The sequence below is a fragment of the Paenibacillus koleovorans NBRC 103111 genome (assembly GCF_004000845.1).
Taxonomy (GTDB): domain Bacteria; phylum Bacillota; class Bacilli; order Paenibacillales; family NBRC-103111; genus Paenibacillus_AA; species Paenibacillus_AA koleovorans.
Map to the genome: position 1 here is coordinate 1 of NZ_BIMA01000025.1, position 57,671 is coordinate 57,671.

Sequence of the window (57,671 nt, forward strand, 5' to 3'; positions counted from 1 at the left end):
ATGACATTTAATCTTCTACCTATAATCAAAATCCTGTACATTCTCGCTGTCGAGAAGAGTTGATATAGTAGACGTACGACAATGAAAGCCTTTACACGAGTTACAAGCAGACAAGAAGGCTTTCCAGAAGGAGCTTGCACATGAGAAAAATATCGGCCTTTCGTAGGGAAGGCTACGGGGCTTTGTATCTGATTTTGCTGCCTCCCTTGCTGTTGTTATTCCTTTTCAAATATGTGCCCATGGCCGGTATTATGATCGCCTTTCAAGACTTCAACATCTTTCAGGGAGTTATGAGTAGTCCGTTCGTAGGCCTGGCCCACTTCGAAGAATTGTTCCGGAGCGAACCGTTTTACCGGATCTTAAGCAACACTTTAATCATTAACTTCTACAAGTTATTGTTCTGGGTACCGCTTCCCGTCCTCACAGCCATTTTATTAAATGAGGTTCGCGTTCTTGTCTTCAAGCGCACAGTACAGACCATTGTGTACCTCCCTCACTTTCTGTCATGGGTCATTGTCGGAGGAATTTTCGTCAATTTGCTGGCCACGAACGGAGGCTTGGTGAACGATCTGCTGCTGATGTTCGGTTTGCCGCCGATCCGCTTTATGCTGGAGCCCTCCTATTTTCGGCATATTGTAGTCGCCTCGGCGATGTGGAAGGAAGTGGGATGGGGAACCGTCATCTACTTGGCGGCCATAGCAGGAATCAACCCGCAGCTGTACGAAGCGGCGATGATGGACGGCGCCTCCAAGCTGCGTCAGCTCTGGCATGTCACCCTACCGGGGCTAAGCAGCACCATCATGCTGATGGCTATCCTCTCGCTCGGCCACATTCTGACGAACTCGTTCGAGCAAATATTGGTCATGTACAATCCGGCGGTTTACGAAGTAGCCGATGTGATCGAGACCTACGTATTCCGCATCGGGATCGGGCAGATGCAATATTCCTACACGACGGCGGTCGGTCTCTTTACCGGAGTGGTCGGCTTGATTCTGGTCTTAACGTCCAACGCGCTGAGCCGCCGATTTTTCGGCAAAGGCTTATGGTAAGGAGGGAGGCTATGCATAATACACTCACCAGAGCGGATAAGGGCTTTGTCGTCTTCTGCTACGTCAGCCTGATCTTGTTCACCATCTCGGTGCTGCTGCCGATTATCAATTTGCTTGCCGTGGCCACGAGCGGGGAGACGGAGGTAATTGCAGGGCGAGTAACCTTGCTTCCGAAGCAGCTTCAACTGGACGCCTTCCATTTTGTGCTAGGCTCCAACCAATTTTTCACATCGTTTCGGGTCTCACTCCTCATGACGGCCGTCGGCAGCGTGCTGGGCCTGCTCTTTTCCATCATGGCCGCCTATCCGCTGTCCAAGCCGAATTTGCCCGGTCGGAAGGCCGTCCTGCTGGCATTCGTCTTTACGATGATGTTTAACGGCGGAATCGTTCCGCAATACTTGTTGATGCAGAAGCTTCACCTGCTGAATACAATCTGGAGCGTCCTGTTTCCGCTGGTTACCAATGTGTTCAATATGCTGATCATCAAAAGCTTTATGGAAGGGCTGCCGGAGGAAATCGAAGAATCGGCCAAGATGGATGGCGCCACTCCGGTTACCACGTTAATTCGCATTATTCTTCCCTTGTGTATGCCGGTGGTGGCGACGATCGGGCTCTTCTACGCGGTGGAAATCTGGAACGAGTATTTTCATTCGCGGCTATACTTGAGCTCTCGGTCCTTAATGCCGTTACAGCTGTATCTGCGAACGGTGATCTTCGAGGCGATGGACCCGTCGGGCGGCTTCACGCTGGATAGCACTACACTCAAGCTTGCGCCGCAGAGCATCATCAACGCAACGGTTCTGCTGTCGATGCTGCCGATGGCTGTGCTGTATCCGTTCGTGCAGCGGTTTTTCGTGCAGGGCTTGGTACTTGGTTCGGTGAAAGGCTGATTTTCAACTTCGTGAGAGGAGGCGATGCTCCCGACAGACGGGATGTACCGAATGGGAGTGAAATTATAATTTTATAAGGGGTGGGTAACCTTGGCATCGCGCAAATCTTATATCATGAGCATGGTAGCTGCATGGCTGGCCATATCGTTCGTATTCTCCGGCTGCGGGAAGAGCCCGTCGACGGAAACACAGAAGGACGCCGTCTCGACGGATTCGAGCAAACCGGTAACGCTGAAATACCTCAGCAGTACCGATAAGTTTAATCCGGACGAGGATTATACCGGCAAACGAATTAAAGAGCTTCTTCATGTAGAGCTGGTATCCTCCATGGGCACCGAGGCGGATAAGCTCAATATGATTCTCAGCTCCGGACAAGATTACGATATGATCAATCTCTCGGCCACCGCCCGCAATCTGCTCGGCACCTATATCAAGAACGGGGCGCTGCAGCCGCTTAACGAGGCGATCGATAAATATGGGCCCAACCTGAAGAAGGCTTTCACCAAAGAAGTATGGGACATGGTCTCGTCGGACGGCAAAATTTACGCCATCCCGACTACGAACTATACCGCCGTGGTGGATGGAATCGTAATCCGGGAGGATTGGCTCAAGAAGCTAAATCTCGCCGTTCCGACCACTCCGGATGAGCTGTACGCGGTGCTCAAAGCATTCAAGGAGAAGGACCCGGGCGGTCTCGGGGCCAAGAACATCCCTTTCAGCATGGCCGGAGCGGATACGGGCCTTGAAGCGAACGGACTGTCGCAAGCGTTCGGGATCGGCAAGTCTCCGACCTCCATTGTGGAGAAGAGCGGAAGCCTCGTGAACGGTCTGGAGACGAGCGGAGCCAAGGAATACGTCACTTACATGCACAAGCTGTATGCAGAAGGACTGCTCGATGCGGATTATCCGATCACCAAGAAGGATAAGTTGGTGGAGAGAATAGGAGCGGGTCTCGTTGGCGCCGCCTATATTCAGTGCTGGGATTCCGCCGCCCTCAAAGCTCTGCAGGCAAGCAACGCTGGCGCGAATTTGATTTACTTGGCTCCGCTTAAGAGCAAGGATGGCAAGCAGCTGGCCCAGGACACAGGGGGCTTATACCAGTTCCTGATTGTGCCGAAGACTTCGAAGAATGTGAACGAAGTAGTCAAGTACGCTAATGCTTTCCTCGATCCGGCGAATTACACCAAGTTGATTTTGGGCGAAGAGGGCGTCACCTTCAAGGTGGAGAACGGACAATATTATCCGATTTTCCCTGCGTTCAACGATCTGAATAAGGGCCGGTGGTTTTATCCGGTCAACGAATCCAAGCTCTATACTCCGCTGTTCGCGGCAAGGGCGCGCAAGGAAAAAGAAATGGGACAGCTGTGGGATGACGTGACGAACAAGAGCAGCAAATTCATGTACAGCGATATTACGAATTTTGCCCCGATGATGCCGTCTGTGGAGAAATACGGAAACCAATTGGACATTCTGGTCAAGGATCGATTGGTGAAGATGGTTCTAGACGCGAAGGAGCTGGACAAATTGGATGCGCTCGTGAACGAGTGGAAGGAAAAAGGCGGCCAAGCCGTCATGACCGAGTACAACAACTGGTATAAAAATCGTACGAAATGATTAGCTTCATGATGTAGTTGTGAACGATGAGATCCAAAATCCAGTGCTCAGCAGTGCCGAGGGATGAGTCCGCATGCATTGGGAAATAGGGAACCGCAAGCATTGGAAGCCCGGGGAGAAGACGCTCGGTTAAGCGCAAGCTCCCTTGGCGAGTCGCCCGTTCGGACTGTCTGCGGAAGTTGCCGGCAGTCGAGCGGGCGACGTTTGTGTGACTCGTCTTCTTCCTTGTGGTTGCGCCTTAGCGTACGCCCCACTCCCACAAGCCGAAGGCGGTTTTTTTGTCCAGCGGATGGCCGAGTTGCCTTGCCAACAGAGCGATTTGGCCCCGATGGTGGGACTCGTGCGCGATCAAATAGCCGAGGAAAGCCGTCGGGTGCGGCTTGAAGCCTTTGATTTTGCCTTCGGCCAGCCCTTTCTCCAGCAGTTGTTCAATCAGCGCCCCGGTTTGTTCCAGAAACGACCGCAATGCGTTCTTGTCCCCCGCGATAGACTTGTCCGGCTCATCGGCGCCTTCGATCAACTCGGGGGCGGACTGCTTCAGCCACATGAGGCGCACCTTGCTGATATGGTGCCACTGTTCCCCGATATTGCGCCCCGTCCTGCCCGGTGACGCCGTGAGCACCTCGTCCTGCAAAGCCTCCAGTAAATAAAGATTGATGCGCTGATGAATGTTCCAAGTTTCGACAATTGCGTCCGGCATTCCGGTTCAGCCTCCCATTCGTATTTACGTTGCCTACAAACCCATAGTATCATGAAATTGTGACAGAACCTGTCACCAATTGCCGCAAGGGATGGTCGATCTTGGCGATGAAGACGAAACGGCTGTTCGAACTGTTCATGACCGTTAACACGAAGCGCAAATTTTCCGTGCAAGAGCTCGCCGACGAATTCGGCGTGTCGCGCCGGACGATTCTTCGCGATTTGCAGGAACTGGCGGAAATCGGCGTGCCGCTCTATTCCGAAGTCGGCGCCCACGGCGGATATCGCGTATTGCGCGAGAAAACGCTGCCGCCGATCCGCTTCACGGAGGATGAAGCGGTCGCTTTGTTTTTTGCGGCGCAGTCGCTCGGGCAATATCTTGATCTGCCTTTCGAGGAGTCGACCGTCTCCGCGCTCAAGAAGTTTTATCATTACATGCCGTCCGAAGCCAAGGAGCGCATCGACTCGCTGCGCAACCGGCTGCTCTTCCGGGTGCCGGTGCAACATAAGCGGACGCCGCACCTCAAAGCGTATATGACCGCCGCACTGCAACAGAACGTCATCCGTATCGTCTACGATTCCGAATCCGGCGCCTCCGAGCGGGATGTGCAGCCGATCGGCGTCTACGCGATGGGCGGGCTGTGGTACGGGCCGGCGTACTGCTTCCGCAGCGAATCGTTCCGCATGTTTCGCATCGACCGCGTGCTGGACATCGCCCCGCCGGAACAGCCGCGGCAGCCGCTCGACCTGAGCAAGCACGGTCTTGCGCAATGGTTCGATTATCACAATCGGAAGCACGAGGTGAAGCTCGAGGTGCGGCTTACGCCGAAAGGCGTGCGCCGCTGCCAGTCCGACGAGTGGGTATCGTCCGACATCGCCGTGCAGGAGGATGGCAGCGGCGTCGTCCTCACCACCGTTGATAAGCAGTACATGGATTGGGCGGTGCAATATTTCATGGGGTTTGGCGAGGATGCCCGCATCGTCGGCCCGGATTACGCCGTTCATATGATGAAAGGGAAAATCGAAACGTTGCGGCGGCTGTACGAAGGCGCGGAGTCGTGAAACGAGACGCTTCCAGGATATCGCTCTACGCTATCACTCGGTGCGCTCTGCCCGTTCTTCCTGCAGCTGCCTCCATTCCGCTTCGCTTAAGCTAGCCGCTTCACGAATCAACGCAGCATCCGCACCAAGTGACAGCAGCTTGCGAGCTACTTGCGAGCTTTCCCTCACCGCATATAAGTAATGTTCCGAAAAGATGAAGATGCCGATGAAAACCGAACTTTGTTATAATAAGCCGCATAGAACATCCTGATGGATTGAAAAGCGGTGAGAAGCCTATGAAACTGGTTCGCAAACTGATTCGACAACGACAAATCGCCCTGTTATTGCTTCTTTCCATCGTGCCGGTGATTGGTTTCGGGACCTTCAGCTATTACACGAGCCTGGGGCTGATCGAATCGGAAGTGAAGCGAACGTCTGAGGTGGCGATCACCCAGATGAAGGAGCAGGTAGATCAGTTGCTCCGGCAAATTGAAGAAGTGACGGGACAATTTTCACTGCAGGCGGGTATGCTTCAATTCGTCAAAACCCAGGAAACCCCGTTGCTCGGCACGCTGCTGGCGGTCAACGACATCAGACGCGACTTGGCCAACTTCTCGTCCTCGATCCATGCGGTCGATTCGGTTTACCTCTACCATCGGAAGCAGCAGCTTGTGCTGACATCGAATGTGCTGTTCGATCTGGACAGCTTTACCGATACGTCGTGGCTTCCGACCTTGCGGCAAGCGGCGGCGGAACGCAAATCGAAGCTATGGATTACGCCTCGCACCATGGGCCGCGAAGCCGGCAAAGGTTCGGAGGCGCTCACCTACGTGCTCCCGCTGCCTTTCTTCTACGAGGAGCCCGATGCGGCGCTCATCGTCAACGTCAAGACCGGTGTCATCGCCGATATGATCCGCTCTTTTCCGTTAGACAGCCGGGGCGGCTTGCTCGTCTTTTCACCGGAAGGGCAGACGATTGTGCAGGCCGGCCAGCTACGGCTTGAGAAGCCCGACGCGATCGGCGCAATGCTTGCAGGTGGCGCTGCGATGGAAGGCGATCGGCCCGTCAAGCTGGACACAGAGGCCGGAGCGATGTACGTGACGACCGAACGTTCGGCTGGATACGGCTTCCTATATGCCATGCTGATCCCAACGGATGCGGCTTCGCGCAACGCGCAGCTGCTCAAAATATGGATTGTTGCCGCAACGGCGGCGTTGTCACTGCTGTCGCTGTTTGTCGCGTATTTCAATGTTCGGCGGTTTCAAAGCGGGTTGCGAAGCCTATTCCTGACGCTTCGCGGCAAGAGCGAAATGGACGAGCAGGAGCCATTCGACGCCGACTATGCCGATGGTTTCGCCCGGATCGAGAATGGTATTACCGCGCTGCTCAAGGAGATGGGGGACGTACGCTCGCAATGGAGCAGCCAGCTGCCGGTGCTGCGCGACCATTTCCTGCTGTCCGCGCTGCTTGGCAACAATGCCGGCATGGATCCATGGCTGCGTCAGAAGCCGGCCGAGACGGAGCTGTTCCCGGACCCGGTGTTCTGCGTGCTCGTGGCGGAAATGGACGCGACTAGCGAGAACAACCGCTTTCGGAGTGGCGAAGATACACGGCTGTTCCTGTTCGCCGTGGCGAATATCAGCCAGGAATTGATGCGGGGCAAGTTCGCGACGGAAACGGTTTTTTCCCGCAAACATGTGGCGGTCATTCTGAACATGCCGCAGCATGAGGCTGATCGTGAGGCGGTCCGGGCGGCGGAGACGATTCGTTATGCGGTTTCTGCGTACCTGAAGCAGACGGTGACGATCGCGGTCGGTAGACCGATCACGGATTTCCACGAGCTGTCCGTCTCGTATCAGGACGCGCTGCGAGCGCTGCAGGAAAATTGGCCGAAGGCGGGCAACGAGGTGGTGTGCTGGGGCCAAGAGCCGGAGACGCCTGTCTCCGTGCCGTATCCTGCCGAATGCGAAAGTGCATTGCTGACGGCAATTCGTGACGGAGACCGCGTGCAAGCCGAGCGGGAGCTGAACGCCTTCTTCGACGGGCTGAACGGCAGCCGACTTCCTTTTGCCCTTATCAAAACGTATGCCATGCAACTGCTTGTTTCCGTCATCAGGCTGCTGCAGGAGTACGACCCCGACCTAACGCAGGCGTTTTCCGGACGAAGTCTGTACGCCGAATTTGCTCAGTTGAACACATCCCCATCCGTGTGCGACTGGTTCAGCGAAACGGTTATAGCCCCGGGGATCGACTATCTGAACGGACTGAAGCGGCTGTGGATGGAAACGATGATGGAACGGACGAAGAAATTGATCGAGGAACGGTACGCGCAAGACTTGTCGCTCCAGCTCGCCGCCGATCAGCTCGGTATAAGCCCTTCGTATTTGAGCGAGCTGATCAAGCAGCACTGGGGGGAAACGTTCATAGCATACGTTACTCGATATCGGATCGGCAAAGCGAAAAGACTGCTGCTCAAGACGGAGTTGAACATCGCAGACATTGCCGCCGAGATTGGATATGGCAATGCCACGCATCTCATTCGAGTATTCAAAAAATTGGAGGGTATGACGCCGGGCGAATATCGCCTGCGGAACCGTCCCTGATTGTACGAAATGCGCCGCAGCCCCCAAGGCTTCGGCGCATTTTCCGTTTCAGCGGTCACGAAAATGTGACGATTGCACTGCTATCGGAAGCGGCCGTAAGCTGATGACATCGCAAGACACGCACTCAATGATGAGTCGAACGTCATGATAAGAGGAGGATCGAAAAAGATGGATATACGACGCGCGATTCCGAAGACCGGCGATTCGAGCAAGACCACAAGATGGCAAGGACAATGGCGCGTATATAAGCAGCACCGTGCGCTGATTGTGATGCTTTTGCCCGGACTGGCGTTATTTCTACTATTCAGCTATGTGCCGATGTACGGCATTATCATCGCGTTCAAGCACTTTCAGATAACGAAAGGCATTCTCGGCAGCCCTTGGGCCGGTTGGGAAAATTTCGAACGATTGTTCATGGGAAACGGGTTTATGAACGCGTTGCGTCATTCGGTGCTGATTGCTTTTCTGAAAATGGTGTTTGTATTTCCCGCGCCGATTGTACTGGCGCTGCTGCTCAACGAAATTCGGCTGACCTGGTTCCTGCGGACGATCCAAACGGTGACGTATTTGCCGCATTTTTTCTCGTGGGTCGTGCTCGCCGGCATTCTGTTCCCGTTTCTCGGCAGCGATGGCGGCTTCAACAAGCTGCTCGGTCTGTTCGGCATCCCGCAGCAGTTGTGGCTGCTGGAGCCGGATTATTTTTACGGCATGATCGTACTGACCGATATTTGGCAGTCCGCTGGCTGGGGGTCCATCGTCTACTTTGCGGTGCTGGCTTCCATTGATCCGAGTCTCTATGAGGCTGCGATCGCCGACGGCGCCAGCCGCTGGCGGCGCATCTGGCATATCAGTCTGCCGTCGCTCGCGCCGACCGTCATCATTATGTACTTGCTGTCGATCGGTCACTTCCTGTCGGTCGGCTTCGACCAAATTTACAACCTGATGACACCGCCTACCTCGGGAGTGGGGGAAATCCTCGATACGTACGTGCTGCGTCGGTTGTTGACGATGGATTACGAACTCGGCACCGCAGCGGGGCTGTTTAATTCGACGGTTGGACTAATACTAGTGCTTGTCGCCAATACGCTCGTCAAGCTGTATGACAAGGAGCGAGGGCTATGGTAGCGGGAAGGGGGTGGGGAATGTGAAGGCAACTTGGGGCGAGCGAACATTTGACTGGCTGAATGCCGCTTTCTTGACGATTTTCGGGTTTACGACACTGTATCCGTTGCTTTACATCATTACGCTTTCGTTCAGTACGCCGGCGGATGCGCTGGCCATGAACTTTTACTTGTTTCCGCTGCATCCGACACTGATGTCGTACGAGAAGGTGCTGGCCCATCCCGATCTGTTGTCGGCTTACGTCAACACGCTGATCCGGACCGGCGTGGGTATAGCCATCTCTCTAACGATGACGGCGACGATCGCATATCCGTTGTCCAGGCGCACATTTCCGCATCGGAAGCTGATTATGAAGCTATTCGTCTTCAGTATGCTGTTCAGCGGCGGCACGATCCCGATGTTCCTGCTGGTGAAAAATCTCGGCTTGCTCAATACGCTTTGGGCGCTTGTACTGCCCGGCGCGGTGTCGGCGTTCAATATGATTGTGATGCGCAACTTCTTCGAGGGAATCCCGACCGAGATACTCGAATCGGCGCGGATCGACGGTGCATCGGAAATGCGGGTGCTGCTGCGCATTGTACTGCCGCTGTCTGTGCCGGTGATGGCGGTTATGGCACTATGGGTCGGCGTCGCGCACTGGAACCACTGGTTCGATGCGCTAATCTATACGCAGGACAACCGATGGCAGGTGCTGCAGCTGTTCTTGCGCAGAACCGTCGTCGATGCGACCGTGTCGCTGACACCAGGCGAAGACATTAACCGGATCCACGAGGAGTATACGCCGGAGTCGCTCAAGGCGGCTACGATCGTGGCCGTGACGCTTCCGATTCTGTTTATGTACCCGTTCATCCAGCGGTATTTCGTCAAAGGCATCATGCTCGGTTCGGTCAAAGGCTAGGCGCAGGGCCTGGCGTTGCGGAACTGACATGCCGATATATAACCATATGCATACAGGAGGTTACGAGATGTTTGCAAAAAGAGGGATAAAAAGGTGGGCGGCGCTGGTCGCAGTCTGTTCGCTGACGCTCACGGCATGCTCGAACGGAGGGGGGACGGACGCATCCACGGCTTCGCCGAGCGCGACAGCAACTGCGCAAACCAAGCCGATCGAAATCAAATGGATGGTGCCCTCGGCGGATTTGACACCCAATTCCCGAACCGTTCAGGTACTGCAGGAGAAATTCAACGTCAAACTCAACTATTATTCGATTCCAAGCGCCGATTATGTGCAGAAGCAGCAAATTTTGCTCACCTCAGGCGACGTGCCGGATGTCTTATTCATCTTTGATCCGAACCAGCTGTTCAAATATGCGGGCCAGGGGCTGATCGCCGAGCTGCCGCTCCAAACCATCCAGCAGCATGCGCCAAAAACAAAAGCGGTGCTGGACAGCTTCGCCAAGCAAGGCTGGTTCTACTCGAACCTGAACGGCAAAAATTACGGCCTGCCGACCACCTATTTCACAGGCCAATTCAACTCGAAGCAAGGATGGCGGGTGGATCTGTTGAAAAAGGCCGGGGTTGATAAAATTCCGGAAACGATCGACGAAATGACCGCCGCATTCGCCAAGCTGAAGCAGATCGGCGTCTACGGCATGTCGACGAACGGCAACTCGTACTATATCCAGTTCTGGTCGATCTTCGGCGCTTACGGCGTCATGCCGACGCAATGGATGCTGAAGGACGGCGCGGTTGTCAACGGAGCGGTCGTGCCGGAAGCGAAGGAAGCGCTGGCGCTGCTGGCGGACTGGTACGCCAAGGGTTACATCGATCCGGAGTTCGTAACCGGCAAAGATCTGGACAAAAAGCTGGTCGAGGGCAAGGTTGCCTATTCGCATAATTCGTCTGTGGCTTCGTTCGACCTGAACAACCCGCAATCGGCAATCAACGCAATGAAAAAAATCAACCCGGAAGCGGATCTCCAAATGGCTCCGTTGCCGAAAGGGCCGCGCGGTCAGCAGGGCGGCTGGGCTTGGGGAACGGCGGGCAGCATCTTCGCGTTCGGCAAGCAGATGGAGCAGCAGCCGGAGAAGGTGAAGAAAGTGCTGGAGATCATGGAAGCGATGCGCAACGACGAGCAGCTATTCCTGGACGCCGGCGTTGGCGTCAAGGGCACGCATTGGGACTACAGCACGCCTGCCGACCCGCAGAGCGGCATCAAGTTCCTGCCTCCTTACGACGACAACGCGAAGCTTGCGACCGAAGGGCTGAAGAACAACTTTGACACGCTGTTCGCCGGTGGTCCGGCTCCCGCGATCTTCGAGAAGGCGCTGGGCAAAACGAGCGTCGAGCAGATGAACCGCTACAACAAGCCGGTATGGGACATTTTCGGCAAATCCGACGTGCTGCCGTCATCAGGAAAATATTGGGCCGATCTAACGAAGCTGAAGCTGGATACTTACGCCCAGATCGTGCGCGGCGACAAGCCCGTCTCGTATTTCGACAGCTTCGTCAAGCAATGGAACGAGATGGGCGGGGTGCAGCTGGAGAAGGAAGCAAATGAGCTATATAAATCGGTGTTAGGCAGCAAATAAGGAATGACTATCAAGGCGGCGCGCGGCGGTGCGCCGCCGTTTGGCGTTCCGCAGAGCGTGGCGGAGCGTGATGCCTGAGGGGAAACGGGAGGATGAATGCGATGGAATGCAAGCCGATCCGAATAGAGGATCATCTGCAGATGGCCGGATATGCATGGCCGCCAACCCTGCTCGGCTTCGTCCGGCCGGACGAAGAAGCAGTGGATCAATCGGCCTGGCTCGCAGACGGTAACGGCGATGCTGTACCGTTCCAATGGCGGCGGACGGATACGGCCATGCAGGTATGTCTGGTTGCCGATCTGCCGACGGGTGCCGAGCGACGATTTGTATGGCGCAGCGGAGAGGCGCCTGCGCACGGATCGAAGTACGGCCGGGTGACGGTTGTGCGGGACAGCGGAGGCGGCGTTATGGCGGATAACGGCCGGCTGCATGTACGGTTTGCGGAGGGGCGGCTCGAAGACGGCGAGCTGTTTGCTCTGCGTCTGGCCGGTTTCGACGCAGAGGGCGTCGCCCGCATTGACGGCGGCGGTCGCAATCTGCTTGCCGCGGAAGGGACGGTAACGGCGGCGGGACCTGTGTTTGCCGAATGCGAGTTTGTATGCCGCTTCGAAGGCGAAGCGGAGTATCGTGTGACCGTAACGGTTGCTGCCGATATGGACTACGTCGAGTTGCGCGAGCGGATGTCCGGTTTTGCCGCCGGCGAGAGTGCGATGCTCGTGATGGAGTGGCATTCGTTTGAGCCGAAGCGCCGGTATACGAAGCCGCGCAGCGAGGAGCCAATCGATCGCTACCTGAACGAGAACGGAGAGTTGCCGTTTCGGGTGAAGCCTTACGACAACGCGGTATGCTGGCAGCAGGCGAAAGCGGCGGCTTTTGCCGACGAAGCGGTCGCGGCTGCCGTGTTTGTCAAGGACAGCGGCTGCTGGGACGACGGCGAGTACGCGTTATGGGGCTCGCCGCAGTCGTTGGCGCTCCGCTTCCGTTGGTCGCGGCGCCGTCGGGCGCTCTCCTGGGAGTACCCGCTGGCTGCGGGGAATCGCTGCACGGCGATCGCTCTGTATCCGGCGATGCGGCGGGAAGCCGCAGCGCCGGACGAGTCTTATGTCGACGAGCTGTGGCTGTGGCACGAGTTCCTGTCGCTGGACAAGGTGAAGGACTGGACGCTGGCGTGGGAAGAGCGGCAGTCGGACTATCCGCGCCTATTCCGCGAGGCATGGCTGCCGCAGCGGATGCACACCTGGTGGGGCTACAACACGGCCAAGCCGACGCCGGCGGACATGGAAGCGATCGTCGACCGGTTGTCCTTTTGCCTGCACAAGCCGGGCGAGCTGAGCCCGGTGGCCGCGCGCGAATTTTATACATGGGCGTCCACGTTCGATTTGGCCGCTCCTGCGATGACGCCCGGCCAGTTCGACCGGCTGAAGGCAGCTTGGGCTTTCATGGCTTACGCACACAACGAGGAGTCCTTTATGCCGGTATTGAATATGCTAGCCGGACATCCTAACTTCCTCGTCGACGTGAGAAGCGTTCCTGCCTTGATGGCCGCACTGTTTCCCGCTCACCCCGACGCGCGCCGGTGGAAGGAGGATTTCGAGCGGGCGATGGCGCTGAATTCCAAGTACCACGTCCGGCCCGACGTACCCTACTGGGGTACCAGGGGAGGGAGACATACCGAGAATTTGGCCTGCTATACGTTGTATAATTTAAAGGCGATGTTAAATCCGGTCATTGCGCTTCAGCGGGTATGGGGCGAGCATACAGCCGCGTATCCGAATTATGCCAAGTGGTTATCGTGGCTGCTCCATGCGCTGACTGCCCCGGTCGAAGGGGCCCGTCACGTACCGTCGCAAGGCGCGCATGCCGGAGGACACGTCGACGATTATGCTGCGCCGCTGACACTGCGTACAGCCGCATTCGGCTTGCGCGCCATCGAGCCGCTGCTGGCCGAGCATCTGCTCCGCGTAAGCCCGGCCGATGCGCGGATCTACGCGGAGCGCGTGCCGAATACGGACATCTGGCGCGGCGCGGACGATGCGCCGCATGACGGCAACACGGGTACGCGGCCGCCGCTCCGCTCGGCGGCCTATACCGGGTACGGCTTCATCCTGCGGGCTGCCGTAGGCGAGGCGGAGGAAGCTTCGGTTCACCTGCAGCAGATCGACGAAGGGCCGAATTACCGCTGGGGGCGCGCGGGGCAAGGCGGCTGCGGCGTCATCACCTACTATGCGGGTGGCAAGAGGCTCAGCTTCAATCGCAAGGAGGATGTAGGCGACGACAACATGGGCGATGTACAGGCCTGCTGCAATTTCGGCGTCCTGTTCGGCCACGAGTTTCGCAGCGTCGGGCGCGGCGAGCTGACCGAGCCGCTGCTCGATCTCGGGTTCGCTCAGTTCGCCCGCGTGTTGGCGGGACCGTACGCCAGTCCGGCTTATCATTCGCGCAGCGTGCTGATGTCCGGGAGCGACTATATGATCGTCTACGATCAGGTCGGCGACATGCGGGTCCGAGGGCGGTTCGCCTGGTTCGTGCACGAGCGCGAGCCGTTTCCGACGATTTGTCAGTTGAAACCGGGCGTATCCGGTTACGACGCTGCGCCCGGCATTCCGGCCGAGGTCGGGCCGGGCGCTTACCGCAACATCAATGACGAGTCGAAGGGAAAGTACTATGACGGCAACGGTCACTTCCTGACGTTTGTTTCTCCTCACGGCAAAGGCGATTACGGCTACTTGCTCGGCGTTGAGGCGACGGCATACGGAGCGGTTGTGAAGCTGAACGACCGGCGCGACTTCGTGTTCCGCGACGAAGCCGCCGTTGCATTCGACGAAGGCGGCGTTTCATTCGTCGGTCATGCCGGTCTTGTTCGTCAGTACAGCGCCGAGAAGGCGGAAGCGGCCTTGTTCATCGGCACGCGTATCGGAGCCGCCGGCGTTGTCCTGGAGGTAGCCGCCGCAGGGGCGGCCGATGAGGCAGCCGGTGCCGGTGAACCTCGGCCGGTGGGCTACTCCTTTGCCCGCGAAGGCACCGCGCTCAGCGGCGGGTATGCCTGTCGCGGCGAAGCCGTCGTGACGCTGACGCTGCCGGAGCCGCTGCGCGGCGGAGCGTACCGACTGTACGTCGACGGGGCTGCGCTCGAGCCGCTGGAGGCGAACGGGGCTTGCATCGCGTTCCGGCTGCCCGCAGGGTGCGGCCGATGGGAGTGGACGGATCGGCTGCCGATCCCGGCTGCGGTGCAGGTAGCGGGGTACCGGGCGGCTTCAGGGTTGGCTGAGCTAAGCTGGCAGCCGTCCGCAGGAGCGAAAAGCTATGAAATCGCCCTTAGCGACGACGGTGGCACGACCTGGACTATCGCGGCGTCGGACATCTCCGGCGAGTCGGATGCGACGCTTCCATTGCGCTGGATGCTTACCGGAACGAACGGCTGGAAGCGCCATGTTCGAATACGGGGCATCAACCGCGACGGGAAGGGACCGTGGAGCGACGATTACCCCGTCTACTTGACCGGGGAGCCTCCGGAACGAGCGGACGGGCTGCGGGTAACGCGGACGAAACGTGGTTTCCGGCTGACGTGGGGCTGGCAGCTCGGGGCGACTGTTTACCGGCTGTACCGCCGGGAACGCGGTGGGGGTGGCTATTCAGTTGTCTATGAAGGCGAAAGGCCGGCTTACGACGACGAGTCCACCGATTCGGCGCTTGTCTACGAATATTGCGTCGCCGCCTGCAACGGCAACGGCGAGGGCCTTCCTTCGCCGCCACGGGACACCGCTCCAGGCGGGTTGGCCGACTGGGATCCTCGGCCGGACGAACCGTTCCGCCGCTACACGCGCAGCCACGAATACGGCTACAATGGATTTGATCATTGGGCAAACGAGAGCAAATCGGTGCTTTCGTACCCGGGGAGGTGAGTCAGCATGATTGATGCAGGGTTTCCATATGAAACGATCGTTTATAAAGAAGTGGCTGGACGTCGGCTTCGGCTGTTGATCTGCCGTCCGGAAGATTGGGACGCGGCTGACAGGAGGCCAGCCATCGTCTGGATTCACGGCGGCGGCTGGCGGGGCGGGCAACCGGAAATGCTGCTGCGCCATTGCCGTCTCTTCGCGGCGCGCGGCGCCGTGACGCTAAGCGTCGAATACCGGCTCATGCCGCTCGAAGGGCAAGCTGCGGAGCCGGGACAAGCGCCTGGCGTCGAGACGTGCATGGAAGATTGCCGCTCGGCCATGCGTTACATTCGCCGCCATGCGGCAGAACTCGGCATCGATCCGCAGCGAATCGCGGTTGTCGGCGATTCCGCTGGCGGCCATCTGGCGGCAAGTCTCGCCACTACGGACCGCTATGATGCTCCTGGTGAAGACACATCCGTATCCGCTATGGCGAACGCTGTCGTCAACTGCAACGGCATCGTCGATTTTACCGGGCGCTGGAAAGCGGTGGTGCCTATTGTCGATGCAGGAATGACCGCCGGCGACGAGGTGCGAGCCTGGGTGATGCGCCATGAGCACGCGAAGGCGCTGTCGCCGCTTGATCAGGTGCGCGCGGGCCAGCCGCCGATGCTGATCATGCACGGTTTGTTGGACACCATAGTCATCCCCGAGGATGCGGTGCGCTTCTACGAAGCGTATACGGCGGCGGGCAACGAGGCGGAGCTTGTGCTATACCCGCATCTGGCCCACGCGTTCGTCCTGTTCGACTACAAGACGGCCGAACAGGAAGTGCTGAAAGTAATCGAACGCATCGACAGCTTTTTGACCCGTTACGACTATTTGCCAGCGTCCGCTCAGTAGGCTCAGTGTAAGAAAGACGAATTGCCGTCATACAAATCCGTTCCCATTGGGAATGGATTTTTTGCGTTCCCATGACGTTTCCACCCCCAACCACCGCTCAAATAATCAATTTCGAGCTATTTTCGCATCATTCTCGTACCTGAATCGCCGAGGGGAACGGGGTACAATTAGAAATGTAGAAAGAGAGCAGCCTAAGAAGGGAATGGAAGAGAAGTATGGGGAACCGACAACCGATTCAGAGAGTTTTGGTGAATGCTAAGAAATACATCTTTCTTTATATTTTGCTGGCGCCCGCCTTGTTGGCGACCTTGGTGTTCCAATACATCCCGATGCCGGGGATTATAATCGCTTTTATGGATTATGACTTTTTCAAAGGGCTACACAGTCCGTGGGTCGGCCTCAAGCACATCCGAGAGATCTTCGAGGTGCCTTCGATTACAGCCTCGATCTGGAATACGCTCAAGATCAGCTTGATCTCGCTGGTAATCGTGTTCCCTGCTCCGATCGCGCTGGCGCTGCTGCTCAATGAGGCACGCAACGCCGTTTTTCGAAGATTGGTGCAGACGCTTAGCTTCCTGCCCCACTTCCTGTCCTGGATCTCCGTCATCGGGATCGCGACTACATTCTACGCGCTCTACGGGCCGCTGAACGATTTGCTGGCCTACTTCATGGGCGAGGAAGCCAGGCAACTGTTTCTCACCAAACAAGGCTTTTTCGTCCCGAATGTCATCGGCATCACGGTCTGGAAGGAAACGGGTTGGTCCTGCATCATCTTCCTGGCGGCCATCGCTTCCATCGATCAACAGCAGTACGAAGCCTCTTGGATAGACGGGGCAGGCCGATTCCAACAAATGTGGTACATCACGCTGCCCGGCATTTTGCCGACGATCATGATCCTGCTTATTCTGCGGTTGGGGAACATCTTCGCCAGTAATTTCGAGTTGATTTATGGACTGCAAAATTCGTTTATCAACTACGACGTGATCTCTACGATTATCTACAAGTCAGGCATCCAGCAGCAAAATTACTCTATGGCCACGGCCGTCGGGTTCGTGGAGGGGCTGATCGCATTGCTGCTGACGCTGGCGGCGAATCGATTGTCCAAGAAGGTCAGCGGGGTAGGCGTTTGGTGAGTGCATACAAGGGGGAACGAACTTGAAGGACCAATCCATCTCATATCGAGTGTTTATTCGGGTCAATTATTTGATCCTGACTTTGGCCGGGCTTGCTACGGTCTACCCGTATCTAAACGTGCTGGCAATCGCCTTGAACGATGCGTCGGATAGCGCCAAGGGCGGCATTTACTTGTGGCCGCGGGTCCCCACATGGGACAATTTCAAGCTGGTGCTGGGGTCGGATGCGATTGTGACGGCCGCGATCAATTCGGTGGGACGGGTGCTGATCGGCACCACGCTGGCACTGATGACACAATTCGCGGCGGCGTATGCGTTCACCCGCAAGGATCTGCCTGGAAGGACGCAGCTCTTAATTTTCTTAACGATTCCGATGTTCTTCAGTGGAGGTCTGATTCCACAATACATTCTTTATTCGAAAATTCACTTCATTAATAGCTTTCTGGTGTACGTCATCCCGGGTGTGTTCAGCTTCTTCAACATGATCGTAATTCGGACTTATATGAATACGATTCCACCGAGTTTGGAGGAGTCCGCCAAGATAGACGGGGCTTCGGAAATTACGATCTTTTATCGCATCATGTTGCCGCTGTCCAAACCGATTTTAGCCACGATCGCCTTGTGGGTCGCGGTGTCGCAATGGAATGACTGGACGACGACGCTGTATTTTATCCTCAATCAGAAGTATTACACCCTCCAGTACATCCTGGTGCAGATGATTAAGGAAGGGGAGCGTGTGGCCGCGATCATCCAAGAGGCGCAATTGCAGGGGCTGGACACGTCGGCGATCAAAATTCATGCCAGTCCGGAAGCGTTGAAGGCGGCTCAAGTCATTATCACCACGCTGCCGATTATCGCGGTCTATCCGTTTCTGCAGAAGTATTTTATCAAAGGCGTCATGATCGGCAGTGTCAAGGAGTAGCGGGCATAAGCGGGGCTATCAGGCCGAAGTCGGGTCTTAGCATATATCACTTTAGGGGGATATCCAAAATGGGCAAGTACAAGAAAAAACTGATCCTGGGCAGCGCGCTGCTGCTCCTCGCGGTTCCGGTGCTGGAGGGGTGCGAGCAAGCGGCTGATAAAGCCACAACCAGTCCCAGTCCTACGGGAACGGCGGCTGCGGCTTACAATGAAATGAAGGTGTCCGACAGCTCGGAGCTGCCGAATTGGACGGGCAAGGAGCTGAAGCTGACGTATTGGTCCGGGCAAGGAGCGGGCGGGGCGCGCAAAATTGTGAAGTCGGGCGGGGACGTCGTGAGTCCGGAGGTCTTGCGGGTGACAGGCATCTCGATTGACGAGGACAATTCCTACGACAACGGCGGAGGCCAAACCTTCGATCAGAAGCTGGCTCTAGTGAACGCCGCTAACGACTGGCCCAGCATCGTAGTGAATCCCGGCAATTTGAAAGCGCTTGTGGAAAACAATAAAGTGTACGATTTGACCGACCTGCTCCCGAAATACGCGCCCAATGTGCTTAAGAAAATACCGAAGGACCTCTCTACGATCTGGAATGATGACGACAGCGTAACGGGCGGGAAGCCGGGCAAAGTGTATGCCGTGCCTTCGGGGCTGAATGAATCCTCATTAGCCTTGGTGGACTCTACGCTGGACAAGGACAAGTATTCGGTTTACCCGCTGTCTTTGCCTCCGGAGGCGAAAGGGTTTGTCGTAGTGCGGGACGATATCCTGAAGAAGCTGTACCCCAACGCCAAAACGCAAAAGCAAATCGAAGAGCTGTACTTGAAAAATGGGAAGTTTACGAAGGAAGAGATTTTCGATGTGCCGATCAACAGCAAGAAGGACTTTATACAGATGTTGTACGACATCAAACAGTTGGGGATCAAGGAAGGCAATCAGGAAGTATTCCCGTCCTATGCCTTCGCGGGACAGGACAACTGGAACCTGGTGAACGTCCTGCAGGGCTGGCTGGATGGCCGGTTCACGACGAGCAACTATTTCAGCTACTTCAACAAGAAGACCCAGAAGTTCGAATATTTATTCAAAACGCCGCAGTTCAAAGAGTCGTTGCTGACCTGGAATAAGCTGATGCGGGACGGGATTTTCTCCAAAGAATCCTTCATCGATTCCTATCAGGTATTCACCGAGAAGGCGAATAAAGGCTTGTACGCCGTCTTGTACGGCGGAACGGACGGCGCGGCCCAGAACGCTCAATTCGAGAAGGACGGCAAGCCGTACCGCTACCGGAAGGTGTACTTGAACATTCCGCTCCAGGCGGATACGTATCCGGTTTATGCCAAGATGCCGACGCAGACGCTCTCAATTGCTATTTTCAAGGATAAGGTCAAGGAAGAGGATGTGCCGCAAATTCTGAAATGGATCGACTTCATGGTCTCGGATACCGGGGAGAAGCTGTCCGCATGGGGGCCGAAATCAGCCGGCTTGTGGGACGAAACGAACGGCAAGCGTCTGTTCAAGGACAAGGACCTGGAGGCGTATATGCTGGCCGGTACGGCTACGGACAAAGCCATCTTCTACAATCTAAGGAATGGTATCAACTCCAGCAATATGCCGAATGGCGGCATGATGCCTACGTACATGAGGCTGGGGGCCAGCAAATTCGCACCGGCGGTCGCCTACGACAAGAAGTTGATTGCTACAGCCGCGAATACGTACTTCCGGGCGGGGTTGGTGGAGAATACCGAGTACGTGTTATCCCGGGCCCCTCAATTCTACAGCTATACAGCTGCGGTTCCCGATGCAGACAAAGCCTGGAAAGCAAGAACCGGCGGATTCGAGCAGCCGCTGACTCGGGTCATGACCGCGGACAATGACGCTCAGTTCGATAAGCTGTTCGCCGATTTCCTGGCCACGGCTGAGAAGTATGGGTACACCGACAATTTGCTGCCGCAAATTTGGTCGATCTTCGAGAAGCAGAACGCCGACCTGATGAAAAACTTGAAATAAGCTTTCGATTTCGCTCACACACCGAAAGACCCGTCCAGCCCGGACGGGTCTTTCGGTACGGAAGCATGGGGGACCTTTCAATAGGCTGTAGTGAAGGCGAGACCGGACGGTTACAAGGAGTCCCTGCCTTGTGGTCTGCATCGTATCTTTCAGCTCAAACCCCTACGTTCGCAGCACCCCCTCCCGTCTCCGGCCAAGTAACCATCGTAACTTTCAGCTCTACCCCCTACGTCGAAGCACCCCCTCTGTCTCCGGCCGTAACGCATCGTAACTTTCAGCTCTATCCCCTACGTTCGCAGTACCCCCTCCCGTCTCCGGCCGTAATGCATCTTAACTTTCAGCTCTACCCCCTACGATCGCGGCACCCCCTCCCGTCTCTGGCCAAGTAACTTTGCCTCCTGGTCCTCACCCACACTCTAGTCCGACAGCTGAGGCAAACACGGACAGAGAACGAAAGGTGGCTAATACCAAACAAAAGTTTGCTATATTTCGGGTAAAAGCGGTGGACGGCCGCATAACAAACAGATATTCGTTATTAACAAACTTGTTACGGGCATTAGCGGGGGCTGGGTTTGGTATTGTTCGGGTGAAGGGGGCGGAAAATCGGAATGGTTGCACAAACGGAACTCTACCGCCTCGTATTGACAAGTGATCGAACAAGATTTGTATGATAAGAAGGTTGAAGGGTCGTCAAATGTAAGCTATCCAACAAGATTTGTAGGATTACAAGGTAAAACCGGTCTCTCCATGCGTGCTATCCAACCATTTTGTATGATAACAAGGAAAACAGTCTCATGAGACTATCCAACAACGATTTGGATCGTGAATATCGTGAATAGCGTTTTGAAAACACCTTATTTGCCCGTCTGGCAGAAATCGGAAGAATAGCGTTATGGCCTAGCGTTATTCTGGCCTGAACGACCTGATTTCGCTCTTTTTGGTCGAAATAGCGTTATTTCGTAGCGTTATTTTGAGCTGGAACAGTCGAGTGGAGCAAATAGCTTTATGGCAGACCCTTATTTGGTATCGCCCGCCATGGACAGGCTTCTGAAAGGGGGCCTGTCCTCCCCACGCGCAAACTGAACTCTTTCGCCGAGTACCATCAGGGGGATCTTCCCTGATGGATTGTCTTATCAGTGTGTTCAAGGCCGATGGACAAGCTTCGGCAGCACGATCGTGACTCGCGTCCCCTCGTCCAGCTGGCTGGCGATGCTGACGCCGTACTCCGGGCCGAAGTAAGTCTGAATGCGATGATGCACGTTCTTGATCCCATAGCCGCTATTCACGGCGTCCGCTTCGAAGTCGAGCAGGGTGGCGAGCTTGTCCGGATCGATGCCGATCCCATTGTCTGCTACCGTAAGCACGATGCGGTCCTGTTCTTCGACTGCGGTAATCCGAAGAATACCTCCGTGCTGCCGGCCGTTAATGCCGTGAAGAATGGCGTTTTCTACAATCGGCTGCAGGATGTTTTTTAACGTGTAGTACTCTTGCACGGAGTCTTCCACCACAATCTCGGATTGGAAATCGGAGTTGTAGGCGAACCTTTGAATCTTGATATACTCCTCATTCATCTGGATTTCTTCGGCCATCCTCAAGGTTGTATTCCCTTTACTCAACACGATCCGATAGTACTTGACGAGCGAATCGATTACCTGGGCCAGCTTCTTGTCGGAGTAAGTCCAGCGGATGGTCGACAGCGTATTATACAAGAAATGAGGGTTGATATTCGCTTGCAGGACTTCGACCTCCAGGAGCCGTTTTTTGACTTCATAGTCGCTGAGCTGCCTGTAGTCCTGTTGGATTTTCTGGACGAGTTCAATGAATTTTTGCTCGATCAGAGTGAATTCGTTGTTCTTGGGCTCCGCTTCGGGGCTGCCGGGCAGCGGATGCGCCAAGCGCACATGCTCCACCAGATGGGCCAGCTTCTTGGTGAGCGAGAAGGAAACCATGCGGATCGTCAGCGCAATGGCGATCAGGACCAGGAGCAGCACCAGCAAGGATATCCAGCTGTAGGTCAGAGTCGTCCGCTTCAGGGGATCGGTGCTCAGGAACAGGACGCTGCGGTCCCGGCTTACCTGCGACTGGGTATCGGTCACCAAGAAGTCGGCTGTCCCCCTGCGCTCGACAAACGCCTCGTACACTTGCATCGCCTTGCGGGAGTCGAGGTCCTTCGCGGTCGCATACACAAGGGGTCCGCCATCATGCGGAATATAAGCGATGAAGCTTTTATCCGGGAGATTCTGCACCAACAAGTCCGTGATTTTATGCAGGGGGATGCTGATGCGCAGGATGCCGTATCTCGAATTGATGGAGTCGAGCTTGGAATAAATGTTGATCGACTCCGAGTCGGAGCGGAACACGATTTCGTTCTCGCGCAGCGCCTCCAGATCCTTTCTCACGGACTCGTCCAGCTGCTGGGTTTGGTAAACGAAGGGCCCGAAGAACGTGAATTCATTGTTGGTGTACACCGAAATTTTGGTCCCCAAGGTATCCGCTTCGAGAACCCCCAGCAAGTCCGCGACGATCTGATAGTTGGTCACGATTCCCAGCAAGGGGTCGTTTCGGTTGGCCGCGACGATCTCCTTCAAGAACCGGTTGTTGATGATATAGTTGATTTTCTGCACGTTGTAGTAATAGAACTTATCGAGCTCCGTGATGCGGGCCTCCAGCTGCAAAGCCGCTTCCTGTCTGAAATGGTCCTTGTAGGAATGAACCGATGTCCAGATGATAAAGAAGCTCAATCCCGCGATCGGGATAATGGCAAAGCCGAGGATGACGAACATCACCTTCTGACGATAGCTGAGGCGGCTTCGAAGCCGCGATAGGATTTTATGAAAACGCGCCCTCAGCCCGCTCACTTGTGGTTCCCCGCATACTTCGTTTTGAATTCTTGAGGGCTCAGGCCCGAATATTTCTTGAACAGCAGGCAGAAATGCGATTTATTCGAGTAGCCCACCTGCTCAGCCACGGCATAAATGCGCGCGCTCGGGTCGCGAAGCAGCATTTTGGCGACTTCCACGCGGTATTCGATCAAGGAATCGAAGATGGTTTTCCCGGTCACTTTCTTGAACGTGCTGTTGGCATGGCTGACGCTGGAGAAAATCGACTTGGCGATCTCGTTCACCGTCAGGGGCTCGTGGTACCGGGCTTTGATGATTTGCTTAATGTCCTCCACTACCCGCGAGTATTCCGTCTTGCGATCGATGTGCAGGAAGTGAATCACCGTATCGAATATATCGGAAAGCCAGCTCCTAACCTCCTGCACGGTCTCGAATTCGCTCAGCTTGCTCCAGATGGCGATTTCATTCCCGAACACCTTGCTGAACGACTCGTTCATCTCGAGCAGCTGGATTTGCATAATGTTGAGCACGGAATAGACGAAGCTCTTGATATAGCCTTCCGCATACCCGGTCGAATGGATCTTGATGTAGCGATCGCAGAATTGTTCGATGGACACGCGATCGCCCTCCAACAGCAGCTGCTTGACCTCGTGGAACAGCTCTTTCAAATCGACCTGATACTCGAACGATTGCTGCTCGGCGATCTCCTCGTAGAGGATCACGGGATATTGATCGCTGTAATAACCGGACTTCACGGCAATCCGCGACTGCTTGTACAAGGAGGCCGCCTCGCGGAAGCCGCCTAAGGACGGAGAGCTGATCCCCCAAGCGGAGTGGATGCCCCATCGCTCAAGCAACGATTCCTTCATCGTTACAACCAAATCCAAGACGGACCCCTCTGGATCCTCTTCGGTGAGAATCAGAAGCGCGTACTCCCTCTCGGCGATTTGAACGGAATAGAGGTGGACCGAATCTTGGGCATGCTCCTGAATGACCTTCTTGACGGAGAACGATTCTATGAAAGCCTCGCGAATATCGCTATCGGGACCGGCCGGATGTTCCTGACCGACTACGACCGAGACGACATGGAGCCGGTGAGCGGGGGAGACAGGCAGCTGCAGGTACTCCAGCTTGCGGGCGAGCTCCTCCGGTTGCAAGGCCGGTTCGAACAATACCTGTCTCAGGAATTGGTCGATCAAGGAGGGACGGGACTGCTCCAGCAGCCTCAACATGTCCTCCCGTTCATCCATCCGAGACAGCTCCGCTTTATGTTTGGTAACCGCCTTCACAATGGCCTCTTGCAGCTCCTCCGGAATGATCGGCTTCAGAATGTATGATTCCACGTCCAGCTTGATGGCCGACTTGGCGAATTGGAATTCATCGTGGCAGCTCATGAAAATGGTTTTGTGCGCTTTGCCCTTCCGCCTAAGCTGCTCCACCAGCTCGATCCCGTTCATAACCGGCATGGAGATGTCGCAAAGGATAAGGTCGGGCTGCACTTGGTCGATCGCCTCGAGCGCCAGTTTGCCATTGGCATAAGAGCCCACGACCTCGAGCCCCATCCCCGCCCAGTCCATCGTCCTCTCGATCCCGTTCCGATCCACCGGATTGTCGTCTACGATGATGATTCGCACCACAGCCCATCCCCACTCTCCTTGTTTGGTTCCATCTTATCACTCGACCTCACGGAAGTATATTCGCGGCCAGACGAAAAACCGGATCCCCGTATATTTACGAAATATCCGTACTTTTTTGCGAAAAATCGGAGGCGTATGATCAGACGTGAGCCCCTTCGAACCGGGGAGGAACGAGATTGCGAGGGGAACCGAATGAAGCTGATCCACATGAGACCGGAGCAAATCAAGGAGGCGGTCGGCAGGAATGTCCCCCTGCTGATGGCAGCCGGCGTCGTTGAATATCATGGGCCTCACTTGCCGATCGGGACGGATCTGCTGATCGCGGAGTCGATCGCCGCTCGCGTGGAGCGACGCTGCGAGTGCGTCCTGGCGCCTTCGTTTCCTTACGGTCCCACGATGGAGTGGGCGGGGGGAAGCGAGGAAGGGGAGATGGACTTCGAGCCGGAGCCCTTCGCTCGGTATGTGAAGGAAACGTTGAGGCATTTTCTGAAGATGGGGTTCAAACGGATCTACGTGCTGCAGCATCATGCGGGACCGGAAGGGCTTCAATCGCTTTGCATTCGCCAGGCTGCGGCTGCCTTGATCCGAGAAACCGGCTTAGGCTGGGGAGCCGGTTGGGGAAGGAAGCCGAAGGAGGAGCTGCCCGACCCGAACGTGTTCCGCTCGATTCGGGTCGCCGGGCCCAGCACCTTCTCGGGAAATGTCGATGCCCAGGGCCGGCAGCTTTCCTTCGGCCACGCCGGTCAAGGGGAGACGGAGTTTATCCTCGCGGACTGGCCTGAAGATGTGGACCTGGCGCGACTCGCCGACATGTCTCCGCTTCCCTACTGGCTGCGGGATGCCCATAAGGCTGGGCCGGAGCAGGGGGAGCGCTGGCTGGAGTTTTGCACAGCCGGATGGGTCCGGGAGCTTGGCGGGAAGGAGTCAGAGGGATTATGACGACCGTTATAGGAAATATGGGGCTACATTCCCCGCCGTTGTGGGCGATTATGCAGAGGCAATTAATCGAGCTGATGAACGACACGATGGAGGTGGTGCTGGACAAGTACGTGCACCCGGACGGTTCGCTCAAGTGGCCCGTGTCCGATGCCTATCAAGGGATCGGCTCCCTCGACGACACTTATGAGAGCTTTCACAATTGGCCGTTGTTTTACGCTTTGGGCGGGGCCGACAAGTTCAAGGCGTCGTCGTTCCGTCAGTGGGAAGCGATTACCCGACAGTTCGAGAAGGTGAACACCGGATTCGGTCATCCCAAGATCGTGAAGGAATACGAGCAGGCGTACGATTGGATGCACCAGGGGGAAGGCTTCCAGTTTTTCTATGGGCTGGGACTGGCCGATCCCGAGAGAATGAAGGAACGAGCCGTTCGTTTCGCCGGCTTTTATATGAATGAAGATCCCGAGGCACCTAACTACGATGCCGGGCTGAAGCTGATGCGCTCGCCTCATGTCGGCAGCATGGGGCCGCGGCCCGACAACTTCGATCAGTTCATCCCTTGGAAGGATGAGTCATGGAAGGTGTATTACGGGTTGCCCTTTCACGATATAGAGGGGCTCGAGACGATTCAGGACATTAAGGATCCCGAGCGCGCTTATCGTATGGGGGTCGCTATGAAGGAGCGGATGTCGCGCGGGGATGTGCCCGTGAATCTGGCGGTCACGAGTCTGGTGACGAATGCTTATCTCTATACGGGGGATCGCAAGTATAAAGAATGGGTGAGGGAATACTTCGAAGCTTGGCAGGCGAGAGCCGAGGCCAATAACGGCCTGCTGCCCGACAACGTCGGATTGTCCGGCGAGGTCGGACAATATTTGGACGGCAAGTGGTACGGCGGCTATTATGGCTGGACTTGGCCTCACGGCTGGAGAAGCATCGGGGATGCGGTTACGGCTGCCTCGGAGAACGCCGTCCTCCTATGGCAGGATCCCTCCTACATGGACTTGCTTCGCTCGCAACTGGATATCCTGGCGGCCAAGGGGATTGAAGTGAAAGGGACCGTGCATGTTCCTTATAAATATGGGGATCCCGGGGTGCACGAGTACAAGCTTCATCTGAAGGATGTGCTGACGGATCGGCTGGAATCCAGTACCCATCTGGCGGTGAACCGGCTGCTGTGGCGAGAGGGCTGGTTCGAATACCAGCCTATCAAGCCCTATTACTTGGCTCATCTGTGGTCGATGACGACCGATCCGGAGGATCTGGCCCGACTGATCCGGCTCCGCAATCATCACATCCGGGATTGGGAGCGGGTGCTGGCGTTGCCCGAGAAGCACCAAGGCGGACATGACGCCGCTTGGATCGCTTATTTGCAGGGAGAATTCCCTCAGTACCCGGAGGAAATCCTGAAGTACAATCTGGAGCAGGTCTACAAGCGGCTGGACTTTATCCGTCAGGATCGGCAGGATCCCGCTACCTATGATGATTCGTACTTGCAGCGGCGCAATCCGATCACGGTGGAAGGGCTCGTCCAGCTGACGATGGGCGCCCCGTTGCCCGTTTACAATGGTGGGCTTCTTCAGGCCCGCGTCCGCTACTTCGACTTGGAGGGCAGGCGGCCCGGGCTGCCGCCGGATGTCGGAGCCCTTATAGACTCGCTGGATGATGAGCATATGGGACTGCACCTGGTCAATCTAAGCGCAACGCAGGCCAGAACGCTCGTGATCCAAGCCGGCGCATATGGCGAACATGAGTTTACTAGTGTCCAGTTCGAAAATCGCAATGAGGATGGGGTAAGTGTCTGGAAACAGCTGGAGGTTCATGCGCCACATTTGACGGTCCGTTTGTCCCCTACCTCGCAGCTCAAGCTGAGCTTGGGGATGAAACGATTCGTTCGGGAGCCCTCCTATAAACAACCGTGGGATAAAAGCGATCGGATCGGAAGTTGACCAATCGAAATCGGAGATGACGGTATGGCAGATAAGAACAGAACTACTAATGGAACCCGGACGCTCAAGGATTGTATGGCAGACTTTCGCTTCCGGCTGGCTGAAGCTCCTCCTATCGCATATGGAATCGGCTGCGCTTGGCTTGGGCGTTCGCCGGACGATCGCCGGCAAGTGAAGGAGGATGTCGCTACGTTGATGACGGCTTTTGAGCAGGGCTTTCGCTATTACGACACCTCCCGGGCTTATGGACAGAGCGAGGCTGTCGTGGGACAGTTCGTCAAGGAAATCCCGAGAGACCGGATCTTCCTGGCTTCCAAATCGCGCGTGCCCTATACCGTCCATCCGAACGAAGCCGCGAAGGCGTTGGAGGAGAACCTGCAAATTAGCCTGTCCAGGCTGAACACGGACCACCTCGACCTGTACCAACTTCACGATGTCGATACGTTGTCGCATATTTGGGACGAGGGCGGCGTGCTGGATACGTTGCTGAATTTCAGGAAAACCGGGCTCGTCCGCCATATCGGATTAGCTACGCGCCAACACGAGCTGTTGGAGGAAGCGGCCAGGCAAGGCTCCTTCGATTCCATACTAACCTACAACGACTATACCCCCATTAATCAGAGCGCGAAGGCTTTGATCGAGGTTGCAGAGGCATGTCGGGTCGCTGTGGTGAATGGCAGCCCTTTGTGCTTCGGTTGGTTAAGCGGGCTTGATCCGAGGGAAAGGGCCGTCGGCGATTCCCCGCGGGACAAGGAGCGGCAGATGAGGTCCGTGCGGTTCTATGATTATTGCCAGAAACGAGAGGTGTCCACCCTCGCCGCCGCTCTGCAATTTCCCCTTAGGCATCCGGGGATCGACATCACGTTGACGGGACCTGCGACTTCGAACGAAGTGAGGGCATCGGCTCAAGCTTTAGGCGAACGGATTCCGGATGAGTTCTGGACGGACTGGCAAGAGCAAGGTTTTCTAACGTAAATCAGCAGGAAAGGTAGGAATGCAGCATGCCTCAGCTTCAACGCCACGTGATTCATCTGGATCATCTGTCTCTAACCGATGGAGAAAGCAATGTGGCGATCATCCGTGAGGTGACGAGGACTATCATGGCATCGGAAGGGAACCACGTTACGTTGACTATCGCGCCTGGGGTATACCCGATCCGAAATCCGTTGGGCACGCTTCTCTTCGAAGAGCTGCTGATGGGCCGTCGGGACCCGCGTGACGATGCCGGATGGAGGCGGGACCGGAATCCCTTGTTCGACTGGAGGAATTGCCGCGGGCTGGAGGTGGACGGTCAAGGGAGCGTGTTCTTGTTCGAGGGGCTGGTCCAGCCGTTCGCCTGGTTCGAGTGTCATGATGTTACGGTCAAAAACTTGACCATCGACTGGAAACGTCCACCCTATTCCGAAGGAATCATCCGGAGGATCGACGGGGAAGTGTACGAGGTGGAGCTTGATCCCGAGTATCCCTTGTACGACGGTTCCCCGGTTGTAGCCGTGCACGAGTACGATCCGGGGGAAAGGAGGCTGACCGGCGTATGCTTGTACTACAATCCCGACGTGAAGCTTGTGAGGCCGGGTTATGTGCAATTGAGCCACACGAATGCATCTGCTATGAAGGTGGGCAACACCGTCTTCATTCGCCCTATTTACAGCTATGCTCCCGCGCTCCAATTTTATCGTTGTGAACAGGTTCGGGTGGAAAATGTCGTTCTGCATGCCAATCCCGGCATGGGTATCATCGGTCACCTCTGCCACGATATCGATATTCGCGGGCTGCAAGTCAAGCCGTCGCCGGGGCGGCTTATGTCCATCAATGTGGATGCGACTCATTTTATTAGCTGCACCGGGACGGTTTCCCTGGAGCATTGTTATTTTGAGGGCATGGGCGATGACGCCTCCAATATCCATAGCTTCTATATGCAAATGGTTCGGAGGGAGGGACCGGATGTGGTCCATGTTCGGATCGACGCGAATCCGCAGGATTTTTATCCGGAGCTGGCATTCGCCGGCGATGAGATCGAATTTGTTCGCGGCGATACGCTGAAGCCCTATGCTGTCGGCACGATTGAACAAGTGGAGGTCGTGGAGGAGTCCAGCTTCCGAATCAAGTTTCGGAGTCCGCTGCCGGAGGACCTGCACGCCGAGGACCTGCTCTCAAACGTGTCGCGTTTGGCCGCTTATCGATTCGCAAATTGCCATGTCAACAATATTAGAGGCCGAGGGGTTCTGATTCAAACGAGAGACGGCGTCGTGGAGAACAATGTGTTCGAGAATTGCACCGGCCAAGGCATTCATGTCAATACCGCCACAGGCTGGTGGGAATCGGGGGCTACTCGCGATATCACGCTAAGGAACAACCGGTTCGTCAATTGCGGGTTCGGCTTCGGAGGCTACTGCCGGGCCGTCGGGATTGTGGTCGAGACCGAATGCGCGAAGCCGGAAATAGGCGTCCATCAGCGACTTGAAATTGTAGACAACTTCGTTTGGGGAACGAATTCCAAACCAGGCTTCATTATCTCTCGGGCCGAGCATGTAACCGTGACGGGCAATACGATTGAGCGCTGCCCTACCGCGATCGAGATCGATTATTCGAAGGCTGTCGAGCTGAGCGACAATCGTCTCGGAGGCGGAGCCGTAGTCTGGGGGGAACAAACATGACGAACGCTGCCGCCGCAGAAGCAGAAGCAGAAGCAGATACTCTGCAGAAGGTGCTGCTCTTGGGCTTGGAGGGAGTGCGGCCGTGGCACGATCAAGCGGGTGTGGAGATTGTAGGGATTGTCGATCTCTACAGGCAAGCGGGCGAACCGTTTGCGGAACGCCTTCGCGATCTGTTGCCCTTGTATCCGGTCTTTGAGCGCATTGAGGACGCCTTGGCCCTCGCTCAAGCGAAGCCGGATCTGGCCGTAGTTACGGTCCCTAATGGGGCCAAAAACACGATTTGGGCGGAACGAGCCGTGATGGAGGCGGGGATCGACCTGGTGATTCAAAAGCCGCGTCTTGCTTCCTTAGAAGATTTCGAACAGCTCATGCAGGTACAAGCTTCCTCCCAAGCGACTTGTTATATCGGCGAGCATTATCGCTGCGACGCGAGAGTCCGAACGGTGAAGGAAGCGCTGCGGCAAGGCCGGATCGGCCAAGTGGAATACGTGTATTACGAATGCCGCAGGCCGCTGATCCCTAGTCCGTGGATGGAGTCATATCGGCATTTGGCGCTGGAAGACTTGGCATTGCATCATTTCAGCGTCCTCCAGCATCTGATCGGGTTGGATGTGACCGAGGTATATGCGCATTCTTCGCGTCCTTCCTGGCTGGAGGGGGAGAGCCGTACAATGGCATCCGTCCTGGCCGGCACCCGGCAAGGGTATAAGCTTACTTACTCGACGGCGTGGGGAACTTGGGGGGAGCCGACGGACTATTTCGGGCATTTCCGGCTAGATGGTGCACGGGGCACGATTAGCGTGGAAGGCCAAACCGTAACCTGCTATAGCTCGAGCGGGGTGAAGCAGGAGCTGCCGCTGCTGGAATCGAGAAGCTGGATCGAGCTGCTTTTGGAGGCTAGAACCGCCACTCCTTTTCATCCCGACTCACTAGACACGCCCTATCCGACATTAACCAGCTTCGAACCGATCATAAGAACGATCTATGCATCCCTGACGTCGGCAGACGTTGCCGTGCGCCGGGAAGAAAAGCGAGGATGAGCCGCATGAAATACGAAATTGTTCAATCCGACATTACCGTCGTAGGCGGAGGGTTGGCCGGCGTATGCGCCGCCCTGGCGGCTGCGCGACTGGGGCAAACCGTCTCTCTGGTGCAAAACCGCCCGGTTCTAGGGGGGAATTCCAGCAGCGAGGTCCGCGTGTGGGTGTGCGGAGCGACCTCGCACGGGATCCAGCGATATGCCCGTGAATCCGGAATTATGGGCGAGCTGTTCGTGGAAAATCAGTTCCGCAACCCGGACGGCAACCCTTATTATTGGGATTCCGTGGTGCTGGAGACCGTCAGGGCGGAGTCGAACATTCGGCTGTTCCTGAATACCGACGTCCACGAGGTAGAGGCGAACGGGGAGCCGGACCGGCGGACGATTCACAGCGTAACCGGCTGGATGATGGGCTCGGAGCGCAAAATCCGGTTCGAAAGCGAAGTGTACCTCGACTGCAGCGGGGACGGATTGATCGGGTTTCTGGCCGGCGCCGCTTATCGGATCGGACGGGAAGCGCACAAGGAGTTCCATGAGGATTGGGCCCCGGAGGTTTCGGATACGATTACGCTCGGCAGTACGATATTGTTCTATACCCAGGATGTCGGTCATCCGGTAAAGTATGTGCCTCCGAGCTATGCCAAGGACATCACGACGACTTCGATCTCCGAGAAACGGATTATTCGCACCGGTCAACATGGCTGCTTTTATTGGTGGATCGAATGGGGCGGCGAGCTGGATACGGTTCACGACAACGAGCGGATTCGGGATGAGCTATGGGCGGTCATTTATGGGATTTGGGACTATATCAAAAACTCCGGAACCTTCGAAGCCGATCATTTAACTTTGGAATGGGTCGGAGCCGTTCCCGGGAAACGCGAGTACCGCCGATTTGTCGGGGACTATATTTTGAACCAGAACGATATCCTCGCCCAGGAGCCGTTCGACGACCGCATCGCCTTCGGGGGCTGGTCCATCGACCTGCATCCGCCTAAAGGCATGTATGCCTCCGAAGGGGCGTCCAAGCATGTCTACTCCGACGGGATCTATCACATTCCGTTCCGCTCGCTGTATTCCAAGAACGTGTCCAATCTATTGTTCGCGGGAAGAAATATTAGCGCCTCCCATATTGCCTTCGGCACCACTCGCGTAATGGCCACATGCGCGGTTATGGGCGAAGCCGCCGGCGTTGGAGCTGCATTGTGCGTGCAAAAGGGTGTATACCCACGGGAGCTTCATGCCAGCCATATGGCGGAAATGCAGCAAATTATGCTGCGTACGGATGCGTCGATTATCGGACTGCGGAATCGAGATCCGAAGGATCAGGCTCTGCAAGCTCAGGCGAGCGCTTCGAGTCACTTGCAGCAGGTGAGCTTGGAGCGTTCGACTGAAGTCCGCAGGCTGGATCAAGCGTTTGGCTTGCTATTGCCGGTCGACCCGAACCTTCAGGGGCTGGAGCTGCTGATGGATGTCCAAGCACCGACCGTCCTGCATGCGGAATTATGGACCACAGGGCGAAAGGAAAATTATGTCCCCTTCGCGCTCATCGACCGTTATGAAATTGCCGTCCAGCCCGGCGAGCGGCAGTGGGTGAAGGCGGATGCTCGCTGGTTCCCGGAGGAGCCGCAAAATGCGTTTCTCATTTTGCAGCCAAACGAGAACCTTCGCCTCCATTTATCCGATCAGTCGTTAACGGGCGTCTTGCTGTTCGTCCGTATGGAGGATCACAACCCCGATCGCAAGCAGCCCTTGCTGGAATGGAGCATGCGGGATCTGATCCCGAGCGAGGATCGCAAGAACCGGAACTGGAGGACGGGCTGCATCACCCTCTGCATGAGGATGTCGGCAGCCTCCCAAGCTTATGAGCCGCTCAAGGTGATCGACGGATTCAACCGGCCCTACGGGGGACCGCATCTGTGGATTTCCAACCCGATCGGCGAGCGGGAGGAATGGATCGAGCTCCAGTGGGAGCAGCCGATCGCCGCCGCAGAAATTCACCTTACATTCAACGACGATCTCAATGAAGATTTGATCAACCTCCATCATCACAAAACGAAGTTCGATAGTATGCCGGAGCTGGTGAAGGATTATAGGATCGAGACGCTCGACGACTGCGGGGAGTGGGTCTGCGTGCATCGCGAGACGGAGAACCGCAAGCGAAAAAGGGTGCACCGGTTGAACCGGGCGGTTGCGACTAGCCGGCTGCGGCTCGTGGTCGAGTCGACCAATGGAAGCCCGTACGCGGAGGTTGTGGAGATCCGGGTATATTCGGATTGAGCAAGGGCCACGAGAACAATGGCGGTCGGAACCCCTCTGCCTGTCTCCGGCAAAAGGTAACAAGTGTATCGCTTGTGCATAATTGACTGAAAATGGAAACAGAATAGGGGGGAGGTGAAAACAATGAACAAGCGGAATCCAGCGGGCTGGGAAAGAGCTCTCATAGAGCAAATGTCGAAACAAGCTGACTTTACGATTCGAACGGTATCCATTCTTGGCCAACCAAGAACGATGTACTATTTAAAATCGATGGTCAGTTTATCCCAGACGCTCGATATGCTGGATTCCTTGCTATCAGAATCGACGCCTCTTGACCCTTCCATGGATAATCTAGTAGTCGATTGGGTGTTGAGGGGGAATGTCTTGGTCGGCAATTCCGACTCGGATGCCCCTCTGGGCCTACGTCCAGTGAAATTACAACATAACCGTCCCATTATGACGTCCCAGATCGAGCAACCGTTGCAAGTGTCGTTTGACTCGTTCACCGAGGAATTGTACACGAATATCGGTTTGCTGCGAAAAAAATTAATCCGTCCCGACTTGGCTGTCGAAACATTTACGACCGGGACAAGCACCCGAAGAGATTTGGCGCTGGTTTATATCCAGGGAGAAGCCAAAGAAAGCATCGTCTCGTTTGTGAAGCAGAAGCTTCACGATAACCTTCCTAGGGATATCCATAACGTTTCGGATTTATTGAAAATGTTGGACCAGCCTCGGTTCTCTCTCGTTCCGACGTATTTGTCGACCGAACTGCCGGAGGAAACATCGCAAAATTTGCTTGAGGGCAAAGTAATCCTGTTGATCGATCAATTCCCTTTTGCCCTGGCGTTCCCCGCCATCATCAAGGATTTGTGGTCGCTCAAGTCCGACTTGAACTATCCGCCCTTGTTCCGCATGTTCTCTCGATTCATCCGCATCGCCGGTCTTTTATTCGCCGTTGTGACGCCTGGGATGTATATCATTATGAACTCGGTGAACCCGGAGCTGCTGCGGATTCAGTTGGCCATCTCCGTTGCCAAGAGCCGGGAAGGAGTTCCCTACCCCGCTATCATTGAAGTGTTCCTGATGATGCTGATGCTGGAGATGGTCATTGAGGCGACAATCCGCCTCCCGAAAAGCATCGGCCCAACGATTACGATGATCGGAGGCATCATTCTGGGTCAGGCGATCGTTCAAGCCCATTTGGTCAGCAACCTGCTCATCATCGTTTTGGCTACGTCCACGATCGCCAATTTTACAATGGCGGGGTTTCTAAACACCATTGGCATCCGGATTTTCAAATATGCCACCATACTATGCAGTACGATGTTCGGTATTTTCGGTCTGGAGGCGTCCATTATCTGGCTTTGTGTATACTTGGCCGGGCTGAACGCTTCCTCGGTTCCCTATTTAAGCTTTTCTTTGAAAGGACGTTCTTCACATGAATAGCCGAATGGTTTCCATCCTGCTACTGCAAGTTCATCTCGCGGCCGCCATGTCTTTCTATTCAGTCCGAATCATAGAAGCTACGAAGGCCGGCCACTGGGAACCCATCGTCGCCGGTTTCTTGCTGGAGATCATTTGCGTCGCCGTTTACTTGAAAGGGTTGTCGCGTTCCCGGAGCAAGCATGTCATTGAACTCATCAAGGGATGGCTGGGCAATTGGGGGGCGAGACTCCTATTAGCGCCGTTCGCCATTTTTACAGTTTGCCGCCTCATTCTGCTGGTTCGCCACCAAACGAACGATATTAGTACGATACTGCTTCCACAGACCCCTCCTGGGGTGATCTCGATGTTCTATATCGCCCTAACTTTCTATGCCGCATCCAAGGGAATTGCCTTGATTGCTCGGGTGAGTGTGCTAATTTTTTTCCTTTTCATTCCTTTCGTTCCCTTTTCACTGCTGATCAGCATGCGAAACTTCCAGTTTACTAACATCTTCCCTCTGTGGGACGCCACCTTCTCCTTCGTGACCCAGCCGTCGTTCTACGCGGGGATGTACGCTCACACCGGCTTCCTCTTCCTGGGCTTACTTTCTGTCGGTCAGGGGACCCCTCTGCGAAAAATAGCACCCGTTCTGACATTACTCGCTCTCGTATACTTATTGATTGTCTATGTTCCCCTACTCATTTTCGGCCAAGAGACAGTCGAAATTTTGGTGCATCCTACCCTTCTTGCGTCGGACACGATTGACTTGGAATGGGTGGTGTTCGACTGGCTTCCCACTTTCTTCATCGTTTCCTCCAGCGCGCTTAGCGTCCTTGAAGCGGCCGTGCTGATCTGGATGTTCACCCACTTGTTCCGCAAGCTGTTCGTTCCCGTTCCGGAAAAGTGGCTGTTGCCCATCCTGGCTTTAGTAGTCTATGTCTTCAGCATCAATATTCCGAATATGGCAACTTTGAACCGTTACGATTCAGCCCTTTCTGTGCTCGCCCTCTACAGCATCGTCATCATTCCGGCCGCAACCGTCCTATCGAGCTTCTGGCAGAGGAGGAGAACGGCTTGAAACCCCGAATGGTTCGTTGTATTGTGCTCCTGCTCGCCATGACTGTAGTGGCCGGATGCTGGGACGTCAGGGACATCAACAAACGATATTTGCCCGTCGTAATGGGAGTGAACAGAACGGAAGCCGGTCTGTACAAAGTGATTCTGCAAGTTCCTAACTTTGCAGGAGGAACGCTCTTCCTGGATGCGGAATCCCAATCGATCAGCAAAGCGGTCGACATCATTCGCACGAAGGCGGAGAAAAGCGTGGATTTGTCTCATCTTCGGCTGTTTCTGCTTAGCAAAAAAATAGCCCATGAAGGATTCAAGGAGTTCATCGACTACGCCATACGCGTCAACAACATTTCCATTAAAGGCATGGTCGCGATCGTCGACGGCGATTTTGAAAAAACGCTGCATCATAAAATCCAGCCGACCCCAGAAGTATCTTCGTACGACTATTTCAGCGAGGAAGGCGGCTGGACGCCCAATGTGTCGATTAACCGGTTGTGGGAAGCGTTCCGCGGGGTTTATTCCCATACGGAGGATTTCTCTATCCCGCTGCTCGAAGCGGGTACCACTACATTGTTCGTTTTCAAAGGGTCGGCCATCATTCGCCGCGACCGGATGGTCGGAGCGCTGTCGCCGAATGAAACGTTGGTAAACAACATTTTCCAGGAAAAGTATACGGGCGGCACCATCGAAATTGCCAAGGACGTCAGCGTGCTGATCAAAAAGGCTAAGGTGAACAAAGACGCGGACTGGACGGACACGGGTCCGATACTGACGAGCAAGATCAAGCTCGATGTCGTCATAATGGAGAATAAGAAGGAGAAGCCGAACGAGGAGGTCGCGAACGACATCAAGAGTTTGCTTGAAGAGCGGACCAAGCAAATATCCGAGAAGCTTCGTTCGCTACAAGCGGACATTTTGGGCAACGGCCAAAGCTTCCGTCCCTTCATGTCCAGTCAGCAAATGCGCGATTGGAAGGATATCTGGTATCCGCAGATGAAGCATGAAGTTCAGGTCACGGTCAATGTGCTGAACAATATCGATTACAAGGAAAAGGTCAAGACGAACGCACTCCTCTCCCATTGATTCGAAGACTTCCATCTTGTATGCCTCCCCACGCGTCAAGCTGAATTCAACGACCAAGGACCGTCCGGGAAGCTTCCGTACGGTTTTTCTTATTGAACTTTTTGTATAGGGAAGGAACCTCGGTGGAAAATGTCGAATTGGTTAGCAGGTAGTTCTTTAGTCGCGTTTTTATAAGGGGGATTGGATGATGAGGACGGAATGGCTGTCAAGACCAAACGTACTACTCTTGCTGCTGTTTGCGATACTAGCGGTGCTGCTGCTGGGGGACATGAAAGCACACGCAGCCTCAACAGGGGCAACTAACTTGGCGCTTAATCCTAGCGGGACCGGGTATCCATCGGCTTCAGCGTCGTATACTTGTTGCATCCCTCACGATAACCCTTGGAGTGCCATTAATGGGATTTATTCATACACGGATAGTCCGCGCGATCGTTGGACGAATTACGGAGGCAACTATCAAGATTGGCTGGCTATTAATTTCGGTGCACCCAAAACGTTTAACCAAGTTAAACTTTACATTTACAATGATGGCGGCGGCGTTCTGCCTCCGGCGAGTTATCAAGTCCAATATTGGAGTGGGAGTAATTGGGCGGAGGTGGCCAATCCGATCAAGACTCCGGTAACTCCTGTAGCCTTGTTAAATACGATTAACTTCGACTCGGTCACATCCAGCCAGATCAGAGTACTATTCACTAACGGAGCGGGCTATAGTGGAGTTGTAGAATTTGAGGTTTTTCACATTATTAATGAATCTATCGTTGAAGCTAAGATTGACGCCTTACCGGCTCCTACCGCCATAAGCCTGTCCGATAGATCCGCCATCGAGGCGGCGCGTGCAGCTTATAATGCTTTGAATTCGGATCAGCAAAGTCTGGTCCCCAATCTATCCAAACTAACGGAAGCTGAAGCTGCTCTAGCTGCCCTCCAAGCTTCGCTCGTAAACATCTCCGTGCTGTCCGCGTTTGGCAATGTGTACGGGAGCGAGATCAAGGTGAAGCTTTCTACAGTTGTAAATGCTACATATGGGCTGCAAGGAAGCTCCTTCACTGTGAGTGGCAGCGCTGGAGTGCACACGGTGGTGGCTGCAACCCCGGATTACGAAGACATGAGCGGGACTATGATCAAGCTGCATCTCTCGAACTCGAACCCTTTACAGACGAGTGAAACCAACGTGCAAGTAACCCTGCTGGACGGGGCGGTTAGAACGATGGACAACCACCTCAGCAGAGGCGTTACGTCTTTCCCGGTCTTTACGTTCAGCCAGCTCGATCGGACACACGACTCCTGGATCAACTTGCAGGACCTCGTGCCGATCATAGCCAATCCAGCCCTTCAAATGCAATACGATATAAACAACGACGGGGTCTTTGACCGTACGGATGTGAAGAGCCTTCTGGAACAAATTGATCGCCGACATACACCACCTTTGTAATTCAAAAGGGGCGCGCTCTGCAGCTTGCAGACGCAGCCCCTTTATTTTTTTAGGATGATACACAATTTCAACTCTCCCCGTTGTCCGAGCCCCGCCTGGCGTTTTGGATGTTAGGGGGACAAACTGGCAAGCTTATGTAGTTGAAATCGCGTTGGTTATTCAATTAAAACTCAACAATTCCAACATTCGTTCACAATGACGGGGCTTTTGACCGCACGGATGTGAAGAGCCTTTCTGGAACAAATTGACCTTAACCCGGCCGTAACCCGAGCCGGGTTAATCTCTTTTACGGAACCTGATCTTTTTCCCAGAACAGTGCAAAAAAGTTGAACGATCGCAGGTTCCGTTCATATACGGGCGGAGGCGGGGGGAGCTACGATGGGGCTATAGAAAGGAGGAGGGATTATGAAAGCGGATACATAAAGCCACCGCTAACGGTTGCCTTTTTCACAAAAAAGCTGGAGGGGATAATGTTGAACATGAGGGGTTGGGGAAAGGCGAACCGGCTGGCGCTTGGTTTGGTTATCGTAATGATTGCAGGGTTGCTAAATGTAGGGCCCTTGCAGAGTACGCCCACGGCGGAAGCGGCGTCGGCGCCGGGTTGGCCTGCAGCGATCTTATCCGGGTACAACATGCCGTTCGGGCCGGCGGATTCACTAGTAACGACGCAGAACCCGCCTGATTTCAGGTGGCCAGCTGTCCCTGGAGCGAACCGCTATGACCTGCAGGTGAGCCGTAGCGAGACGGTAGCAAGCGTCGTTTACGGGAAGGATGATTTTAGCGTAAACTACTACAATTTCCCGCATCAGTTCGACAAGGGGACCTGGTATTGGCGAGTCCGATACCATACACAGGCAGGCGGCTGGTCGGAATGGAGCGACATCCGCAGGTTCCGCATCGAGGAGGACAATGTTCCTTTTGCCGTGCCTTCGGTCGATACGCTGATGAGCCAAATCGGCAACCAGCATCCGCGCATATGGGTGAAATCCGATACGCTGGAGGACTTCCGCAGCTTGGCTCTAACGTCGGGAAAGCCCTATTATGATCCGAAGTATGCGTGGGCCATGGCGAACTATAGGGCAAACCCGCCGACACCGCCGACTTCGGCTGACCGCGCCGCCTTTGACAAAATCGTCAATGAAATGATGGACATGGCCTTCGTCTATCTCATTACGGGAAACACGGATGTTCGGGATAGCGCGATAAAGCGTCTGGTGAATATCGCCGGTTGGGATACGAACGGGGTATCGAGCTACAAGAGCAACGATCAGATTCACCGCTACATTACGTATAAGTCGGCAATGGCGTACGACTGGCTTTATGATGTTTTGCAGCCGGCTGATCGAGATAAGGTTGAGAATATGATTCAGATTCGAACCCAGACGATGGTGGACGATCTAGTAAACAACCATTCGCTTGCGAAAAATCCGTACGATTCTCACGGGTGGACGGCCTTCGGCTATGTCGGAATCGTCGCAATCGCGATGCTTCACGATGTGGCTGCCGCCGAGGACTGGTTCCGCAATGTCGTTCCCGCCTACATCAATTTTATGCCTCCATGGGGAGGAGAGGATGGGGGCTGGTCGCAAGGAACGGGGTACTGGCAATGGTCGACCTTGTTCGGCAAGGAGTTCATGGATGTACTTCTAACGGCGACGGGCCTCAATTTGTACGACAAAGCGTTTGCCCGGAACGAGGGCCTGTATCCGCTCTACGCGTGGCCGAAGGGAAGCCCGAAGGGCGTGTTCGGGGACGGGAGCGAAGACTCTCCGGGCGGGCCGGCCGCAACGGTGTATACCCGTCTTGCGCAAATGTACGGCGATCCGCGGCTCCAATGGGCGGCCCAAGCGGTCGGATCGGGCATGTACCCGGATTTGAGCAATTATTTCTACGGGGACGGCAATCTGGAGGCGAGACCGCCGGTCGATATGCCGGATTCGAGATGGTTCCAGGACATCGGGGTCGTGGCGATGCATTCCGAATTGTACGATCCAGATGCGGTGTCGCTCTACTTCCGATCCAGCCCGTACGGCAGCTACAATCATATGCACGCCGACCAGAACAGCTTCATCATCAACGCGTTCGGCGAGCCGCTTGCGGTTGAGGGCGGGTTTTTCGACGACTACGGGACGGACCACCACTACTATTACCAGAAGCAGACGTTCGCGTCCAATGCGATTACGTACGACGGGAAAACCGGTCAGCCGATCAACGACATCAACGCCGACGGCAAAGTAACCGGGTTCGTCACGCATCCCGACTTCGACGCGGTGAGCGGCGACGCCTCCGTCGCTTACGCCACTGGGCTGTCTCAAGCGGGTCGAAGCATCATCTACGTGAGGCCGAATACATTCGTTGTCATCGACCGGCTTCAGTCGAAAAGCCCGGAAGGCAGCGAGTTCGAATGGCGGCTGCACGCCGACGATGAGCTTGCGATCGATCCCGACAACGAGGGGGCGACGATTCTGAAGGGCGAAGCCGGCCTGAAGGTCCGCTTCCATGCTCCGCAAAATTTGCGAACGGAGTACGAGGATCGGTTTCTCGGCATAGGCGACGTGGAGCTTCCGCCCGGCAAGGCGTTTACCGGCGAGCAGCAGAAGCATGCCGCGTTCATCACGCCGAAGACGGAGAAGGCGACGATCGTGTCGACGCTGGAAGCGTATAAGCGGGATTCGGCGCCGCAAAATGTCGTTTCGGAAGACCACGGAACGTATATGAAGCTGACGTTCACGGACGGGACAGACGTCTATGTCCGCATGACGACGGATGGCGGGGAAATCGACGCGAGCGCAGGTGGGGGCGGCATCCGCTTCAACGGAACCGCCGTAGCGGTGAAAGGCGATTCCGTCCTTCTCGTCGACGGGACGAAGGTTGTCCGGAACGGCGTCACATTGATCGAGAGCGATCAACCGGCAACGGTTGCGTATGGACGCGATCGGTTGTCCGTGTCTGGGCCGTCCGATTCGCAGGTGAAGCTGCATGCGCCGGGAGTCACCCGTCTGCGTGACGGAGAAAGCGGGACGGACATTACGCGCGGCGGATCGGTAGCGGACGGCATGGGGTTGCGGGGCGTGCAATGGGATGCGGCAGGCAACACGCTGACCGTTCATGTCGAGAAGGGACAGCGGGATTTCAAGCTGAACGATGTCGCGATGCCGCAGCCGCTCGCCGATGTGGCACTGCAGACCGTCATCGACGGGGTATCAAGTACGACAACGCTGCATGCCTACAGCGACACGCAAGGAGTGGCAGTCGCTTGGGGGAACTTGACCAATGCGGCCGGGTTGTACGAGGTGGAGGAGGCTCCGGCGGGTTTGTTCTTTGAGCGGCATGGGAAGCGGAAGAGCGTGTATCTGGAAGCAAACGCGGCTGTTATTTTGCAAGGAGCGACCGGGCAGCTGAAGATGAAGAAGGTTGGAACGGGTGTGCCGTCCGCCACCGAGCAGTGGGTGAGCCCGGATGCGACGAGGTCCAGCTTGTATTTCAATTGGCAGGAAGCGGAATCCTTCGTTGCCTTCGGCGGGAAAAGCTTCAACAAATATTCGTCCCGGCCTTTCTTATCCGGCGGCATAGGGGTGACGGCGTGGGATCAGCCAGGTCAATGGGCGAAGTGGACGATCAATGTGCCCAAAAACGGCAAATACGATCTGGCTCTGAAGTATGCGTCGGGCGAACCGCTTGGCACGCAGTTGGGCAGGCTGGCGATGGTCGGCAATCAGGCGTACTATTTTGCGGTGTCGCCAACTACCGATGCGAATGGGAATCCGAACTGGGGGAGCACCCCCGAGATTTGGAAAGGCGTGCGGGTGAAGACGGGGCAGCAGCTTGTGGCCGGTCCTGTCGATATTACGCTGTGGCACGCCGGCGGGGCGATGAATCTGGACTGGGTCGGCTTAATTGAAGAGCAGCCCGACGAGGTGCGGCCGATAGCGCCCGCCAATCTGCAGCTCGTTTCGCAGACGGACTCGATCGCAACCGTAAGCTGGAGCCCATCGACCGACAACGTCGGGGTAAAGGAATATGTGGTGTACGCAAACGGCGTGCAGAAGATGATCGTCCCGAGCGGCACGCACACGGCGACGATTACGGGCTTGACGGCCGGGAAGCTGTACTCGGTCATCGTGGTGGCCGTGGATACGAGCGATAACCGTTCCCTGGACAGCAGCGCGCTAGCTTTTGCGGCGACGGATACGATTGCGCCGGTATGGGGTTCGCCGGCTGCGCTTCGGGCGGAGCATCTGTTCGCGAAGACGGCCAGGCTGACATGGAGCCCGGCGACGGATAATTCGGGCACCGTGGCGACCTATTCGGTTTATCGGAAGGACGGGGCCGGGGGCCAGGCATCCTTCGTGCCAGCCGGGACGGTTGCCGGACATGTGACCGCCTTGGATGTAAGCGGCTTGCAGCCGGGGGAAACCTATAAGTTCCAAGTGCAGGCGGCGGACGGGCAAGGCAATCAGACGGCCGACGGACCGAGCGTAACCGTCACACTGCCGAGCGCGGAGAGCACCGGCGAGTACTATGAATCGTTCGACAGCATGGCGACGGGCGCTTTGACCGACAGCAGCTGGAAGGTCGATTTGAAAGCCGGGTCGACTTCAACGGTGACGGTCGAAGCGTCTCCCGACTTCATCGGCAAAGTGCTGCAGGTGAAGGACTCTACATCCGCGAACGCCGATGATTTCACGGTAGATCCGATCGTGACGAAGTCGAACACGACGCTCAGCGGGAAGGTCACATTCGAGACGCGGTTCATGTTCAAGAAGCTGAGCGAGACGAGCTCCGACATCGGCAATTTCGAGCTGAATCTGGGCAGCTTCGGGACGGACATCGTCCGGTTCACCGGATTTTCGGACGGATCATACGGGTATTGGAATTGGAACAACGAAACCGGCGGCTTCACCGCGTTTAAGGTGCCGAAGCAGAGCGGCCTGGCGCTGCCGCGCGATCAGTGGATTACGCTGCGGCTCGATCTCGATACAAAGGCGAAGAAGTATGATTTGACGCTTCAGTCGGATGCGCTCAAGGACTTCACCGGATGGGTGGACACGGGGGTGCTGAATCGGTCGACAGGCGTCTTCAAGGCGAAGGGGATTTCGTTCTACAACACCCCGACCTTGGAAGGGATCAATTCGTTCCGCTTCAGCACGAACCGGTTCGTGAGCAAGTACTTGATCGATTACGCCACGATGTACGATTCCAGCATCGATACGACTCCGCCGTCGTGGGACGGTGCGGCTGCGATCCGGCCGGTACAGCTGTTCCCGAACGTCGCCAGGCTGGAGTGGGACCCGGCATCGGACGACTCCGGCAAAGTGGCCTCGTATTCGATCTATCGGCAAGAGGTCGGGCAGACGGGCTTCGTGAGCGGGGGAACGGTTACCGGAAGCGTGTACGGGATAGACGTAACCGGTCTGACGCCAGGGAACACCTACACGTTCCAGGTGCGGGCCGCCGATGGCAAAGGCAACGTATCGGCAGACGGTCCAAGCACGACTCTGACCATGCCTGCCGCAATCGGCAGCGGCGAATACTACGAGTCGTTCGATGAACGGACGCTTGGAGCCTTGACGACCGGCGGCAACTGGACGGTGACCTTGCGGCCGAACTCGACGTCCACGGTCACGATCGAGCCGTCTCCGGATTCTGGTGGGAATGTGCTTCAGGTGAAGGATTCGACCTATGCGAACAATGACGACTATACGGAAGATCCGATTGTGGCTAGATCGAACACGGCGCTCAGCGGGAAGTTTACGTTCGAAACGCGACTCATGTTCAAAAAGCTTAGCGAGTTGAGCCCTGATGTCGGCAATTTCGAGCTTTATTTGCGGAGCGCGGGTACAAACGTCATTCGGTTCACCGGCTTCTCCGACGGTTCGTTCGGTTATTTCAACAATGCGACGTCCATTAAAATACCGAAGACACTGCCGCGCGACCAGTGGGTGACGCTCCGCTTCGATGTGGACACGGCGGCGAAGACGTACGACCTGACGGTGCAGATGGATGCGCTGAAAGGTTATCCCGGCCAGCCTGCTTCCGGGGCGGTGAATGCGACGACCGGCACATTCACGGACAGAGGAATTAATTTTTTGAACAATGCGACGGCATCGTCGATCGATTCGTTCCTGTTCAGCACGAACCGGTTTGCCAGCCGGTACTTGTTCGATTACGCGGCAATGTACAGACCGGCAGACCTGGTGGCGCCGGTTACGAACGCGAGCCTGTCGCCCGCTCACCCTGACGGGCCGAACGGCACCTACACGGGACCGGTTACGGTCGCGCTCATCGGCAGCGACGGCGCATCGGGTGTAGCCAAGACCGAAACTAGCCTGGACAATGGCGCAACCTGGCAGACGTATGCGGGGCCGGTTACGTTCGACAAGCAAGGCGCGTACAGCTTGTCGTACCGGTCCGTAGACAATGCAGGCAACGTAGAGACGAGCAAGCAGATCGGTTTTGCACTTGCCGCATCCGCCGTCCAGGTGCAGTTGAAGGACAGCAATGGAAATCCGCTTAGCGGCGGCGCGGTTTCGTACTTTGACGGCGCCTGGAAAGAGTTCGGCGTTACCGATGCTTACGGAACGGTCAGCCGGTCGCTTCCGAACATGTCTTATGCGTTTGCCGTTACCTATGAAGGGACGCGCGTGCAGAAGTCGCAGCACACGGGCAACGACGCCACGGTCGTGTTCCAGACGGTGAACGTCAAGGTGCAGCTGAAGGATAGCGCCGGCAATCCGCTAAGCGGCGGCAGCGCGAGCTATTATGCGGACGGCTGGCGGACGTTCGGCACGACGGTAGACGGCAGCGGCGAGGCGAGCAAGGAGCTGCTGTCCGGCTCGTATACGTTCGCGATGGCTTATGAGGGCACGAGGAAGCAATTTGCCCAAGACACGGGAGCGAACGCCACAGTTGTGTTCCGGACGACGAACGTCAAGGTGCAACTGAAGGATAGCGCCGGCAATCCGCTAAGCGGCGGAAGTGTGAGCTATTACGCGGACGGTTGGCGGACGTTCGGCACAACGGCAGGCGGCAGCGGCGAGGCGAGTAAGGAGCTGCTGTCCGGCACGTATACGTTCAGTGCGGTATATAGAGCAACTCGGAAAGAAACCGTAGCCGACACCTCCTTAAGCCAGCCGATCGTATTTGAAATGTAAGTCTGTTATCGGATGAATGGTTGTCTTCTGAGTCCGCCACGGATTCAGGAGACACCTTTTTTTGTTAAAGCTACAGAACGTAACTTGAGCTCTTTTTCGGAATTTGGGACTTTTCCACACCGATCCCCGCCTGCTGGCTGGGGTACGGTTTACACCCTTCCGGCGGCTTGCTAAGATTGTATTACCCGATTATCGGCGGTCCTATTGAGATAAAGTGTGGGGGGGTTGCATGAAACAGCTTCAATCGGTCCTCTTCTTCAGACGCAAATCCAATTCCCTGTTCATCCGGCTCCTTGCCGGCTTTTTGTGCATCATTTTGCTGCTCGCCTCGCTCACGATGTATTCCCTCTCGGTGTCGAAACGGAGCGTCCGGCAAGAAATCGTCAAGTACAACACGCTGATGCTCGAAAATACGATGAACGGCTATGAGAAGCATTTGGATTTGGTCAAAAGGCAGCTGTACCTGTTTTTTTTCAGCGAAGAAGTACAGCGGTTTCAGAATAATCCGAACTACACCAGCTTCCCGTTGATCATTCGCGAAATCTCGACTTTGGTCGCCAACCCTTACCTATTCATCGATAATATCGTGCTGTACTCGAAGCGTGACGAGCAGGTGCTGGAGAAAGGGACGAGCACGAACGCCGTCTCGATGTTCGACGTGTTCTATCGAAGCGCCGAATACCCGCTGGACTTCTGGCGGCAGCAGTTCGCCGAACCGTATACGTTTCAGGTGCTCCCGTCCTCCGTCATCAGCACGTCCGTCTTCCGCGACCGTCCGCAGCAGCTCGGCGAGTTCATCCCGATCGTGTTCAAGAACGAGGGAAATCGGGATTTTTATATGGTCGTTTTTCTCGACGCGGTGAAATTGTACAAAGCGAGTCACCAGAGCGTCTATGACGATTTCGTCCTGTACGATAACAAGGGGCAGACGCTGTTCCGGAGCGGGGAGCAGGATTCGCTGATCACCTATGCAGACCTGCAGAAATACGGAGAAACCGAGTTCATTCGGGATGAGAAATATCATTTTATCAAAATAGCGCAGGCGACCGGATATCGCTACTTGTACCGGGTGCCCGTCGAACGGATCGCTTATCAAACCCGGCTGAACATTACGCTGATCGTCATTATGGCCGCCGCGATTACGCTCAGCGTTATGATCGCCTTCCTGTTCGCGGTACGGATCAACAATCCGCTGAAGAAGGTGATCGAATCGATCCGCTCCATGAACGAAGGAAGTCCTTATCGGTCTAGCATCAACGAATTCAATATTATAAGCGACGAGATCCATGGCAATCGGATGCTGCGCAGGCAGGTCGGGTTTATCAACCGGCTTAAGGCGATCCGGAACCAGGAGGCCGATGCCGCAAATCTCGATTTTGCGGATAAGCCGTTCGTCTTCGTGCTGCATCACATTCAACCACATGCGTTAGATGCGACTATGCAAGCGGCCGTTCAGAAATGGATGTATTATTTGAAAACCTATATCGACAGCAAGCTGAAGCCGGCTTTTCCGGACTCGCAGACATTTCAGATCGAGCGCGATCAAATCCTGAGCCTCGTGTTCACCGATCGATCGGACGACCTGGCCGAGCTGGTCGGACAGATGAAAGAGGTGTTCGATCACGATAAGGAGTATGGTGCGATGACGATTGCGATGACGCCGGTCCATTCGTCTGCGGATGAGCTGACCGCCGCCTACGAGGAGGCCCAGCTGCTGGTGGGCGACCGCCGTCTGATGAGCGAAACGCAAATGATCCGCGAGCGTGCCGCGATGTCGGCTACCGTTTTCGGCTTCTCTCCCGATCAGGACAAAGAGTTCGAGGTTCATTTGAGGGAAGGGAACGGGCCGCAGCTGACGGCTTTACTCGTACGGCTGTTCGCGAGATGGAACGGCAAACCGTTGACGGCGGCGGCGCAGCTCCGGTTCGCGGAATCCGTCATCGGCAAAATCCGCAATACCGCCACTTCTTTTTCCCTGGAGCCGGGACGGCTGGAATCGATTGTGGAGCGTGCCGAGGAGAGGCTGGAGCGATGTGGCACAACCCAGGAGCTGGAGCAGCTGCTGCTCGAGTGTGTGACGCGGACGGCCGCAGCGGTGAAGGAGAGGAAGGAAGAGAAGCAGCCGATTACGGCCTTCGTCATCGAGTACATCAACGAGCATTTGTCAGAAGAAATCTACATGGACGTGCTGGCTGACAAGCTGAAGATGAGCAGCGGCTACTTGTCCTCCTACTTCAAAGCGAAGACGGGCAAAAACATCGTCGACTACATCAACGAAACCCGAATCGCGAAGGCGACGAGCCTGTTGTCCGACAACAAAATCAAAATTCACGATGCCGCGAAGGCGGTCGGGTACCAAAATATTACCTCGTTCAACCGGATGTTCAAAAAATATACGGGCGTGACCCCGAGCGAGTACCGGAAACGTGTCGAGTAGACTAGGCTGAAGAAGCCGCTTGGTGAATGGGGACGAGCCCCTGCATCGGCTGAGTACCCAAGTATCCAATCCGAGTACCAAATTTCCTAAGTTATAGCGCATAAGGGCGATCTGAGTACCAAAGTAAACAAAATCGGAAGCTGGGTTCGCGATTTGTTTACTTGTGTACTCAGACGGGGGTTCAGGGCACGGATTAGCGAAAATAGGTACTCCACTCGCGAAATTTGGTACTCAAGGAGATGGGTTTGGGAGCTTAGTGCGGCAAATGACCATCCGGGTGAGCTTCCCCGATGGTTTTCTTATACGCTCGGCAGGCCCTCCCGTCAACCGTTAGTTGAGCCCTTTTGCGAAACATGGGCTTTTTCTCAGCTTATCGGAAAGAAGTTGCAAGTTGTGCGGTTCCGTTGATTTCGACGCCGGCCCATTCGCCTTATGATGGCCTTATTCGGATGAGCCACTGGCTTCCAAACGAAAAATGAAAAGGGACGGTGTGAGCAGCTTGAACACAAACAGAAACAAGAAAAAAGTTGGCGCAGTCGCATTGGTATTGTTGTCCGCGATGGTCGCAGGTTGTTCCGGCTCAGGAGCCGGTACGGGAACCCAGTCGAGCAGCTCGCCTTCGCCGAGCGCATCAGCCGGCAGCAACTCGGCCTCTCCGGCCAAAGCGCCCGAAGCGGCTACCCTGCGGTTGTTGACCGATCTATCCCCCGCCTGGCCCGTCAAGCCAGATTGGGCGGTGTGGAAATGGGTCAAGGAGAAGACGAACATCACGATTAAGCAAGAGACACAGACCGGACCGGAGTCGCTGGCGCTGGCCATCGCCTCGGGAGATATGCCCGACCTGTTCTCCGTATTCCCTCCCGACGCTCAGAAGTACGGGCCGCAGGGCGCGTTCATGGATTTGTCCAAGCATATGGATAAGATGCCGGAATTGAAGGCGTTCCTAGCCTCCCGGCCGGATGTCGCGCAAAGAATGACGTCGCCCGGCGGAGAAATCTACCACGTGCTTAACGATGGAGCGGGTGCTGGCAATCAGCTTGTGTGGTTTTATCGGGACGATATTTTCAAGAAGCATAATCTGCAGGAGCCGAAAACTTGGGATGAAGTGTACACGACGGCGAAGCAGCTGAAGCAGCTGTATCCCGATAGCTATCCGTTCCTGTTCAGGCATGGGATCAATACGCTCAAATACTTTGGCCCGCAATTCGGCATCTATCCGTCGTTCTATGAAGATCCTGGTACCGGCAAAATCAAATACGGCGTGACCGATCCTGGCTTCAAGAAGATGGTCGAGTATTTGAACAAGTTTTACAAGGAAGGTTTGATTCCACCGGATTGGCTCTCAATGGACTACAAGGCATGGACGCAATTCGTAACGACGAACAAATCGTTTATGACGATTCAATTTATCGGACAAATCGAAATCATGAATACGCAGCTGCAGAACGGCGCTCACCTGAAGTTTATGGCTCCGCCCCTCGGAAACGGCAGCAAGGCGTACATTCCGAAGGCCGATCTTGAAGAATACGGCTTCGCGGTATCCTCCAAGACGAAAAATTTGGACGCCGTCCTGCGCTATCTGAACTTCATCTACTCCAAGGAAGGGAAGGACATTCTCAGCTGGGGGAAAGAAGGCGAAACGTATAAGGTCGAGAACGGCAAACGGAAGTTCCTGCCGCAGTTCAAGGAGCCGAACGACCTGCGCAAGGAGCTGGGCATTATGACAACCGGCTCTTACGGGCTGGCCGACTTCAACGCTTCCCTGTCGCTCAGCAACGAGAACGAACAATATTCGTTCGCCGAAGCCGCGAAATATCAATTCCCGACGATCAACGCTTTGCCGCCTCTGACCGGGGACGAGAAGAGCGCCATCGCGGCGACCGAGGATCAAGTCAACAAATATTATGAAACGTCCGTTACGAAATTCATTATGGGCGAGACGCCGATGACGCAATGGGATGCTTTCCTCGGGGAGCTCGACAAATTGGGTGTGAAGAAGCTGATCGATACGTATCAGGTCGGGCTGGATCGTCTGAAGAAGAACACCAAGTAACTGTGGGTACTTTCCAACGTACGCCTGGGAACGCGTGCGTTGGGAAAGAAGTAGGGCTGAGAATGGCCGGACGCGTTTTCGGCCCTATCGATTCTTTTCCGAAAGGGGCAACGACTTGAAACTATCCATCCTCGGCCAGCTGAAGCGCGACCGGACATACGTCCTGCTGTTTGCGCCGGTGCTGCTGTACTACATCCTGTTCAAATACGTTCCCATGTTCGGCATCGTCATCTCGTTCATGGACTACAATTTGTTCAAGGGGCTCTCAGGCAGCCCGTGGGTCGGCTTGAAATATTACAAACAATTTTTCGATAACCGGGATGCTCTCGTCATTATCAAGAATACAGTTCTACTCGGCGGTTACAAGCTGCTGTTCGGGTTTCCGGCTCCGATCATCCTAGCGCTTCTGCTGAACGAGCTTCGGAGCAAGCTGTACAAGCGATTCGTCCAGACGGTCAGCTACATGCCCTATTTCCTCTCCTCCGTCGTCGTCTCCAGCATGATCGTGATGTTTCTGTCGCCCAGCAGGGGTTTGATCAATCAGGTCCTGCAAGGGCTGGGGATCCCGGCCGTCAACTTCCTGCAGCAGGCTGAATGGTTTCGCACGATCTACGTCAGCTCGGAAATATGGCAGCAGGTCGGCTGGGGCTCCATTCTGTATTTGGCGGCGATGACGACGATCGACCCGCAGCAGTACGAGGCGGCGAGAATGGACGGGGCCGGCAGATGGAAGCAAACGTGGCATGTAACGCTTCCCGGAATTGCTCCGACGATCGTCATTCTGTTCATTTTGCAAATCGGCCATGTGCTGGAGATCGGCTTCGAGAAAGTATTCCTGCTATCCAACGCAGCGACCTACGACACCTCGGACATCATCTCAACTTACGTGTATCGCGTCGGTATCGTGCAGGGGGGCTTCAGCTACGCGACGGCCATCGACCTGTTCATGGGCGTGATCGGCTTCCTGCTCGTCTATGCCAGCAATCAGATTAGCCGCAGATTAGGGGAAACTAGCTTATGGTAACGATCCGAAATACGAGAATCCGCCTTTTTGATGTGATGAACATGCTGCTGATGGCACTTTTTGCTTGCTCCATGCTGTTTCCGTTCCTTCATATGGCGGCCGTCTCCGTGAGCTCCGCAGACCTCGTCGTCCGCAACGAGATTTTCCTTTGGCCCCAAGATATCCATTTCGACGCCTATAAAGCCGTGCTGCAGGACAAACGCATCCTGACCGGCTATAAAAATACGATTATTTACGTGGTGCTCGGCACATCACTCTCGCTCATCTTTACTACGATGGGGGCTTATGCGCTGTCACGCAAAAATCTAGTCTTCGGCAAAACGTTTATGCTCCTCGTCGTCTTCACGATGCTGTTCACCGGCGGGATGATTCCGACGTATTTGGTCGTTCGCAGCTACGGCTTGCTGGATACGAGGTGGGCCATGGTGCTGCCCGGCCTTGTGTCTTCCTGGTACCTGATCATCATGCGCACGTTTTTTCAAGGCATCCCGCGGGAGCTGGAGGAGTCGGGGAAAATCGACGGCTTGTCCGATCTGGGCATCCTGCTGCGCATCGTTCTCCCGCTGTCGAAGCCGGTGATGCTGACGATTTCGCTGTTCTACGCCGTTGTGATCTGGAGCAATTTCTATTCGGCGCTGATTTATATTCGGGACGCTGATTTGCTGCCGCTGCAAGTGACGATCCGCAACATCGTCATGATCGGGCAAGTCGGCGACATGACGGTCAGCACCGCGGTCGGTGGCAAGGCGGTCGTCCTCGAGTCGCTGAAGTATGCGGTCATTCTCGTCGGGACGCTGCCGATTTTGCTGATCTATCCGTTTATTCAGAAGTATTTTGTACAGGGGACTATGATCGGATCGGTCAAAGGATAAATGGTATAAGGAAGGCGGGGTATATGGCTATGGCGGAAACGTTCTGGAAAAGCAGGCTGACGGACATCGACGCGTGCTTGTCGGGTGTCGCGAGGGGCAAGGTACGTCGGCTGGCCGTGTCGGCTGGCGGACGGGACATTCACGTAGTGGAGTACGGCGAGAAAGAGGATTTCGGGCGGCGGGCGAACTACGGCTCGGCTTGCGGCGCTGGAAATCCGGAGCACTACGCGCGGAAGGTGAAGGACGCCAAGCCGGTGCTGCTCATTGTCGGAGGCGTTCACGGTGGCGAGCTGGAGGGCATTGTCGCGGTCGTCAACCTGATCCGGCTGCTCGAAACCGGCGAGGATTATCGCGGGCGGCGGCATGATGAGTTGGTTGAGCATGCCCGCCGGTTCCGGCTGCTGCTCATTCCTTGTATGAACCCGGACGGGCGCGCGAGGCTGCCGGTCGATACGCTGATCGACGTGCCTCACGATGAGTTTGTCTACTACATGCAGGGGACGTGGAAGGACGGCACTTTATGTTCCTGGCCGGCCTGTAAGGCGGTTCATCCGATCAAGGATGCTGCGGATTTCCTCGGCAGTTATTTTAATGATGACGGCGTCAATTTGATGCACGACAACTTCTTCGCTCCGATGGCGCGGGAAACCGCCGCTTTGCTGGAGTTGGTGGACGAGGAAGCGCCTGATTTCACTGTTCAACTTCATGGTGGCGCCAACACCGACATTCATCTGTATCCGATTTATTTTTTGCCGCCGTACGTCATGCGGAAGCAGCAGGCCTTCAATCAGCAGCTTGCGGATGCCTATAAGATGCGCGGGCTTCCTTTTGCCTTGACCGACCAGCTGGCTCCTTACGGAGAGACGTATCCTGCTCCGTCGTTCAATTTGGCCTCGGCCATCCATCACGCCTGCGGCGGGATGAGCTTCACCTTCGAGTCCAACATGGGGCTCGCCGCACCCGGCACGAAGCTGACGCCGGATGAAATTCTGGACAGCCATTTCGTGCTGTTCGAGGAGATGTTCCGGTTCAGCCTGGGTCCGGAGGGGACGGGGGAGTATGGGCGGAGCATGGTCTAGGCCCACTCCCCAGCTGCTGTAAGGCGGATTTGCGTGCTTGTACCCACGAAAAGTGACCTCGAGTCCAACATTTAACCAACCGGTTGACAGTTAGCGCCTTAGTCTCCTATACTCAACCATATGGATGATTTTATAGGGGACAAGGGAGCTAACTAAGCATGAGCACTGTTATTTCCAAGGATGGCACAACGATTGCGTACGAGACTGTCGGCCAGGGGCCGGCTGTCATTTTTGTCGACGGCGCGCTCAACTCGCGCTCCATGTCCCTCGCGATGCCGATCGCCAAGCGTATGGCCGGGAGCTTCACCGGCTACCTCTATGACCGGCGCGGCCGCGGGGAGAGCGGGAACACGCTGCCGTGGTCGCTCGATCGCGAGATCGAGGACCTCGAGGCGCTTATCGACGCGGCGGGCGGCTCCGCCTATGTGCTCGGCTTGTCGTCCGGCGCGCTGCTAGCGCTCGAGGCCACGGAGAAACTCGCCCCGGGCAAAGTGAAGAAGCTCGCGCTGTACGAGGCACCGATGATCCTCGATAATTCCCGTGCGCCCCTTGGCGAGCCGGCCCTACAGCAAGTCAAACAATACATTGTTGCGGACCGTCGTGGCGATGCCATGTCCTTTTTCATGCGCGCCGTGGAAGTGCCCGGGTTTATGCTGATGCTTATGAAGCTCTCGCCGATGTGGAAAAAGGTGAGCAAGGTGGCGCATACGCTCGTGTACGATTTTGAAATCGCCACGCCGTATCAGGCGGGAAAGCCCTTGCCGGCAAACCATTGGTCAGCGGTCACCATCCCGACTTGGGTCGGAGTCGGCAGCAAAAGCCATGCATGGATGATCAACGCGCAGAAGGCACTGGCCGAGATGTTGCCCAACGCGACCCTACATACACTTCCTAAGCAGACGCACATCGTCAAGCCGGCTGCAATCCAACCGGAATTGGAGCGGTTTTTAATGGGTTGAAGCAACCCTGCATAAAGTAATGCTTTTTATCAAACCATTTAACTGATCGAAGAAGTTATCACTCTGATTAGTTAGGTGGGTATCGGATGAAAATAAAAACATGGATCGTCATTACCGCATTTGTACTGGCAGCCGCCGGGTGCTCCAAGGCACCTGTCCCAGCAAAACAGCCTAAGGCTAGCCCATCCACGATCGGCTCGCAAGCGGATCGGACAGGCACCTCGTCGAAAATGACGACGCACACTTCCTCCATCTCGACGGACGACATGCACATGTCGATGTCCAAGCAGCAAGCGCCGATCGGCGGCATCAATTGGTCGGACTGGTTCTACCTGGACAACCGTTTCGGCAACGATGCGGCGAATCGGATCGCTTACCCGAACCAGCCTCAAGTCCAACAGCCCGCCTACCCGCAACCACAGCCTCAGCAGCCTACGGTACAAACCCCGGCTCCTAACGCTAATCCGCCGGTAACCGGAAATGCGGCCCAGTTTGCGCAGGAGGTGCTGAACATCGTGAATTCCGAACGGGCGAAAGCCGGCTTAGGAGCCCTCACCATGAACGGCGCGCTCTCAAATATGGCGATGGACAAGGCGAAGGATATGTATCATAACCAATATTTTGATCATATCTCGCCGACCTACGGTTCTCCATTCGACATGATGAACAGGTACGGGATCTCGTTTAACTCGGGAGGCGAGAACATCGCCAGAGGTCAGCGTAGTCCTTCCGAAGTGATGACACAATGGATGAACAGCCCGGGCCACCGCGCCAACATCCTCAACGGTAACTTCACCCAAATCGGAGTTGCTTATTACAACGGCGATTGGGTGCAAGAATTTATCGGTTAACATAGCCGCCAAGGTGCAGCGAGGCGATCTATGAACCAAAGTACATAATTCGGGAAGCTGGCTTCTCGAGTTATGTACTTGAGTTCATAGTTGGGAGGAACTGGAGCCGACATACGAAATTTGGTTCATTAACAGTGAAGATTGGTTCATGGCTACTCCCAAAGTCGAACAACCTCCACTAATTCCATCCCGTCGAAAGACAACTGGTACATATCGGGCATTTCGAGCTGCTTCCAAAAATGAAAATCGTACTTGGGATCAAAGTAACCCATAATTAAGGCCATTAAATTGCCGTGAGTGCCGATGACAACCGTTTTCCCGTTAGAGCGCTCCAAGACCTGCAAAGTAACACGCACCCCTCGCTCCTGTGCACAACGATTGGATTCTCCGCCTTCCCACGCAAACTCGGGCTCCTCCCATACTTTCGTTATCGCATAGTTGAAGTCATCGACAGGATTTTCGGAAAGTGTCCGCTCCCTGAATTCCTCTTCAATCAACACCTCTTTGTCGAGTTGCTTGGCAACGCCCTCCACAGTCTGAAGCGCACGCAGGTAGGGACTGGCTATTACTGTGTCAATTTCGGCGTTTTGCAGAAGCTTAGCTACTTTCCCAGCGTCCACCTTGCCTCGCTCCGATAGGGGCCGAGTTAGCTCCGACTCTGGCGTGTAGATCGAATGTGCGTGTCGTACAAAAATGAGGTTCGTTCTCATCATTTATCCTCCCTAACTAAAACTAACCTTCCCAAGTAGCCAATCTCACCCTTAGAAACGGGAGCAAGCCGATCATCGTATACAATATGGAAGCCGGCTTGTTGGGGCTTGTTCATTTTCCAACCTTTTCATAATATAATCTTACTAGTACTTGTGCTCTGAGATCGTGAATACGCCGGTTCCCCGCTTGATCTGGTTCCCAAGAAACCAATCGACTTCAACGGAAATCGGGGTGTCGATGGGGAGTACAAGCTCGGACAAAGTAATTTTCTCCAGTCGGCTCAGGGTAGACACGACGGTTTTGGAATCGGCTTTGACTGTAGGGGCTTTCAGCTTTTCCTCCGTGTCGATGCGGTAATAGACGACTACGCTTTTCGCGGGAGGTTCGCCGGTGTATTGAAATTCGATGTCGTACACGAGCTTGCCGAGCAAATCCGATTTCGGAATCATCACCAAGTTCCAATTTTCCAGCCCTTGCGACTTGGATAATTCGGTTTTAACCGGGCGAGAGCCGAAGTCCTCCGGTTCCGTGTCAGCCTTGCAGCCTGTTACCAGCGTTCCGAGTAAGACGATCAACAGCAGCCATTTTCGCATACAAGATGCACCTCCTCCTACTAATACCTTGCTGGAGCCAAAAGGTTTCATCCGATTGTTAACCGCGTTAACCAATATGCTGGAATAGAGGTGAGCTTATGAAAAGAATCCTGATCCCTCTCGTGCTGCTGCTAATTATCGTAGCCGCTTGGTACATGCTGGACCCGCTCTCGGGCGACGGAAGAGTCGATATTCGAGGCACGATTACGAAGGTGACCCCGGGCACGGACGGGAAGACTGTATTTCTCATGGTAGAAGGGCCGCTGCAGCCGGACACGACACACGACAAGGCGTCCATTCGTATCGTACCGAAGGACACCCGGATCTATATCCGGCAAAATGATAAGCTGACCCGCGGGACCGTAGCGGATTTGAAGGAGCAGGTACAGGTGGAAGTGGACTTCGGCAACAACCCGGTGATGGAGTCTTATCCCGTGCAGACGAAGGCGAAGCGTGTCGTGATTTTGAAGTAACGACGGCGCCGCTTCAGACAGGAAATTCGTTTCCCGTGTCTAACAGTAAGTAGGGCGGAAGCTGTGAAAATGCGGACGATAACGGATCGAGTAAAGGAGCGCCTGCAAAATGAAACGAGTCCATGTGGTTCCCCATACCCATTGGGACAGGGAATGGTACTTTTCTTTCCAGCACTATCGGATGCGGTTGACCCGCCTGATCAAGAAGCTGCTGCGTCTGCTTGAGGAAGACCCCGATTATTACAGCTTTCATCTCGACGGTCAGTCGATTGTGTTGAAGGATTATTTGGAAATCCACCCCGAGGACGAGCCGCGGCTCCGCGCTCAAATCGAGGCCGGACGCATCCGGATCGGTCCCTGGTACGTCCAGCCGGATGAGGCGCTGGTCAGCGGCGAAGCTCTAGTCCGCAATTTCGAGGAAGGCCTCCGATTGGCGGAGCAGATGGGCGGCGGGGAGCGCTTCGGCTATTTGCCGGACATGTTCGGCCACACATCCCAAATGCCGCAAATCTTGAGCGGCTTCGGCATGACCCGAGCCGTGATGTGGCGCGGCATTGGAGAAGCGGCGACGGGGAGCTCGGAGCTTCGTTGGGTCGGTTCAGACGGCACGGAGATGTTCGTGCACCGGTTTCCAGACGAATATGGCTATTCCGCCATCTATCGACTGCATGGGGATCCGGTCCAGGCGGCGGCTCAGATCCGAGACCTTGTCGAGCGCCATTTGGCGCCTTACGCGACATCAGACACGC

At 55.5% G+C, this 57,671-nt stretch carries 38 protein-coding genes (1 of these 38 running past the window's edge); 33 read left to right on the forward strand and 5 right to left on the reverse strand.

What is annotated here, in order from left to right; genetic code table 11:
• Positions 1 to 140 precede the first annotated feature (140 nt).
• The 3 genes from PKO02S_RS10825 (at position 141) to PKO02S_RS10835 (ending at position 3,553) form a co-directional block, all read left to right on the forward strand.
• Entirely contained in the window at positions 141 to 1,049 is a 909-nt protein-coding gene (locus PKO02S_RS10825) for an ABC transporter permease (protein WP_127582475.1), read from the forward strand.
• An 11-nt stretch (positions 1,050 to 1,060) separates the two neighbouring features.
• Positions 1,061 to 1,939 (forward strand): carbohydrate ABC transporter permease, encoded by an 879-nt coding sequence (locus PKO02S_RS10830; protein ID WP_164821389.1) that lies wholly within the window; start codon positions 1,061 to 1,063, stop codon positions 1,937 to 1,939.
• Between the two features lie 90 nt (positions 1,940 to 2,029).
• The gene (locus PKO02S_RS10835) at positions 2,030 to 3,553 is read left to right on the forward strand and encodes a type 2 periplasmic-binding domain-containing protein (RefSeq protein ID WP_127582481.1); all 1,524 of its coding nucleotides are present in this window, start codon (positions 2,030 to 2,032) and stop codon (positions 3,551 to 3,553) included.
• A 238-nt stretch (positions 3,554 to 3,791) separates the two neighbouring features.
• On the opposite strand, the gene PKO02S_RS10840 is transcribed toward PKO02S_RS10835, so the two are convergent.
• Positions 3,792 to 4,253, reverse strand: a complete 462-nt coding sequence (locus tag PKO02S_RS10840) for a DinB family protein (protein ID WP_127582484.1) — start codon at positions 4,251 to 4,253, stop codon at positions 3,792 to 3,794.
• 107 nt (positions 4,254 to 4,360) lie between these two features.
• Between PKO02S_RS10840 and PKO02S_RS10845 the strand changes: the two genes are divergently transcribed.
• The 10 genes from PKO02S_RS10845 to PKO02S_RS10890 all read left to right on the forward strand — a co-directional run bounded on the left by PKO02S_RS10845 (position 4,361) and on the right by PKO02S_RS10890 (position 20,388).
• Positions 4,361 to 5,314 (forward strand): helix-turn-helix transcriptional regulator, encoded by a 954-nt coding sequence (locus PKO02S_RS10845; protein WP_246066927.1) that lies wholly within the window; start codon positions 4,361 to 4,363, stop codon positions 5,312 to 5,314.
• Between the two features lie 275 nt (positions 5,315 to 5,589).
• Positions 5,590 to 7,896, forward strand: coding sequence for a helix-turn-helix domain-containing protein (locus PKO02S_RS10850; RefSeq protein ID WP_127582490.1), 2,307 nt, complete (start codon positions 5,590 to 5,592; stop codon positions 7,894 to 7,896).
• Positions 7,897 to 8,064: 168 nt separating this feature from the next.
• Positions 8,065 to 9,021, forward strand: a complete 957-nt coding sequence (locus PKO02S_RS10855) for an ABC transporter permease (protein WP_127582493.1) — start codon at positions 8,065 to 8,067, stop codon at positions 9,019 to 9,021.
• A 19-nt stretch (positions 9,022 to 9,040) separates the two neighbouring features.
• The gene (locus PKO02S_RS10860; protein ID WP_246066922.1) at positions 9,041 to 9,916 is read left to right on the forward strand and encodes a carbohydrate ABC transporter permease; all 876 of its coding nucleotides are present in this window, start codon (positions 9,041 to 9,043) and stop codon (positions 9,914 to 9,916) included.
• A gap of 67 nt (positions 9,917 to 9,983) precedes the next feature.
• A complete protein-coding gene (locus PKO02S_RS10865; protein WP_164821390.1) occupies positions 9,984 to 11,549 on the forward strand; it encodes an extracellular solute-binding protein in 1,566 nt (521 codons plus the stop codon).
• A 92-nt stretch (positions 11,550 to 11,641) separates the two neighbouring features.
• Positions 11,642 to 15,451: a fibronectin type III domain-containing protein gene (locus tag PKO02S_RS10870; protein ID WP_127582503.1), complete on the forward strand. Its 3,810-nt coding sequence runs from the start codon at positions 11,642 to 11,644 to the stop codon at positions 15,449 to 15,451.
• A gap of 6 nt (positions 15,452 to 15,457) precedes the next feature.
• Positions 15,458 to 16,330 carry an alpha/beta hydrolase gene (locus PKO02S_RS10875; protein WP_127582507.1) on the forward strand — a complete coding sequence of 291 codons (873 nt, stop codon included), beginning with the start codon at positions 15,458 to 15,460 and terminating at the stop codon, positions 16,328 to 16,330.
• A 248-nt stretch (positions 16,331 to 16,578) separates the two neighbouring features.
• Complete coding sequence (locus tag PKO02S_RS10880; RefSeq protein ID WP_164821391.1) at positions 16,579 to 17,463, forward strand: ABC transporter permease; 885 nt, start codon at positions 16,579 to 16,581, stop codon at positions 17,461 to 17,463.
• A gap of 22 nt (positions 17,464 to 17,485) precedes the next feature.
• Positions 17,486 to 18,385 carry a carbohydrate ABC transporter permease gene (locus PKO02S_RS10885; RefSeq protein WP_127582513.1) on the forward strand — a complete coding sequence of 300 codons (900 nt, stop codon included), beginning with the start codon at positions 17,486 to 17,488 and terminating at the stop codon, positions 18,383 to 18,385.
• Positions 18,386 to 18,453: 68 nt separating this feature from the next.
• Positions 18,454 to 20,388 carry a type 2 periplasmic-binding domain-containing protein gene (locus PKO02S_RS10890; protein WP_127582516.1) on the forward strand — a complete coding sequence of 645 codons (1,935 nt, stop codon included), beginning with the start codon at positions 18,454 to 18,456 and terminating at the stop codon, positions 20,386 to 20,388.
• A gap of 1,142 nt (positions 20,389 to 21,530) precedes the next feature.
• On the opposite strand, the gene PKO02S_RS10895 is transcribed toward PKO02S_RS10890, so the two are convergent.
• Both PKO02S_RS10895 and PKO02S_RS10900 read right to left on the reverse strand, forming a co-directional pair.
• Positions 21,531 to 23,246, reverse strand: coding sequence for a sensor histidine kinase (locus PKO02S_RS10895; protein WP_127582518.1), 1,716 nt, complete (start codon positions 23,244 to 23,246; stop codon positions 21,531 to 21,533).
• A complete protein-coding gene (locus PKO02S_RS10900) occupies positions 23,243 to 24,865 on the reverse strand; it encodes a response regulator transcription factor (protein ID WP_127582521.1) in 1,623 nt (540 codons plus the stop codon). Before PKO02S_RS10900 ends, PKO02S_RS10895 begins: the two co-directional genes overlap by 4 nt.
• A gap of 192 nt (positions 24,866 to 25,057) precedes the next feature.
• Between PKO02S_RS10900 and PKO02S_RS10905 the strand changes: the two genes are divergently transcribed.
• The 18 genes from PKO02S_RS10905 to PKO02S_RS10990 all read left to right on the forward strand — a co-directional run bounded on the left by PKO02S_RS10905 (position 25,058) and on the right by PKO02S_RS10990 (position 55,145).
• The gene (locus PKO02S_RS10905; protein ID WP_164821392.1) at positions 25,058 to 25,804 is read left to right on the forward strand and encodes a creatininase family protein; all 747 of its coding nucleotides are present in this window, start codon (positions 25,058 to 25,060) and stop codon (positions 25,802 to 25,804) included.
• Positions 25,801 to 27,750 carry a DUF8034 domain-containing protein gene (locus PKO02S_RS10910; protein ID WP_127582526.1) on the forward strand — a complete coding sequence of 650 codons (1,950 nt, stop codon included), beginning with the start codon at positions 25,801 to 25,803 and terminating at the stop codon, positions 27,748 to 27,750. Before PKO02S_RS10905 ends, PKO02S_RS10910 begins: the two co-directional genes overlap by 4 nt.
• Before the next feature lie 24 nt (positions 27,751 to 27,774).
• Entirely contained in the window at positions 27,775 to 28,725 is a 951-nt protein-coding gene (locus tag PKO02S_RS10915) for an aldo/keto reductase (RefSeq protein WP_127582529.1), read from the forward strand.
• A 26-nt stretch (positions 28,726 to 28,751) separates the two neighbouring features.
• Positions 28,752 to 30,407 carry a right-handed parallel beta-helix repeat-containing protein gene (locus tag PKO02S_RS10920; RefSeq protein ID WP_127582533.1) on the forward strand — a complete coding sequence of 552 codons (1,656 nt, stop codon included), beginning with the start codon at positions 28,752 to 28,754 and terminating at the stop codon, positions 30,405 to 30,407.
• Complete coding sequence (locus PKO02S_RS10925) at positions 30,404 to 31,447, forward strand: Gfo/Idh/MocA family protein (protein ID WP_127582535.1); 1,044 nt, start codon at positions 30,404 to 30,406, stop codon at positions 31,445 to 31,447. Before PKO02S_RS10920 ends, PKO02S_RS10925 begins: the two co-directional genes overlap by 4 nt.
• Positions 31,448 to 31,452: 5 nt before the next feature.
• The gene (locus PKO02S_RS10930) at positions 31,453 to 33,723 is read left to right on the forward strand and encodes an FAD-dependent oxidoreductase (RefSeq protein ID WP_127582538.1); all 2,271 of its coding nucleotides are present in this window, start codon (positions 31,453 to 31,455) and stop codon (positions 33,721 to 33,723) included.
• 123 nt (positions 33,724 to 33,846) lie between these two features.
• On the forward strand, positions 33,847 to 35,151 hold the full coding sequence (locus tag PKO02S_RS10935) for a spore germination protein (RefSeq protein WP_127582541.1): 1,305 nt from the start codon (positions 33,847 to 33,849) through the stop codon (positions 35,149 to 35,151).
• Positions 35,144 to 36,208 carry a GerAB/ArcD/ProY family transporter gene (locus PKO02S_RS10940; protein ID WP_127582544.1) on the forward strand — a complete coding sequence of 355 codons (1,065 nt, stop codon included), beginning with the start codon at positions 35,144 to 35,146 and terminating at the stop codon, positions 36,206 to 36,208. Before PKO02S_RS10935 ends, PKO02S_RS10940 begins: the two co-directional genes overlap by 8 nt.
• Positions 36,205 to 37,284, forward strand: coding sequence for a Ger(x)C family spore germination protein (locus tag PKO02S_RS10945; protein ID WP_127582547.1), 1,080 nt, complete (start codon positions 36,205 to 36,207; stop codon positions 37,282 to 37,284). Before PKO02S_RS10940 ends, PKO02S_RS10945 begins: the two co-directional genes overlap by 4 nt.
• A 187-nt stretch (positions 37,285 to 37,471) precedes the next feature.
• Entirely contained in the window at positions 37,472 to 38,716 is a 1,245-nt protein-coding gene (locus PKO02S_RS10950) for a discoidin domain-containing protein (RefSeq protein WP_164821393.1), read from the forward strand.
• A 470-nt stretch (positions 38,717 to 39,186) separates the two neighbouring features.
• Positions 39,187 to 45,870: a fibronectin type III domain-containing protein gene (locus PKO02S_RS10955; RefSeq protein WP_127582554.1), complete on the forward strand. Its 6,684-nt coding sequence runs from the start codon at positions 39,187 to 39,189 to the stop codon at positions 45,868 to 45,870.
• A 229-nt stretch (positions 45,871 to 46,099) separates the two neighbouring features.
• Entirely contained in the window at positions 46,100 to 48,307 is a 2,208-nt protein-coding gene (locus PKO02S_RS10960; RefSeq protein WP_127582557.1) for a helix-turn-helix domain-containing protein, read from the forward strand.
• A gap of 499 nt (positions 48,308 to 48,806) precedes the next feature.
• Positions 48,807 to 50,360: an extracellular solute-binding protein gene (locus PKO02S_RS10965; RefSeq protein ID WP_164821394.1), complete on the forward strand. Its 1,554-nt coding sequence runs from the start codon at positions 48,807 to 48,809 to the stop codon at positions 50,358 to 50,360.
• Between the two features lie 115 nt (positions 50,361 to 50,475).
• On the forward strand, positions 50,476 to 51,384 hold the full coding sequence (locus PKO02S_RS10970) for an ABC transporter permease (RefSeq protein WP_246066923.1): 909 nt from the start codon (positions 50,476 to 50,478) through the stop codon (positions 51,382 to 51,384).
• The gene (locus tag PKO02S_RS10975) at positions 51,378 to 52,256 is read left to right on the forward strand and encodes a carbohydrate ABC transporter permease (RefSeq protein WP_127582563.1); all 879 of its coding nucleotides are present in this window, start codon (positions 51,378 to 51,380) and stop codon (positions 52,254 to 52,256) included. The genes PKO02S_RS10970 and PKO02S_RS10975 overlap by 7 nt, the downstream gene beginning before the upstream one ends.
• Before the next feature lie 23 nt (positions 52,257 to 52,279).
• A complete protein-coding gene (locus tag PKO02S_RS10980; protein ID WP_127582566.1) occupies positions 52,280 to 53,335 on the forward strand; it encodes a M14 family zinc carboxypeptidase in 1,056 nt (351 codons plus the stop codon).
• 158 nt (positions 53,336 to 53,493) lie between these two features.
• Positions 53,494 to 54,294, forward strand: coding sequence for an alpha/beta fold hydrolase (locus PKO02S_RS10985; RefSeq protein WP_127582569.1), 801 nt, complete (start codon positions 53,494 to 53,496; stop codon positions 54,292 to 54,294).
• Between the two features lie 86 nt (positions 54,295 to 54,380).
• Positions 54,381 to 55,145: a CAP domain-containing protein gene (locus PKO02S_RS10990; protein ID WP_246066924.1), complete on the forward strand. Its 765-nt coding sequence runs from the start codon at positions 54,381 to 54,383 to the stop codon at positions 55,143 to 55,145.
• Between the two features lie 152 nt (positions 55,146 to 55,297).
• Here PKO02S_RS10990 and PKO02S_RS10995 read toward each other — a convergent pair whose 3' ends face one another.
• Complete coding sequence (locus PKO02S_RS10995; protein ID WP_127582572.1) at positions 55,298 to 55,855, reverse strand: histidine phosphatase family protein; 558 nt, start codon at positions 55,853 to 55,855, stop codon at positions 55,298 to 55,300.
• Positions 55,856 to 55,999: 144 nt separating this feature from the next.
• Complete coding sequence (locus tag PKO02S_RS11000) at positions 56,000 to 56,449, reverse strand: hypothetical protein (protein ID WP_127582575.1); 450 nt, start codon at positions 56,447 to 56,449, stop codon at positions 56,000 to 56,002.
• Positions 56,450 to 56,547: 98 nt separating this feature from the next.
• On the opposite strand from PKO02S_RS11000, the gene PKO02S_RS11005 reads away from it, so the two are divergent.
• Together PKO02S_RS11005 and PKO02S_RS11010 are read left to right on the forward strand one after the other, a co-directional pair.
• Positions 56,548 to 56,922 (forward strand): hypothetical protein, encoded by a 375-nt coding sequence (locus PKO02S_RS11005; protein WP_127582578.1) that lies wholly within the window; start codon positions 56,548 to 56,550, stop codon positions 56,920 to 56,922.
• A 109-nt stretch (positions 56,923 to 57,031) separates the two neighbouring features.
• A protein-coding gene (locus PKO02S_RS11010) for an alpha-mannosidase (protein WP_127582581.1) crosses the window boundary here: on the forward strand, positions 57,032 to 57,671 show its 5' end (the start). 2,117 nt of this gene lie beyond the right edge of the window; only the first 640 of its 2,757 coding nucleotides appear in the window; it begins with the start codon at positions 57,032 to 57,034; the stop codon falls past the right edge of the window.

What these genes read in the sequence shown, in the direction of transcription:
- PKO02S_RS10875 (WP_127582507.1), top strand. Translation starts at nt 15,458, where the DNA reads ATGATTGATGCAGGGTTTCCATATGAAACGATCGTTTATAAAGAAGTG.
- PKO02S_RS11005 (WP_127582578.1), top strand. Translation starts at nt 56,548, where the DNA reads ATGAAAAGAATCCTGATCCCTCTCGTGCTGCTGCTAATTATCGTAGCC.
- PKO02S_RS10960 (WP_127582557.1), top strand. Translation starts at nt 46,100, where the DNA reads ATGAAACAGCTTCAATCGGTCCTCTTCTTCAGACGCAAATCCAATTCC.
- PKO02S_RS10845 (WP_246066927.1), top strand. Translation starts at nt 4,361, where the DNA reads ATGAAGACGAAACGGCTGTTCGAACTGTTCATGACCGTTAACACGAAG.
- PKO02S_RS10830 (WP_164821389.1), top strand. Translation starts at nt 1,061, where the DNA reads ATGCATAATACACTCACCAGAGCGGATAAGGGCTTTGTCGTCTTCTGC.
- PKO02S_RS10870 (WP_127582503.1), top strand. Translation starts at nt 11,642, where the DNA reads ATGAATGCGATGGAATGCAAGCCGATCCGAATAGAGGATCATCTGCAG.
- PKO02S_RS10925 (WP_127582535.1), top strand. Translation starts at nt 30,404, where the DNA reads ATGACGAACGCTGCCGCCGCAGAAGCAGAAGCAGAAGCAGATACTCTG.
- PKO02S_RS11000 (WP_127582575.1), bottom strand. Translation starts at nt 56,449, where the DNA reads ATGCGAAAATGGCTGCTGTTGATCGTCTTACTCGGAACGCTGGTAACA.
- PKO02S_RS10920 (WP_127582533.1), top strand. Translation starts at nt 28,752, where the DNA reads ATGCCTCAGCTTCAACGCCACGTGATTCATCTGGATCATCTGTCTCTA.
- PKO02S_RS10910 (WP_127582526.1), top strand. Translation starts at nt 25,801, where the DNA reads ATGACGACCGTTATAGGAAATATGGGGCTACATTCCCCGCCGTTGTGG.
- PKO02S_RS10855 (WP_127582493.1), top strand. Translation starts at nt 8,065, where the DNA reads ATGGATATACGACGCGCGATTCCGAAGACCGGCGATTCGAGCAAGACC.
- PKO02S_RS10850 (WP_127582490.1), top strand. Translation starts at nt 5,590, where the DNA reads ATGAAACTGGTTCGCAAACTGATTCGACAACGACAAATCGCCCTGTTA.
- PKO02S_RS10950 (WP_164821393.1), top strand. Translation starts at nt 37,472, where the DNA reads ATGAGGACGGAATGGCTGTCAAGACCAAACGTACTACTCTTGCTGCTG.
- PKO02S_RS10940 (WP_127582544.1), top strand. Translation starts at nt 35,144, where the DNA reads ATGAATAGCCGAATGGTTTCCATCCTGCTACTGCAAGTTCATCTCGCG.
- PKO02S_RS10905 (WP_164821392.1), top strand. Translation starts at nt 25,058, where the DNA reads ATGAAGCTGATCCACATGAGACCGGAGCAAATCAAGGAGGCGGTCGGC.
- PKO02S_RS10980 (WP_127582566.1), top strand. Translation starts at nt 52,280, where the DNA reads ATGGCTATGGCGGAAACGTTCTGGAAAAGCAGGCTGACGGACATCGAC.
- PKO02S_RS10975 (WP_127582563.1), top strand. Translation starts at nt 51,378, where the DNA reads ATGGTAACGATCCGAAATACGAGAATCCGCCTTTTTGATGTGATGAAC.
- PKO02S_RS10840 (WP_127582484.1), bottom strand. Translation starts at nt 4,253, where the DNA reads ATGCCGGACGCAATTGTCGAAACTTGGAACATTCATCAGCGCATCAAT.
- PKO02S_RS10865 (WP_164821390.1), top strand. Translation starts at nt 9,984, where the DNA reads ATGTTTGCAAAAAGAGGGATAAAAAGGTGGGCGGCGCTGGTCGCAGTC.
- PKO02S_RS10930 (WP_127582538.1), top strand. Translation starts at nt 31,453, where the DNA reads ATGAAATACGAAATTGTTCAATCCGACATTACCGTCGTAGGCGGAGGG.
- PKO02S_RS10995 (WP_127582572.1), bottom strand. Translation starts at nt 55,855, where the DNA reads ATGAGAACGAACCTCATTTTTGTACGACACGCACATTCGATCTACACG.
- PKO02S_RS10990 (WP_246066924.1), top strand. Translation starts at nt 54,381, where the DNA reads ATGAAAATAAAAACATGGATCGTCATTACCGCATTTGTACTGGCAGCC.
- PKO02S_RS10915 (WP_127582529.1), top strand. Translation starts at nt 27,775, where the DNA reads ATGGCAGATAAGAACAGAACTACTAATGGAACCCGGACGCTCAAGGAT.
- PKO02S_RS10890 (WP_127582516.1), top strand. Translation starts at nt 18,454, where the DNA reads ATGGGCAAGTACAAGAAAAAACTGATCCTGGGCAGCGCGCTGCTGCTC.
- PKO02S_RS10955 (WP_127582554.1), top strand. Translation starts at nt 39,187, where the DNA reads ATGTTGAACATGAGGGGTTGGGGAAAGGCGAACCGGCTGGCGCTTGGT.
- PKO02S_RS10825 (WP_127582475.1), top strand. Translation starts at nt 141, where the DNA reads ATGAGAAAAATATCGGCCTTTCGTAGGGAAGGCTACGGGGCTTTGTAT.
- PKO02S_RS10985 (WP_127582569.1), top strand. Translation starts at nt 53,494, where the DNA reads ATGAGCACTGTTATTTCCAAGGATGGCACAACGATTGCGTACGAGACT.
- PKO02S_RS10935 (WP_127582541.1), top strand. Translation starts at nt 33,847, where the DNA reads ATGAACAAGCGGAATCCAGCGGGCTGGGAAAGAGCTCTCATAGAGCAA.